60 protein-coding genes, 1 tRNA gene and 2 pseudogenes (2 of these 63 only partly in view) are annotated in these 53,719 nt (G+C 69.7%); 33 read left to right on the top strand and 30 right to left on the bottom strand.

Translation table 11 applies throughout. From position 1 onward, the window contains the following. Positions 1–566 carry the 5' portion of an abortive phage infection protein gene (locus tag ACZ3HL_RS39690; RefSeq protein ID WP_465422127.1) on the bottom strand. Its footprint begins 541 nt before the window's first position, so the window shows 566 of its 1,107 coding nt (coding positions 1–566); its start codon is at positions 564–566; its stop codon lies beyond the left edge, outside the window. A gap of 39 nt (positions 567–605) precedes the next feature. Here ACZ3HL_RS39690 and ACZ3HL_RS39685 point away from each other — a divergent pair, with 39 nt between their 5' ends. Then, positions 606–1,250, top strand: a complete 645-nt coding sequence (locus ACZ3HL_RS39685) for a TetR/AcrR family transcriptional regulator (protein ID WP_465536800.1) — start codon at positions 606–608, stop codon at positions 1,248–1,250. Here ACZ3HL_RS39685 and ACZ3HL_RS39680 read toward each other — a convergent pair. Beyond that, positions 1,178–2,146, bottom strand: coding sequence for an LLM class flavin-dependent oxidoreductase (locus ACZ3HL_RS39680; protein WP_465536798.1), 969 nt, complete (start codon positions 2,144–2,146; stop codon positions 1,178–1,180). The two genes, ACZ3HL_RS39685 and ACZ3HL_RS39680, sit on opposite strands and share 73 nt — an antisense overlap. Positions 2,147–2,202: 56 nt before the next feature. Beyond that, positions 2,203–3,528 carry a cytochrome P450 gene (locus ACZ3HL_RS39675; protein ID WP_465536797.1) on the bottom strand — a complete coding sequence of 442 codons (1,326 nt, stop codon included), beginning with the start codon at positions 3,526–3,528 and terminating at the stop codon, positions 2,203–2,205. Between the two features lie 149 nt (positions 3,529–3,677). Here ACZ3HL_RS39675 and ilvD point away from each other — a divergent pair, with 149 nt between their 5' ends. Both ilvD and ACZ3HL_RS39665 read left to right on the top strand, forming a co-directional pair. Beyond that, positions 3,678–5,357, top strand: a complete 1,680-nt coding sequence (gene ilvD, locus ACZ3HL_RS39670) for a dihydroxy-acid dehydratase (RefSeq protein ID WP_465536795.1) — start codon at positions 3,678–3,680, stop codon at positions 5,355–5,357. A gap of 345 nt (positions 5,358–5,702) precedes the next feature. Beyond that, positions 5,703–6,824, top strand: a complete 1,122-nt coding sequence (locus tag ACZ3HL_RS39665) for a helix-turn-helix domain-containing protein (RefSeq protein WP_465536793.1) — start codon at positions 5,703–5,705, stop codon at positions 6,822–6,824. A 3-nt stretch (positions 6,825–6,827) separates the two neighbouring features. Here the strand turns inward: ACZ3HL_RS39665 and ACZ3HL_RS39660 are convergent, their stop codons facing one another. Together ACZ3HL_RS39660 and ACZ3HL_RS39655 are read right to left on the bottom strand one after the other, a co-directional pair. Beyond that, on the bottom strand, positions 6,828–9,140 hold the full coding sequence (locus ACZ3HL_RS39660; RefSeq protein ID WP_465536791.1) for an ATP-binding protein: 2,313 nt from the start codon (positions 9,138–9,140) through the stop codon (positions 6,828–6,830). Positions 9,141–9,228: 88 nt separating this feature from the next. After that, a complete protein-coding gene (locus ACZ3HL_RS39655) occupies positions 9,229–9,483 on the bottom strand; it encodes a hypothetical protein (RefSeq protein WP_465536789.1) in 255 nt (84 codons plus the stop codon). A 136-nt stretch (positions 9,484–9,619) separates the two neighbouring features. Here ACZ3HL_RS39655 and ACZ3HL_RS39650 point away from each other — a divergent pair, with 136 nt between their 5' ends. The 4 genes from ACZ3HL_RS39650 (at position 9,620) to ACZ3HL_RS39635 (ending at position 13,009) form a co-directional block, all read left to right on the top strand. Continuing rightward, positions 9,620–10,804 (top strand): sensor histidine kinase, encoded by a 1,185-nt coding sequence (locus tag ACZ3HL_RS39650; protein WP_465536787.1) that lies wholly within the window; start codon positions 9,620–9,622, stop codon positions 10,802–10,804. Then, on the top strand, positions 10,805–11,476 hold the full coding sequence (locus ACZ3HL_RS39645) for a response regulator (protein ID WP_465422118.1): 672 nt from the start codon (positions 10,805–10,807) through the stop codon (positions 11,474–11,476). A gap of 84 nt (positions 11,477–11,560) precedes the next feature. Continuing rightward, positions 11,561–12,136 (top strand): dihydrofolate reductase family protein, encoded by a 576-nt coding sequence (locus ACZ3HL_RS39640; protein ID WP_465536785.1) that lies wholly within the window; start codon positions 11,561–11,563, stop codon positions 12,134–12,136. A 39-nt stretch (positions 12,137–12,175) separates the two neighbouring features. After that, a complete protein-coding gene (locus tag ACZ3HL_RS39635; RefSeq protein ID WP_465536783.1) occupies positions 12,176–13,009 on the top strand; it encodes an ABC transporter ATP-binding protein in 834 nt (277 codons plus the stop codon). Positions 13,010–13,024: 15 nt separating this feature from the next. On the opposite strand, the gene ACZ3HL_RS39630 is transcribed toward ACZ3HL_RS39635, so the two are convergent. Continuing rightward, a complete protein-coding gene (locus tag ACZ3HL_RS39630) occupies positions 13,025–13,438 on the bottom strand; it encodes an ATP-binding protein (protein ID WP_465422115.1) in 414 nt (137 codons plus the stop codon). Between the two features lie 154 nt (positions 13,439–13,592). Here ACZ3HL_RS39630 and ACZ3HL_RS39625 point away from each other — a divergent pair, with 154 nt between their 5' ends. Further along, positions 13,593–13,943, top strand: coding sequence for an STAS domain-containing protein (locus ACZ3HL_RS39625; protein WP_465422114.1), 351 nt, complete (start codon positions 13,593–13,595; stop codon positions 13,941–13,943). Positions 13,944–13,948: 5 nt separating this feature from the next. Here ACZ3HL_RS39625 and ACZ3HL_RS39620 read toward each other — a convergent pair whose 3' ends face one another. Both ACZ3HL_RS39620 and ACZ3HL_RS39615 read right to left on the bottom strand, forming a co-directional pair. Next, positions 13,949–14,365: an STAS domain-containing protein gene (locus tag ACZ3HL_RS39620; protein WP_465422113.1), complete on the bottom strand. Its 417-nt coding sequence runs from the start codon at positions 14,363–14,365 to the stop codon at positions 13,949–13,951. Positions 14,366–14,595: 230 nt separating this feature from the next. Further along, positions 14,596–14,934 carry a winged helix-turn-helix transcriptional regulator gene (locus ACZ3HL_RS39615; protein ID WP_465536782.1) on the bottom strand — a complete coding sequence of 113 codons (339 nt, stop codon included), beginning with the start codon at positions 14,932–14,934 and terminating at the stop codon, positions 14,596–14,598. Between the two features lie 69 nt (positions 14,935–15,003). On the opposite strand from ACZ3HL_RS39615, the gene ACZ3HL_RS39610 reads away from it, so the two are divergent. Then, positions 15,004–15,573 (top strand): carboxymuconolactone decarboxylase family protein, encoded by a 570-nt coding sequence (locus tag ACZ3HL_RS39610; protein ID WP_465536780.1) that lies wholly within the window; start codon positions 15,004–15,006, stop codon positions 15,571–15,573. Here the strand turns inward: ACZ3HL_RS39610 and ACZ3HL_RS39605 are convergent. Then, positions 15,556–15,771 (bottom strand): hypothetical protein, encoded by a 216-nt coding sequence (locus ACZ3HL_RS39605; RefSeq protein ID WP_465422110.1) that lies wholly within the window; start codon positions 15,769–15,771, stop codon positions 15,556–15,558. The genes ACZ3HL_RS39610 and ACZ3HL_RS39605 overlap by 18 nt on opposite strands. A gap of 53 nt (positions 15,772–15,824) precedes the next feature. Next, the gene (locus tag ACZ3HL_RS39600; protein WP_465536778.1) at positions 15,825–16,805 is read right to left on the bottom strand and encodes a LysR family transcriptional regulator; all 981 of its coding nucleotides are present in this window, start codon (positions 16,803–16,805) and stop codon (positions 15,825–15,827) included. Between the two features lie 90 nt (positions 16,806–16,895). On the opposite strand from ACZ3HL_RS39600, the gene ACZ3HL_RS39595 reads away from it, so the two are divergent. Then, entirely contained in the window at positions 16,896–18,311 is a 1,416-nt protein-coding gene (locus ACZ3HL_RS39595) for an aminopeptidase P family protein (RefSeq protein ID WP_465536777.1), read from the top strand. Positions 18,312–18,590: 279 nt separating this feature from the next. On the opposite strand, the gene ACZ3HL_RS39590 is transcribed toward ACZ3HL_RS39595, so the two are convergent. Beyond that, positions 18,591–19,721 (bottom strand): metalloprotease, encoded by a 1,131-nt coding sequence (locus ACZ3HL_RS39590; protein WP_465536776.1) that lies wholly within the window; start codon positions 19,719–19,721, stop codon positions 18,591–18,593. Between the two features lie 225 nt (positions 19,722–19,946). Here ACZ3HL_RS39590 and ACZ3HL_RS39585 point away from each other — a divergent pair, with 225 nt between their 5' ends. The 8 genes from ACZ3HL_RS39585 (at position 19,947) to ACZ3HL_RS39550 (ending at position 28,277) form a co-directional block, all read left to right on the top strand. Further along, positions 19,947–20,546: a helix-turn-helix domain-containing protein gene (locus tag ACZ3HL_RS39585; protein WP_465422133.1), complete on the top strand. Its 600-nt coding sequence runs from the start codon at positions 19,947–19,949 to the stop codon at positions 20,544–20,546. A 78-nt stretch (positions 20,547–20,624) separates the two neighbouring features. Beyond that, positions 20,625–21,788, top strand: a complete 1,164-nt coding sequence (locus tag ACZ3HL_RS39580) for an NAD(P)/FAD-dependent oxidoreductase (RefSeq protein ID WP_465536774.1) — start codon at positions 20,625–20,627, stop codon at positions 21,786–21,788. Continuing rightward, positions 21,785–22,093, top strand: coding sequence for a (2Fe-2S)-binding protein (locus tag ACZ3HL_RS39575; protein ID WP_465536772.1), 309 nt, complete (start codon positions 21,785–21,787; stop codon positions 22,091–22,093). The genes ACZ3HL_RS39580 and ACZ3HL_RS39575 overlap by 4 nt, the downstream gene beginning before the upstream one ends. Further along, positions 22,090–23,451, top strand: a complete 1,362-nt coding sequence (locus ACZ3HL_RS39570; protein WP_465536771.1) for an FAD/NAD(P)-dependent oxidoreductase — start codon at positions 22,090–22,092, stop codon at positions 23,449–23,451. Before ACZ3HL_RS39575 ends, ACZ3HL_RS39570 begins: the two co-directional genes overlap by 4 nt. Further along, positions 23,448–24,359 (top strand): dihydrodipicolinate synthase family protein, encoded by a 912-nt coding sequence (locus tag ACZ3HL_RS39565; RefSeq protein WP_465422103.1) that lies wholly within the window; start codon positions 23,448–23,450, stop codon positions 24,357–24,359. The genes ACZ3HL_RS39570 and ACZ3HL_RS39565 overlap by 4 nt, the downstream gene beginning before the upstream one ends. After that, the gene (locus ACZ3HL_RS39560) at positions 24,360–25,361 is read left to right on the top strand and encodes a proline racemase family protein (RefSeq protein ID WP_465536769.1); all 1,002 of its coding nucleotides are present in this window, start codon (positions 24,360–24,362) and stop codon (positions 25,359–25,361) included. 106 nt (positions 25,362–25,467) lie between these two features. Next, a complete protein-coding gene (locus ACZ3HL_RS39555; RefSeq protein ID WP_465536767.1) occupies positions 25,468–26,910 on the top strand; it encodes an amino acid permease in 1,443 nt (480 codons plus the stop codon). After that, a complete protein-coding gene (locus ACZ3HL_RS39550) occupies positions 26,907–28,277 on the top strand; it encodes an aldehyde dehydrogenase (NADP(+)) (protein ID WP_465536766.1) in 1,371 nt (456 codons plus the stop codon). The genes ACZ3HL_RS39555 and ACZ3HL_RS39550 overlap by 4 nt, the downstream gene beginning before the upstream one ends. A gap of 66 nt (positions 28,278–28,343) precedes the next feature. Here the strand turns inward: ACZ3HL_RS39550 and ACZ3HL_RS39545 are convergent, their stop codons facing one another. Genes ACZ3HL_RS39545 through ACZ3HL_RS39535 form a run of 3 tightly spaced genes read right to left on the bottom strand, consistent with a single transcriptional unit; the run spans position 28,344 to position 31,383 of the window. Next, on the bottom strand, positions 28,344–29,558 hold the full coding sequence (locus ACZ3HL_RS39545; RefSeq protein ID WP_465536765.1) for a metal-dependent hydrolase family protein: 1,215 nt from the start codon (positions 29,556–29,558) through the stop codon (positions 28,344–28,346). Next, entirely contained in the window at positions 29,555–29,995 is a 441-nt protein-coding gene (locus ACZ3HL_RS39540) for a GAF domain-containing protein (protein ID WP_465536763.1), read from the bottom strand. Before ACZ3HL_RS39540 ends, ACZ3HL_RS39545 begins: the two co-directional genes overlap by 4 nt. Beyond that, on the bottom strand, positions 29,992–31,383 hold the full coding sequence (locus tag ACZ3HL_RS39535) for an MFS transporter (RefSeq protein WP_465536761.1): 1,392 nt from the start codon (positions 31,381–31,383) through the stop codon (positions 29,992–29,994). The genes ACZ3HL_RS39540 and ACZ3HL_RS39535 overlap by 4 nt, the downstream gene beginning before the upstream one ends. Positions 31,384–31,528: 145 nt before the next feature. Between ACZ3HL_RS39535 and ACZ3HL_RS39530 the strand changes: the two genes are divergently transcribed. The 5 genes from ACZ3HL_RS39530 (at position 31,529) to ACZ3HL_RS39510 (ending at position 34,879) form a co-directional block, all read left to right on the top strand. Then, complete coding sequence (locus ACZ3HL_RS39530) at positions 31,529–32,455, top strand: MurR/RpiR family transcriptional regulator (protein WP_465422096.1); 927 nt, start codon at positions 31,529–31,531, stop codon at positions 32,453–32,455. Between the two features lie 80 nt (positions 32,456–32,535). Further along, positions 32,536–32,700, top strand: a complete 165-nt coding sequence (locus ACZ3HL_RS39525) for a hypothetical protein (RefSeq protein ID WP_465536760.1) — start codon at positions 32,536–32,538, stop codon at positions 32,698–32,700. 95 nt (positions 32,701–32,795) lie between these two features. Next, on the top strand, positions 32,796–33,092 hold the full coding sequence (locus ACZ3HL_RS39520) for a hypothetical protein (protein WP_465422094.1): 297 nt from the start codon (positions 32,796–32,798) through the stop codon (positions 33,090–33,092). Beyond that, positions 33,085–34,182, top strand: a complete 1,098-nt coding sequence (locus tag ACZ3HL_RS39515) for a VanZ family protein (RefSeq protein ID WP_465422093.1) — start codon at positions 33,085–33,087, stop codon at positions 34,180–34,182. Before ACZ3HL_RS39520 ends, ACZ3HL_RS39515 begins: the two co-directional genes overlap by 8 nt. A gap of 268 nt (positions 34,183–34,450) precedes the next feature. After that, entirely contained in the window at positions 34,451–34,879 is a 429-nt protein-coding gene (locus tag ACZ3HL_RS39510; protein ID WP_465536757.1) for a hypothetical protein, read from the top strand. Here the strand turns inward: ACZ3HL_RS39510 and ACZ3HL_RS39505 are convergent. The 4 genes from ACZ3HL_RS39505 to ACZ3HL_RS39490 form a co-directional block, all read right to left on the bottom strand. Next, the gene (locus ACZ3HL_RS39505; RefSeq protein WP_465536756.1) at positions 34,852–35,946 is read right to left on the bottom strand and encodes a S1 family peptidase; all 1,095 of its coding nucleotides are present in this window, start codon (positions 35,944–35,946) and stop codon (positions 34,852–34,854) included. The two genes, ACZ3HL_RS39510 and ACZ3HL_RS39505, sit on opposite strands and share 28 nt — an antisense overlap. Before the next feature lie 321 nt (positions 35,947–36,267). After that, on the bottom strand, positions 36,268–37,173 hold the full coding sequence (locus ACZ3HL_RS39500; protein ID WP_465536754.1) for a M56 family metallopeptidase: 906 nt from the start codon (positions 37,171–37,173) through the stop codon (positions 36,268–36,270). Next, positions 37,170–37,532, bottom strand: coding sequence for a BlaI/MecI/CopY family transcriptional regulator (locus ACZ3HL_RS39495; RefSeq protein ID WP_465536752.1), 363 nt, complete (start codon positions 37,530–37,532; stop codon positions 37,170–37,172). The genes ACZ3HL_RS39500 and ACZ3HL_RS39495 overlap by 4 nt, the downstream gene beginning before the upstream one ends. A 37-nt stretch (positions 37,533–37,569) precedes the next feature. After that, on the bottom strand, positions 37,570–38,616 hold the full coding sequence (locus tag ACZ3HL_RS39490; protein WP_465536749.1) for a C40 family peptidase: 1,047 nt from the start codon (positions 38,614–38,616) through the stop codon (positions 37,570–37,572). A 169-nt stretch (positions 38,617–38,785) separates the two neighbouring features. Here ACZ3HL_RS39490 and ACZ3HL_RS39485 point away from each other — a divergent pair, with 169 nt between their 5' ends. The 3 genes and pseudogenes from ACZ3HL_RS39485 (at position 38,786) to ACZ3HL_RS39475 (ending at position 41,427) form a co-directional block, all read left to right on the top strand. Then, a complete protein-coding gene (locus ACZ3HL_RS39485; protein WP_465536747.1) occupies positions 38,786–39,091 on the top strand; it encodes a hypothetical protein in 306 nt (101 codons plus the stop codon). 53 nt (positions 39,092–39,144) lie between these two features. After that, entirely contained in the window at positions 39,145–40,194 is a 1,050-nt protein-coding gene (locus tag ACZ3HL_RS39480; protein WP_465536745.1) for a PLP-dependent cysteine synthase family protein, read from the top strand. Beyond that, positions 40,191–41,427: pseudogene (locus ACZ3HL_RS39475) on the top strand (MFS transporter). The gene ACZ3HL_RS39480 and the pseudogene ACZ3HL_RS39475 overlap by 4 nt, the downstream one beginning before the upstream one ends. Here the strand turns inward: ACZ3HL_RS39475 and ACZ3HL_RS39470 are convergent. The 3 genes from ACZ3HL_RS39470 to ACZ3HL_RS39460 are packed head-to-tail and all read right to left on the bottom strand — an operon-like array spanning position 41,406 to position 43,085. Next, positions 41,406–41,972, bottom strand: coding sequence for a vitamin K epoxide reductase family protein (locus tag ACZ3HL_RS39470; protein ID WP_465536743.1), 567 nt, complete (start codon positions 41,970–41,972; stop codon positions 41,406–41,408). The pseudogene ACZ3HL_RS39475 and the gene ACZ3HL_RS39470 sit on opposite strands and share 22 nt — an antisense overlap. After that, the gene (locus ACZ3HL_RS39465; protein WP_465536741.1) at positions 41,969–42,637 is read right to left on the bottom strand and encodes a DsbA family protein; all 669 of its coding nucleotides are present in this window, start codon (positions 42,635–42,637) and stop codon (positions 41,969–41,971) included. Before ACZ3HL_RS39465 ends, ACZ3HL_RS39470 begins: the two co-directional genes overlap by 4 nt. 55 nt (positions 42,638–42,692) lie before the next feature. Next, positions 42,693–43,085: a hypothetical protein gene (locus tag ACZ3HL_RS39460; protein WP_465422082.1), complete on the bottom strand. Its 393-nt coding sequence runs from the start codon at positions 43,083–43,085 to the stop codon at positions 42,693–42,695. Positions 43,086–43,181: 96 nt separating this feature from the next. On the opposite strand from ACZ3HL_RS39460, the gene ACZ3HL_RS39455 reads away from it, so the two are divergent. The 3 genes from ACZ3HL_RS39455 to ACZ3HL_RS39445 all read left to right on the top strand — a co-directional run bounded on the left by ACZ3HL_RS39455 (position 43,182) and on the right by ACZ3HL_RS39445 (position 45,589). Then, positions 43,182–43,535, top strand: a complete 354-nt coding sequence (locus ACZ3HL_RS39455; protein WP_465422081.1) for a VOC family protein — start codon at positions 43,182–43,184, stop codon at positions 43,533–43,535. Between the two features lie 105 nt (positions 43,536–43,640). After that, on the top strand, positions 43,641–44,444 hold the full coding sequence (locus tag ACZ3HL_RS39450; RefSeq protein WP_465536738.1) for an endonuclease/exonuclease/phosphatase family protein: 804 nt from the start codon (positions 43,641–43,643) through the stop codon (positions 44,442–44,444). Next, the gene (locus tag ACZ3HL_RS39445; RefSeq protein ID WP_465536736.1) at positions 44,441–45,589 is read left to right on the top strand and encodes a family 43 glycosylhydrolase; all 1,149 of its coding nucleotides are present in this window, start codon (positions 44,441–44,443) and stop codon (positions 45,587–45,589) included. The genes ACZ3HL_RS39450 and ACZ3HL_RS39445 overlap by 4 nt, the downstream gene beginning before the upstream one ends. Before the next feature lie 394 nt (positions 45,590–45,983). Here the strand turns inward: ACZ3HL_RS39445 and ACZ3HL_RS39440 are convergent, their stop codons facing one another. From ACZ3HL_RS39440 to ACZ3HL_RS39430, 3 genes and pseudogenes are all read right to left on the bottom strand, one after another. Beyond that, positions 45,984–46,961 (bottom strand): hypothetical protein, encoded by a 978-nt coding sequence (locus ACZ3HL_RS39440; protein WP_465536735.1) that lies wholly within the window; start codon positions 46,959–46,961, stop codon positions 45,984–45,986. A 114-nt stretch (positions 46,962–47,075) separates the two neighbouring features. Further along, complete coding sequence (locus tag ACZ3HL_RS39435) at positions 47,076–47,564, bottom strand: BBE domain-containing protein (protein WP_465536733.1); 489 nt, start codon at positions 47,562–47,564, stop codon at positions 47,076–47,078. Between the two features lie 14 nt (positions 47,565–47,578). Next, positions 47,579–47,989: pseudogene (locus tag ACZ3HL_RS39430) on the bottom strand (FAD-binding protein); the annotation flags it as partial. Between the two features lie 51 nt (positions 47,990–48,040). Here ACZ3HL_RS39430 and ACZ3HL_RS39425 point away from each other — a divergent pair. From ACZ3HL_RS39425 to ACZ3HL_RS39410, 4 genes are all read left to right on the top strand, one after another. Next, positions 48,041–48,445: a hypothetical protein gene (locus ACZ3HL_RS39425; RefSeq protein ID WP_465536731.1), complete on the top strand. Its 405-nt coding sequence runs from the start codon at positions 48,041–48,043 to the stop codon at positions 48,443–48,445. A gap of 190 nt (positions 48,446–48,635) precedes the next feature. Beyond that, positions 48,636–49,061 carry a VOC family protein gene (locus tag ACZ3HL_RS39420; RefSeq protein WP_465536730.1) on the top strand — a complete coding sequence of 142 codons (426 nt, stop codon included), beginning with the start codon at positions 48,636–48,638 and terminating at the stop codon, positions 49,059–49,061. Positions 49,062–49,122: 61 nt separating this feature from the next. Next, entirely contained in the window at positions 49,123–50,043 is a 921-nt protein-coding gene (locus ACZ3HL_RS39415; protein ID WP_465536729.1) for a methylenetetrahydrofolate reductase, read from the top strand. Positions 50,044–50,172: 129 nt separating this feature from the next. Then, positions 50,173–50,832, top strand: coding sequence for a S1 family peptidase (locus ACZ3HL_RS39410; protein WP_465422072.1), 660 nt, complete (start codon positions 50,173–50,175; stop codon positions 50,830–50,832). Here ACZ3HL_RS39410 and ACZ3HL_RS39405 read toward each other — a convergent pair. The 6 genes from ACZ3HL_RS39405 to ACZ3HL_RS39380 all read right to left on the bottom strand — a co-directional run. Further along, positions 50,811–51,269 (bottom strand): hypothetical protein, encoded by a 459-nt coding sequence (locus ACZ3HL_RS39405; RefSeq protein WP_465422071.1) that lies wholly within the window; start codon positions 51,267–51,269, stop codon positions 50,811–50,813. The two genes, ACZ3HL_RS39410 and ACZ3HL_RS39405, sit on opposite strands and share 22 nt — an antisense overlap. A 207-nt stretch (positions 51,270–51,476) precedes the next feature. Then, a complete protein-coding gene (locus ACZ3HL_RS39400; protein ID WP_465536727.1) occupies positions 51,477–51,710 on the bottom strand; it encodes a hypothetical protein in 234 nt (77 codons plus the stop codon). A gap of 121 nt (positions 51,711–51,831) precedes the next feature. Next, complete coding sequence (locus tag ACZ3HL_RS39395) at positions 51,832–52,677, bottom strand: hypothetical protein (RefSeq protein ID WP_465536726.1); 846 nt, start codon at positions 52,675–52,677, stop codon at positions 51,832–51,834. Between the two features lie 29 nt (positions 52,678–52,706). Continuing rightward, positions 52,707–52,886, bottom strand: a complete 180-nt coding sequence (locus ACZ3HL_RS39390; protein WP_465536725.1) for a hypothetical protein — start codon at positions 52,884–52,886, stop codon at positions 52,707–52,709. A gap of 318 nt (positions 52,887–53,204) precedes the next feature. Beyond that, positions 53,205–53,278 (bottom strand) — tRNA-Pro (locus ACZ3HL_RS39385). A 139-nt stretch (positions 53,279–53,417) separates the two neighbouring features. Beyond that, on the bottom strand, positions 53,418–53,719 hold the final stretch of the coding sequence (locus ACZ3HL_RS39380) for an alginate lyase family protein (protein WP_465421986.1). Its footprint extends 868 nt past the window's final position; 302 of the gene's 1,170 nt are visible here — the last part of the coding sequence; its start codon lies beyond the right edge, outside the window; its stop codon occupies positions 53,418–53,420.

Here is a 53,719-nt window from a genome sequence, read left to right as displayed (position 1 = left end):
ACGTCCGCCGCCCGCGCGAGGAAATCGGCCAGCCGGTCCATGATCCCCGGCCATTCCTCCGGCGGGATCGTGGCCATGTTCGCGATCCGCTCCTGGAACGTCGCGCCCGGCACGATGCCCGGCGTGAAGAGGAGGTGCTCGCATCCGGCGACGAACTTGACGTCGTCACCGTGGCGAAGCCGCTCCGCCTGCCGGGCGGATTCGGCCAGATGGTCGAGGACCTGATCCTGGGGGTGGTCGTAGAGCCGGGGCTGGACGTAGACCTCCAGCCCGCGGCGCGACGCGGTGGACGTCGTCTCGGCGAGCCTGCCGATGTCGGTGCCGAACGCGGTGATCGACGGGCAGCGCAGCTCTCCGGCGATCACCCCGATCTCGCGCTCCAGCTGTCCTCTGCCCCAGCGCACCCGGCTCAGCGGTTCACCCGCGGCGTGCAGGACTCCGGTGTCGTAGGCGACCCCGCCGCGCAGCCGTCGAGGCTTGCCCGCCGCCTCGGCCATACCCCCGCCGAGACTCGTGACCGCCACCGCTCCCGCGACGGATTTCAAGAACGTCTTGCGACTGATCATGACTATCCCCTCGCTAGTTGCTCAACTAGGCTACTGTTCATGCAACCAGAAAATGAGCCGGGCGGCCAGGAGCGGCGCTCGTTCATCGAGGAGGCGCGGCGCGCGCAGATCGTCTCGGCGACCATCGAGACCATCGCCGAGATCGGCTACGCGAAGGCGTCGTTCGTGCAGATCGCGCGGCGGGCGGGGATCAGCCCCGGGCTGATCACGTATCACTTCGCCAAGCGCGAAGAGCTGATGAAGCAGGTCATGCTGACCGTGCACACCTCGATCGACCAGGCACTCAGCGCGCGGGCCGAGGGCGCCGAGAGCTACACCGCCGCGCTGCGTGCCCTGATCGAGGGGTTCGTGTTCTATTCCGCCGGGCGGCCGAAGGAGATCATCGCGATCGGCCAGATCGCCTCGGCGTCCAGGGATGCCGAGGCCGCGCGGAGCTGGTTCGAAGACCAGAACGCGAAGACGCTGGCCGAACTGGAGGCCATGTTCCGGGAAGGGCAGGAGGTGGGGGAGCTGCGGGAGTTCTCGCCGCGGGTCATGGCCGTGTCGGTGATCGCCGCGATGGAGGCCGCCCCCGCCGAACTGATGGCCCGGCCCGACACCGAGGTGGCGGTCTACGCGCGCGAGCTGGCGGACCTGTTCGAGCACGCCATGAGCCGTCCGGCCAGCGAGGCGACCAGTTCGTAGGAGCGACGGCGGTCGGCGTGGTGATACAGCAGCGTGGTCACCATGAGTTCGCCGGACCTCGTCTCGTCGAGGATCCGCTGCAGTTTCCGGACGAGCGTTTCCGGGCTGCCGGTGAGCACGGCGCCGGAGCGTTTCGCGATCTCGGCGCGATCGTCGGCGGTATAAGGGAAAGCCGCCGCGTCCTCGGGGCTGGGCAGCCGGATGCGGTGGCCGCGGATCCGGCTGAGCACCTTCAGCCGGGTCGAACCCGCGAGCCATTCGGCGCGTTCGTCGTCCTCGGCCGCGATGACCGAGACGCTCACCAGGTCGGCCTCGACCGGTGCGTCCGGCGCCAGATGGTGGGCGAAGGCGTACTTCAGACCGTGTTTCGCCGCCAGCGCGGCGCTTTCGGGTGAGCGGCCGAGCAACCAGAGCGCCGGGACGTTGCCGCCGAGAACGGGGATCGCCTTCACCTCGGCGTCCTCGGGCGGGTTCAGATAGTACTGGAGTTCGGCCAGCTGTTCGCCGAAGGCCTTCGTCCTTTGTGGACGAACCGCGGCGGAGGCGGCCTTCGAACCGCCCGGCGCGCGGCCGATCCCGAGGTCGATCCGTCCCGGATGCAAGGCGGCCAGCGTCCCGAACTGTTCCGCGACGACGAGCGGCGGGTGATTCGGCAGCAGGACGCCGCCCGCGCCGACCCTCAGGCGCTTCGTGGCGTTCGCGAGGTGGGAGATGAGGACCGCCGGCGCGGAACTGGCGACGCCGCGCATGCCGTGGTGCTCGGGAACCCAGTAACGGTGGTAGCCGAGTTCTTCGGCGAGCCGCGCCAGGTCGACCGTGTTGAGCAACGCCTGGCGCGGTGTCGAGCCCTCGACGATGGGGGAGGTGTCCAGCACCGAAAGCACCGCGGAAGACATTCCGTCACCTCTCGTGAGTGGTAAGGACGGTTAGAACCGTCCTTACCACTCACGAGTCAGGCGAGTGCGGCGGGAAGCGTCTCGAAGCCGCGCAGGATCCGGGTCTCGCGCCGGCGCGCGCCGTCGAGCAGCCGCAGGCCGGGGAAGCGCTCGAAGATCGACCGCAGCCCGATCTCGCCCTCCATCCGTGCCAGTGAAGCGCCGAGGCAGTAGTGCCGCCCCGCGCCGAACGACACGTGCTCCCGCGCGTTCGCCCGCTCGACATCGAAGGTCTCGGGGTCGTCGAAGATCTCCGGGTCCCGGTTGGCGCCCGCGAGCACGGTGGTGACGATCGCGCCGCGCTCGATGCGGGCCCCGCCGATCTCGGTGTCCCGCGCGGACAGCCTGCCCGTGAGCAGAACCGGCGGGTCGTAGCGGAGGATCTCGTCGACGGCGTTGCTCCACAGCTCCGGATTCGCCCGCAGTTTCGCGAGTTCACCCGGGTGCCGGGTGAGCAGGGCGATGCCGTTGCCGAGGAGGTTCACGGTCGTTTCGAAGCCGGCCGCCAGCACGAGTCCGGCGGTGGCCTTGAGTTCCCGCTCGGTCAGGCCGACGCCGTCCTCGCGGGCGGCGATCAGCTTGCTGAGCAGGTTGTCGCCTGGGTTCTTCCGCAGTTTCTCCAGATGCAGGGTGAGCCACGAGTCGAACTCGGCCAGCGTCGCCTCCACCGTGCGGAAGGTCCGCCACGGCAGCCCGAGGTCGAGGCTCGGGGCCGCGGCGCCGCCCAGTGCGAGCACCTTGTCGCGTTCCTCCGGCGGGACGCCGAGGATCTGACTGATCACGGTGACCGGCAGGAGCCCGCAGTACCGCTCGATGAGGTCGACGGGGTCCGCCGGGTCGAGGCCGTCGAGCAGTTCGTCGGTTATCGCCTGCGTGCGCTCGCGCAGCTGCTCGACGGCGCGGGCGGTGAAGACGCGGGTGACCAGCTTCCGGTAACGCGTGTGGTCGGGCGGTTCGCTGGCGAGCAGCGACGGCGGTTCGATCGGATGGATCAGGCCGGACGACGACCACGCGACCAGCCGGTTGAGCAGCGGGTTGTCCGGGACGAACCGCACGGTCTTGAACGCGTCGCTGGCCAGCACCTCTTTGCACGCCGAATGCCGGGTGCTGACGTGCCCGACCCGGGTGGTGGCGATGGCGCCGTGCGAGCGGATCTCGTCGAACAGCCCGCTCAGGTCCGTTCCGCCGCTCGCCTCGACGGACAGCCTGCCCTGGAGATCGCCCCGGCGCGCCGCGGCCCGCAGGGCGACGCGGGGGATGGCGTGGCCGATGCTCCAGCGGGTGACCGGTTTGGCGATCGCCTCCGCCTTCTGCCGGAAGGGAGCGGTCTTGAGTGCGAACATCAGGACTCCGTCCGTGCGGGTTCCCCCTCGAAGGTATCGGAACGACGTGTCAGTAGCCAGCGGCTCCGATCGTCGCGGAGCGGTGAGTTGCGCCGGGCGCGCCGGATTGGCAGCGTGCCCGGTGTCCCGCCACGAAGAAAGGTGTTCCGATGCCGCAAGACCAGCCGGATTTGAAACCTCGTTCGCGCGACGTGACCGACGGCCTGGAGCGTGCGGCGGCCCGCGGCATGCTCCGCGCGGTCGGGATGGGCGACGACGACTTCGCCAAACCGCAGATCGGGGTGGCGTCCTCGTGGAACGAGATCACGCCGTGCAACCTGTCGCTCGACCGGCTGGCCAAGGCGGTCAAGAACGGCGTGCACGCGGGCGGCGGCTACCCGCTGGAGTTCGGCACGATCTCGGTGTCCGACGGCATCTCCATGGGACACGAGGGAATGCACTTCTCGCTGGTGTCCCGCGAGGTGATCGCCGATTCGGTCGAGACGGTGATGATGGCCGAGCGGCTGGACGGTTCCGTGCTGCTGGCGGGCTGCGACAAGTCCCTGCCGGGCATGCTGATGGCGGCGGCGCGGCTCGATCTCGCTTCGGTCTTCCTCTACGCGGGCTCGATCATGCCCGGGCAGGTGGACGGCCAGGACGTCACGATCATCGACGCCTTCGAGGCTGTCGGCGCTTGCCTGGCGGGGAAGATCAGCCGCGCCGAGGTGGACAGGATCGAACGCGCGATCTGTCCCGGCGAAGGTGCCTGCGGCGGGATGTACACCGCCAACACCATGGCGTCGGTCGCCGAGGCGCTCGGCATGTCGCTGCCCGGGTCGGCCGCTCCGCCCGCCGTCGACAGGCGCCGTGACGGGTTCGCCCACCGGTCGGGCGAGGCCGTCGTCGGGATGCTCCGCCAGGGCATCACCGCGCGGCAGATCATGACCATGGAAGCGTTCGAGAACGCGATCGCCGTCGTGATGGCGCTGGGCGGTTCGACCAACGCCGTCCTCCACCTGCTGGCGATCGCGCGCGAGGCGGAGGTCGATCTGCGGATCGACGACTTCAACCGGATCGGGGACAAGGTCCCGCACCTCGGCGACCTGAAGCCGTTCGGGAAGTACGTGATGAACGACGTCGACAAGGTCGGCGGCATCCCCGTGGTGATGAAGGCGCTGCTCGACGCCGGGCTCATGCACGGCGACGTGCTCACCGTGACCGGCAAGACGATGGCGGAGAACCTCGAAGGCATCGCCCCCGCCGGGGTCGACGGCGAGATCATCCGCCCGCTCGACCGCCCGATCCACAAGACCGGCGGGCTGACCATTCTCAAGGGATCGCTGGCGCCCGAAGGCGCGGTGGTGAAGTCGGCGGGCTTCGACGAATCGACCTTCACCGGCACCGCGCGGGTGTTCGACGGCGAGCGGGCCGCTCTCGACGCGCTCGCCGAGGGCCGGATCGTCGCCGGGGACGTCGTCGTCATCCGGTACGAAGGCCCCAAGGGCGGGCCGGGGATGCGGGAGATGCTCGCCATCACCGGGGCGATCAAGGGCGCCGGACTCGGGAAGGACGTCCTGCTCATCACCGACGGCCGGTTCAGCGGAGGCACGACCGGGCTCTGCGTCGGTCACATCGCCCCGGAGGCCGTCGACGCGGGCCCGATCGCGTTCGTGCGGGACGGCGACCCGATCTCCCTCGACGTCGCGAACCGGACACTCGAGGTCGAGATCGACGACATCGAGGCGCGCAAGGAGGGCTGGACCCCCAAGCCCCCGGCGTACACGCGCGGAGTGCTCGGCAAATACGCCAAGGTCGTCCGCAGCGCCGCGCACGGAGCCGTTTGCGAGTAGGCGGCCGTGTGCCGTTTGGCGTGTTCGATGGGTTCATGAGGGTTACCGCGGGTGAGGGGTGTGTGGAAATAGGGACGTTCAACGTCTCTATTTCCACACACCCGGCGTGACCGGACCAGTCACGCGGGACTGCGTGACGTTCTGGGACGGACGTGACGCGACACGGTCTCGCGAGCCGTCCCGGCGACGACGTGCGCCACGGCGATGTACGGTCCGACCCCTTGGCCCCCACGAACGGGTGATGCGTAGAGCGGAGAGGCGCGAGTACGTAATTCACCCGATGTGCCCCGCTACTCCGGAGTAGCAGACTCGGCGGCCCGACGATTCCCGCTGCTCCGGAGGTCGATGATGACCCTGACCGCGTCCCACGCCCCAGCCCGCACCGCCGCCCTCGTGATCGCCCGCGTGGTCGTCGACGGGATCCGGCACTCGCTGCCAGAGCACGCACCACTGTTCGACGCGCGAGCCACGGAGTTCGTCGCCTCGCTGCTTGAGCACGACGGGATGAACCTGGGCATCGCGGCCGGTGCGGACGCCTTCCGCCAGGTCGGCGTCGCCGAGTACGCGGCGGGCAAGGAACTGGAACGGCTCTCCCGCGCCTACCACTCGGCGGGCCGGGGTGCCCTGCCCGCGCTGGCCTCGCTGTCCCGGCAGCCCGGGGCCGGGTCGGCCCTGATGGACACCGGGGTGGAGGCCCTGCTCCGCTGCGCGGACGTCCTGATCCGGCTGTCCACCGCCGCCTACCGCGCGGCGCACACTCCGTCGCTCGCCGAAGTACGGCAAGACCTGCTGAGGGAGATCTTGAGCGGCCGCCCGCCGTCGAAATGGGCGGGCCTCGCGGCGGAGGCGGGCTGGATACCGCCCGCCCGGGTGGTGGCCGTCGCCGCGGAGCCCGGCGCGGTCCGCGCCTCGTTCGGCCCGGAGGTGCTGGCCGACCTCACCGGCGAGTACCCGCACCTGCTCGTGCCGGACGACGTCGAGATCGGACGTGTCCTGGCGGGGACGCGGGCGGCGGTCGGGCCCGCGGTGGCGCCCGCCGAGGCCGCGGTGTCCCTGCGGTGGGCGCGCCGGACCCTCGAGCTGGTCCGGCGCGAGGTGATCGAGGACGGTCCGCTCGTGCGCTGGTCGGACCACCTGACCACGCACTGGCTGTTCGCCGACGAGGTGCTGACGACCGCGCTCGTCGAGCGCAGCCTCGCCCCGATCGACGGCCTGCCCGTCAACGAGCGCACCAAACTCGCCGAAACCCTCGACGCCATGCTCTCCGCCCGTGGCGGGGCACCCGAGATCGCCGACAACCTCGGCGTCCACCCGCAGACGGTGCGCAACCGCCTGCGCCGTCTCCGGGCGCTGTTCGGCGCCCGGCTCGACGACCCGCAGGCGCGGCTGGACCTGAGGATCGCCTTGCGCGCGGAGCTGCTCACGCCCGAACCGGGAGGGCAGGCGACTCCGATGAGGGTGGCGTGAGCGTCAGGCGGATTCCGCGGTCCTGGTCACCCACGTGGCGACCTGGACGCGGTTGGAGTAGCCGAGTTTGGTGAGGATGTGGTCGATATGGGTGTCCACCGTCCGCCGGGCGATGCCGAGCCGGTCGGCGATCTCCTGGTTCGTCAGCCCCTCGGCGACCACGTGCGCGATCTCGGTCTCGCGTTTGGTGAGCACCTGCGCGGCCTGGTTCCGCGGTTCGGGCGACCGTTCTTCGAGTGCGTACGCGATGGCATCGGCGATGGGCATCGCGGCGCCGTCGGCGAACTCCTTGACCGCGACTTCCCAGCCCAGCGCCGTCGTCACGACCTCGGTGTCGGCGAGGAGCGGTTCGGTGAACGCCTCGTACCGCGTCGGCCACGCGCCCACCGTGCGCCACACGTTCATCGAGGCGCCCTGCAGGATCGCGGCCCGGTTGGGCCGTCCGGTGCGGGCGGCGCAGCCGGCCAGCACGGTGAGCGTGAACCCGATGACGACGCGATCGTCCACGCGGGCGTGCAGGCGCAGCACCTGTTCACAGCAGCGGCTCGCCACCGCGAGATCACCTTGGAGGTATTCGGCGGCGGCGCGCGACCACAGTGCCCAGCCCCGCCAGAAGACCTCGCCCTGCCGCTCACAGCGTTCGACGGCTTCCGCGAGCACCGCCCGGCCGCGGTCGATGTCGCCGTTCAGCCAGATGGCGAGCCCGTGGTTGTAACTCGCCCAGAGGTCCCCGCCTTCGTCACCGTGGGCGCGGAACAGGTCGATGGCCGTGCCGAACAGGCGTGCCGCCTCGGCCATGTCGTTGCCGATCAGCGCGGCGTAGGCGCGGACGTGGAGCACGTACGCGGCGGCGAGTTCGTCACCGCTGGTCTCGGCTTCGGTGGCCGCCCGCTCCAGCATGCACCGGTGGGCGGGCAGGTCTCCTTGCACCAGGGTCAGGAAACCGGACAGCCACAGGACGTGTGCCCGTTCGGGGACGCCCGGCGCGGCGGCCTCGTCGAGACGGCGGACCCACATCCGGCCTTCGGTGTTCAGCCCGCGGACGATCCAGAACTCCTTGACGTCGCGCAGCATCCGCATCCCGATGATCGCGTCCTCGGGATCGCCGGTGCAGTAGTCGAGGGCGACACGGAGGTTCGCGTGTTCGCGGCGCAGCCGTCCGATCCAAGCGAGCTGATCGGTCTCCAGCCATTCGGCGGCGTACCGGCCGGCGAGTTCGGCGAACCAGTCCCGGTGCCGTTTCCGGAACTCCGCCGTCCCGCCCGTTTCGCTGAGCCTGTCGACGCCGTACTCGCGCACCGATTCCAGCATGCGGTACCGCACGCCGCCGCGGTACTCCTCGCGCAGCAGGATGGACTTGTCGAGCAGCCCGTCGACGACTTCGAGGACCCGTTCGCGCGGCAGTTCGCCGCCGGAACAGACCTGTTCGGCGGCGTCGAGGTCGAAGCTGCCGGAGAACACCGACGCGCGTGCCCAGAGCAGCCGTTCGGGCCCGGTGCACAGGTCGTGGCTCCAGTCGATCAGGGCCCGCATGGTCTCGTGCCGCTCCGGCCGCCCCCGCCGGTCCTTCGTGAGCACGGAGAACTGCCGGTCGAGGCGGTCGGCCAGCTGGCGAAGGGACAACGCCCGCGCGCGGACGGCCGCCAGCTCGATGGCCAGCGGCAGCCCGTCCAGCCTGCGGCACAGCCGGATCAGCGGCTCGGTGTCCGCCTCGGTGAGCCGGAACGACGGCGCGACCGCGGTCGCGCGGTCCACGAACAGCCGCACGGACTCGTCGTTCGTCACGCGTTCGAAGGAGTCGCCCTGCTCCGGGATCGCCAGCGGCGGCACCGGCAGGACACGTTCACCCGCCACCCCGAGCGACTGCCTGCTCGTGGCCAGCACGGTCACCTGTGGACAGGCCCGGACCACGGTGTCGGCGAACCAGGCGCAGCTGTCGACCAGATGCTCACAGTTGTCCAGCACCAGCAGCAACCGGCTCGCCTGAAGCGCCTCGACGACCACCTCGATGGCCGGTTTCGCCGAGCGGTCACCGAAGCCGAGGACGTTCGCCACGGTGGGCACGAGCAACGCCGGTTCCCGCAGCTCGGCCAGCGACACGAACGCGACCTCGTCGGCGGTCGCCTCGTGGTGGGCAGTGGCGACCCGCCACGCCAGCCGCGTCTTGCCCACGCCGCCCGGCCCGGTCAGCGTGACCAGCGACGACGCGTTCAGCAGACGTCGCGCTTCACCGGTTTCGGCGTCGCGGCCCACGTAGCTGGTCACTTCGGTGGGATCGGCGGACCACCCCGCAAGCGAGCCAACTCCGTCCGCCATGCATTCTCCCGCCATCGACCAGACCCCGCGTTCCGTCCGATGTAGACGGAAAACGCCCGGCTGCGGATACTAGCGGACCCGCGTCCTCCTAGCGGGGCGCTTGCTTCCCGCGATCATGAGCCCAGCCCGCCAGCACCGTTCCCGCGGCCACGAACAGCAGGAACACGAGCAACCTGCCACCCCACTCACCGGGAACCCAGTCGAACGCGCCCCACAACTGGGTCGCGGAATGATCGAAGAGGCTGCGGATGGCGGCCTGCGCGAAGACGGCGACGGTCACCATCCCGACGATCTGCAGCCCCAGATAGCCGCCCTTGGTCATGCTTCCTACCTCCTGGTTCACGGTCGGATCCCAGCTTCGCCCGCGTGATCCGGGAGTACATCGGCACCGCGTCGCGCGTCGCCTCCGACCAAAGTCGAGCCCCGGATCGTCCTGTGTCCGGCTGCGCCGCCGCGCGCGGGTCGACCATGATGGGCCGGTGATCACCGACGCCGGCGCCCGGCCGCCTCTTCGTGCGTGGGGAGAGGCCTGGCGCCTGCTCGCCGCGGCCGGGATGGGGGTGCTGCTCTGGCTCGTCACGGCGGCGCAACTGCCGGTGGGTGCGGCGGGCCCGAGGGTCGCCTGGCTGGTCACCGGTGATCCGCTGCTCGCGCTCGCCTGTCTGATCGCACTGCTGTGGCGTCGTCGTTTCCCGGTCGTGATCACGCTCGCGGTGATCCTCGCCTCGACGGCTTCGGTACTGGCGGCCGGCGCGTCGTTGCTGGCGCTCTGTTCCCTGGCCACCAGGCGGCGACCGGCCGAAACGGCGGTCGCGGCGGTGTTGTCGGTGGTCACGGCGGTGCTGATCGCCGATCTCTACCCGCAGCGCGAGGTGCCTGGACCGCTGTGGCTGCTGATCAGCCTTCCCGCCTTGATGGTGGGCATCGTGGTGGCCGTCGGCGCCGCCATCGGAGCGCGCCGGGAGGAGGTCCGCTCCCTGCGCGAGCGGGTCGAAAGCGCGGAACGGGAGCAGGCCGCGCGGGCCGCCGAGGCGCGGATCATGGAGCGGCACCGGATCGCCCGCGAGATGCACGACGTGCTCGCGCACCGGGTCTCACTGGTCGCGATGCAGGCCGGGGTACTGGGGCATCGTCCGGATCTGCCCGCCGACCAGGTCGCGGAACTGGCCCGCGGGATCGCCGACGGCTCCCATCAGGCGCTGGAGGAACTACGGGACGTCCTCGGCGTGCTCCGGGCGAGCCCGGAGGGGCTGGAACCCCCGCAGCCTTCGCTCGCCGACCTGCCGGCACTGGTCTCGGACGCGCGGGCACTGGGGCTGGACGCCACCCTGACGGCCACGATCCCGGGCGAGCCGCCCGACGCGATCGCGAGGACCGTCTACCGGGTCGTCCAGGAAGGCCTGACCAACGCGGGCAAACACGCGCCGGGTGCGAGAGTGGCCGTCACCGTCGAGGGGGAAGCGGGGGACGGCGTGCGGGCGACGATCCGGGATTCAGGTGCGGCACGGGCGGTCACGGGGCCGCCCGCCTCGGGTTTCGGACTGCTCGGCCTCTCCGAGCGGGTCGGACTGGCGGGCGGCGAGCTGGACCACCACGCGGAACCGGGCGGCGGGTTCGTCCTCGCCGCGCGGCTGCCGTGGCCGGTCCGCGAAGGGAGCGAGTGAATGGGCAACGAGCGGGTGCGGGTCGTCCTCGTCGACGACGAGCACCTGGTGCGGATGGCGCTGCGGCTCGTCGTCGACGGCGAACCCGACCTCGTCGTGGTCGGCGAGGCCGCCGACGGCGACGCGGCGGTGACCGTGGTGGGGGAGCAGCGGCCCGACGTCGTCCTGATGGACGTCCGGATGCCGGGTCGCGACGGCCTCAGCGCGACCGAGGAGATCCTCCGGCTCCCGGAACCGCCCAGCGTCCTGGTGCTCACGACGTTCGACTCCGACGAGATGGTGCTGGGCGCGCTGCGCGTCGGCGCGCTCGGATTCCTCCTCAAGGACACGCCGCCGCCCCGGATCCTCGCGGCGATCCGGACGGTCGCGACCGGCGAACCCGCGCTCTCGCCCGCCGCGACGTCCCGGCTGATCGCCGCCGCCACCGGTCCGCACTCGTCCGACGCGCGCCGGGCGACCAGGGAGACCGCCCGCGAGCTGCTGGCCACCCTGACCGATCGCGAACGCGAGACCGCGAACGCCATCGCGGAGGGCCTGTCCAACACCGACGTCGCGCGGAGGCTGGACATCACCGTCGCGACGGTGAAGGCGCATACGAGCAGCATGCTCGCGAAACTCGGCGTCGAGAACCGGGTGCAGATAGCCTTGCTCGTCCGCGACGCCGAAGGCTGAACTTTTTTCCGGCGGGTTGTCGAATCCGTCGTCCCCCGGTCGACGCAGTGTCGAAGCAGTTCGATACGACCAAGGAGAAACCAGATGCGCACCCTGATCGCCACCGCGTTCGTCTCGCTCGACGGCGTCGTCGAAGGGCCCGGCGGGGAGCCGGGCTACCGCAACTCCGGCTGGACCTTCGACGGCATCGAGTTCGACGAAGCGGTCTACGAGCTCAGGGGGCGTGAGCAGGGCGAGGCCACCGCGATGATGATGGGCCGGGTCAGCTACGAAGCGTTCTCGCCGGTGTGGCCCGGAATGACCGAGGAATTCGCCGAGTACAACGCGATGCCGAAGTACGTCGTCTCGACCACGCTGCGGGACGAGGACCTCGTCGGCAACTGGGGCGAGACCACGATCCTGCGTTCGCTCGACGACGTCGCGAAGCTCAAGGAGACCGAAGGCGGGCCGATCATCGTCCACGGCAGCGCGGAACTGAACCGGAACCTCGCCGACGCCGGGCTGATCGACCGCTACCACCTGCTGCTGTTCCCGGTCCTGCTCGGCGCGGGCAAGAAGCTGTTCGGCGACACCGACAAGGACAAGCAGAGCCTCAAGCTCGTCGAGAGCGAGGCCTACGGCAACGGTGTCCAGAAGCTGGTCTACGACGTCATCCGATGATCGGACCCCCGGCGAGCCGCTGGCCCGCGTCCTGCGATCATGAACCGCGTGAACAAGCCCGTCTTCGTGCAGCCGAACCTCGACGGACCGGCGGTGGAGCTTTCCGGGGTCGAGGTCCACGTCGGTCGCGTCCCGCTCGTGTCGGACGTCGACTGGCGGGTGGACTACGGCCAGCGCTGGGTCGTCCTCGGCCGGAACGGGGCCGGGAAGTCCACGATCCTTTCGGTGGCCTCGACCCAGCGGTTCCCCAGCGCGGGGACGGCGGTCGTGCTCGGCCACCGCATGGGCGCGGTCGACCTGCGTGACGTGCGGACGCATATCGGCTTCGTCGGGGCGAACCAGCGGCTGCCGGACGCGGAGAACCATGACGCGCACACGGTGGTGCTGACCGGGTTCAGCGGAAGCGTGCTGCCGCTGTGGGACCGCTACGACGACGCGATCCGCGACAGGGCGTCGAAACTGCTCGAACTGGTCGGCTGCACCGAACTACGCGACCGGCCGGTGCGCGTCTGCTCGCAGGGTGAGCGCGCCCGGGTCCGGCTCGCCAGGGCGCTCATGGCCGACCCGCTGCTGCTCCTGCTGGACGAGCCGTTCGCCGGTCTCGACCTGCCCGGCCGCGAGGATCTCCTGATGGCGCTGGAGAACCTGACGCTGGCCCAGCCGGAGCTGGCGACGGTCACCGTGACGCATCATCTGGAGGAGATCCCGGCGACGGCCACGCACGCCCTGATGGTGCGTCGCGGCAAGGTCACCGGCGCGGGCCCGATCGACGAGGTCCTCACCGGGGAGGGGCTTTCCGCCTGTTACGAACGGGACGTCGAAGTCCACCGCGTCAACGGGCGCTGGGTCGCGCACGCGGTGCGGCCTTCGTGAGTCGCTGACCTCCGGTCAGCCGGACGGGCAGGGCCAGGCGAGCCGGACGACGGTCCCGGTCGGCGTGCTCGTCACGGTCGCCTCCGGCGCGAAGGCGCGGATGATCGGCAGGCCGCGTCCGCCGTCCGGCCGACGGCCGTCGCGCCAGCGGCCCTCGTCGGCGACGCTGATCCTGAGGTGACCGTCGTCGTGGGCGGCGGTCACCGTCATGACGTTGTCGTCGGTGCCGTCGGGATACGCGTGTTTCACGACGTTCGTCATCGCTTCGTAGGCGGTGAGCTTGAGATCCTCGGCCAGTTCGCGGGGAAGACCCCGTTCGAGGGCCCATTTCGCCAGAAGGTCCCGTAACGCGGCCGCCTGGGCGGCGACGGCGGCGACCTCGAGGACCAGCTCGGCGGTGCCGTCGCGCACCGGCTCGTCGATCGGCATCACGAAGCTTCTCCTCGTCGCCCGCCGCGGTCCACGACCGCCGGATCCTCCGACAAGGCTAAGGCACCGCCGGGGATCAGGACACGAGTGCCGGGCGAACGGGTGCGCTCATCCGATATGTTCGGGACAGCCGGGTACCGATCGTGAGGGGTGGATGACGGTGACGAGCGGAGACGGGGAAAGCCGGGAAGTTCCGTTCTCGGTGACCGTCGCCAGACCCGATGGCGCCGAGGTCGTCATCGCGGTGGCGGGGGAGATCGATCTGACGACCTCCGAAGATCTCAAGGAGACCTTCGAGGACGTGCTGGAGCCCGTGCCGGGCAGGCTCGTCGTCGACCTCGAAGGCGTGGAGTTCTGCGATTCCACCGGTTTGGCCACGCTGGTCAGGATCAACGACCGGTGCAGCACCCAGGGGGTCGATTTGAGTTTCCTGCCGTCGCCCACGATCCGGCGGCTGGCTTCGAAGACGGGACTTTCCACACTCCTGCCGCTCGCCGGATCCTGAGCGGCTCAGCGGTTCGGCACGTCGAGGATCGCGTGGTCGAGGTGCCGGTACACGGGGATATGACTGTCGACGCCGAACAGGTGCAGCAGGCGCAGTACCGGCCGGGCGTCCGTGACCACCCCGGTCGCGCGGTGTTCGGAGCGGGCGCGGGCCGCGGCGGATTCGATGACCCGTAACCCGGCGACACCGAGGAAGCGGACCTCGGTGAGGTCGAGCACCGTGGCGGCCGGGAGCCTGCCCCGCAGGGCGCGTTCCAGCCTGCCGGCCGTGGCGAGATCGATCTCCCCGGCCGCGGCGACGACGAGCAGGTCGTCGTTCCACCGGATCCGCTGAACCCGCAACAGGTTCTCGGCCGATGGACGTGGGCGCGGGATGGCGGGGCCGTCGCGGCTGGTCCGCGTGTGGGTATCGCGTTCGATCATGATCTGTCTCCCGGAGAGCCGGGGACGAGACGGACAACGGGTAAGCCTGCACAACGGCTGCGCAAGTCAACGCGCCGCCGCGTCGCCCTGTGACAAGGGTGCTGGGCCGCGGACATGCGGTCGTTCGCGCGGGCTGGTGGACTCAACCTCACGTACTTGTCACCGTACGCCGCTCACGGCGCCTGGCAAGGCCGTATGCGGTGAACGGCGGGATACCTACTCGTGCATGGTCACTCGTGCAGTGCCTTTTCCCAGGCGAGGCCCCATTTTTCGAGCGGGTGCAACGCCTCGAGGAGTCGTTCGCCCAATGGTGTCAGGCGGTAGCCTTCCCCGCCGGTCTCGACGATGCGGGCTTCGGTGAGCTCCGCGAGGCGGGTGGCGAGCACGCTCGAAGACATGAGTTCGCAGCGGCGCCGCAGCTCGCGGAAGCCGACGTCACCCTGGCGCAGTTCCCAGATCACCCGCAGCGTCCACCGGCGTCCCAGCAGGTCGAGCGCGGCCATGAGCGGGCGGCCGGTTTCGGAGCCGCGGACCGGCCGTCCGGGCCTCGGGATCGGTTCGCCGGGCATGGCACCCCCCTTGTGCTTCGACTTTCGAAGCAGCATAGTGGTTCTGAAATCGAAGCACTGGAGGTGGTCATGGCCCGGATCGCGCCGCTCACCCCGCCGTACGAGGCGGACGTCGAACGAGCTCTCCGCAAGTGGATGCCGCCCGGTGTGGCGCGGGAGCCGCTGGCGTTGTTCCGGTTGCTGCAGTTGCATCCTGAGCTGGCCTCGCGGATGCGCGTCCTGGGAGCCGGTTTGCTCGCGCACGGCGAATTACCCGCGCTGGACCGGGAAATCGTCATCGCGCGGGTGACCGCCCGCAGTGGATGCCGCTACGAATGGGGTGTCCACGCCTCGGTTTTCGCACCGGCGGTCGGCTTGACGCCGGAGCAGCTCGAAGCGACCGTGTCGGGCGACTCCGGGCATCCGGTCTGGTCGGAGCGGCATCGTACGGTGATCCGCGTCGTCGACGAACTTCACGACAGCGCAACGGTTTCCGGCGGGACATGGGCCGCGCTCGCCGGGCACTTTCCGACGCCGCAGCTCTTGGAACTGCTCGTGCTGGCGGGCTGGTACCGGACGATCGCCAACGTCGCCAACGGAGTCGCGCTCGAAGAGGAGCCGTGGGCCGTCCCGTATCCCGGGTCACCAGGGCCGGTGTGAGTCGATTTCCCGGGAGCTGTCCCGTTCTCGTTTCGAGGACTTCCAAGCGGCGACAACGCAGAGGAGCGCCGCCGCGAAGCCGGCCGCGGCGAGTGTCCCGGCCCAGACGGCGCCGGTGCTGGCGAGGAGGTAGAGCTGGATCACGGCGGTGCACGTGTAGACGACCGCCAGTCCCAGCCACAGTCGTCGCGTCATCATCTCCCGTCTCCGTTCGCCCGGTACGGGGTCAATCGCAGCGAGGCGGGTTCGGGTTACAGGCTGCGGAAGAAGTCCACCAGCCCGTCCCACGACCGGGCACTGCGCCGCCGCTCCCACCACGTCCGGAACGGGGTAGACGCCATCGCGTGCCGCGTGTACGACGTCATCACCGCGCGGTACACGTTCTCCGCCTGGTCCCACGTCAGCCGTTCCTTGCGCCAGGCCAGCACGAGCCGCATCCGCATCGGGTCGCCCTTCAGCGGCCGGACGACCATGCCGGGCAGTTCGGGCGCGGTGGGCTCGACGAGCTGCACCGCCTGCCCGGCGGCGATCAGATGCCGTCCGCCGCCGTTGGGGCACTCGAACCGGATCCGCGGCGTGAACCCGGCGCGATGCGCCGCCGCGCGCAGTGACGTCAGCGAGCCGTCCTCGGGGCCGGGCGGTCCGATCCACGCTTCGCCGGCGAGCTCGGCGAGGTCGACTTCCAACCCGCCGGCGAGCCGGTGGTTCGCGGGGAGACCGATGAACACGGGCACCCACGAGAACAGCACCCGGTGCCCGAGATGCTTCGCCAGCGGCACTTCCTGGTCGTCGGACATGGCGATGACGGCGATGTCGAGCGTCGCGCGGGCCAGCGCCTGCGCCAGCACCGAGCTGGAGGGTTCCACGTGGACGGTCACGTCCAGTCCCGGCAGCGCGTCGTCCAGCCGTTCGACGAAGGTGGGCAGACAGTCCATTTGGGACGATCCGAGCCGGACCGGGCCGTCACCGAGCGCGCCGAGGAGATCGCTTTCGAACCGGTCGAACTCCACGAGCAGGGTCAGCGCCCGGCGCAACGTCTGCTCGCCGACCGGGGTCGGGGTCACGCCCGTGTGGCTGCGGACGAACAGCGGCGCGCCGATCTGCCGTTCGAGCCGCTGGAGCAGCGAGGTCAGCGACGGCTGGGACATGCCCAGCGCGGCGGCCGCCTGCGAGAGGCTGCCCGCTTCGGCGATGGCGCAGATCGCCCGCAGGTGCCGGATCTCCAGGGCCATAGGCGGAGTCTATCGCCGCCGGTCATTACGGTCCGGCCGTTCGCGGTGCGAAGGTGCGGCCAGAACCGTGACTACCTGAAAGGGGAGCCGATGACCGGCGACCGAACCCGGCCGGATCTGCGCGCGCTGCTGGCCGCCAAGGGGTTCCGGAACTGGATCAGCGACGGCTGGGAGCCGGCCGACGACCTCGTCGACGTGCCGGCGGGCACCGCGGAGGCCGCCGCCGCCCATCGCGGCAGGCTGTCGGCGGAACTGCCCGGTCAGCGGATCGCGCTCGCGGCGGGCCGGGCCGTGGTGCGGTCCAACGACACCTTCCACGGCTTCCGGGCCGACAGCGACTTCGTCTGGCTCACCGGTTGCCAGCGCGAGGGCGCGATCCTCGTGATGACCCCGGCGGGGGACAGCCACCATGCCACGCTGTACGTCCCGCGGCCCGCCGAGGCGCACGAGCCCGATTTCGTGGGCGACGCCGACACCAGCCCGCTGTGGGTCGGCTCCGCCGCCGGACCGGCCGCGTACGAGCGCGCGCTCGGCATCGAATGCCGTCCGCTGGAGGATCTCCCGCACGGTTTGCGCGGACGGAATCCGGGCTTCCTGGTCGGCGCGGGGGTCGACCCCGCGCTCGACGCGTACCGCTTCGGCCACAGCGAACGGCTCCGGACCGTCCTCGCGGAGCTGCGCCGGATCAAGGACGACTGGGAGATCGGCCAGTTGCGCGCCGCCGTCGACGCCACGGCCCTCGGGTTCGCCGACGTGCTGGCCGCGCTTCCGGAGGCCGTCCGCGGTGGCGGGGAACGCTGGCTTCAGGGCACCTTCGACCGCCGTGCCCGCACCGAGGGAACCGGACCCGGCTACACCTCCATCGTGGCGGCCGGGCCGCACGCGCCGATCCTGCACTGGACGCGCTGCGACGGGCGGGTGACCGAGGACAGCCTCCTGTTGCTCGACGCCGGTGTCGAGGTGGATTCCTTGTACACGGCCGACATCACCCGCACCTTCCCGGTCGGCGGGGAGTTCACCAAGGCACAGCGCGACGTCTACGACCTCGTGCACAAGGCGCACGTCGCGGCACTGGGCGAGGTCCGTCCCGGCCGGGACTACGGCGCGTTCCAGGCGACGGCGCTGCGCGTGCTCGCGGAGGGTCTGCACGATTGGGGTCTGCTCCCGGTGTCGGTGGACGAGGCGCTGTCGCCGGACGGGCAGCAGCACCGCCGGTACATCGTCTGCGGTACCGGCCATTTCCTCGGACTGGACGTCCACGACTGCGCCGCCGCCCATCCGTCCACCTACCGCGAGGGCACCCTGGCCGAGGGGATGGCGCTGGCGGTGGAACCCGGTCTGTACTTCCACGCCGGCGACCGCACCGTGCCGCCGGAGCTGCGCGGCCTCGGCGTCCGCATCGAGGACGACGTCGTGGTCACCGGAGCGGGATACGACCTGCTCTCCTGTGGTTTCCCCTCGACCGCCGACGAGATCACCGCCTGGGTCCAGGCGGCCAGGGGCTGAAGGGCGCTTTCCCCGCATCGCATGACGCTGTTGGGAAAGTGGTGGGCTCGGTGAGCTTCCCTCGTCAAGTCCGTGAAGGCCTCCTTCCCTACTCTCAGGGTAGTGAAGGAGGCCTTCACGGATCTCCAGAACAGGACATTCGTAGGCGAATCGGTCATAAGGTCACGATTTAAGTCCTTAAAGGACACTTGGTCGCCGCTGGCAGCCACTCCAGCGCCACCGCCATCCGACTTTCCCAACAGCGTCGTCTCACGCGGGGAAAGTCCCCTTCGGCCCCCGTCAGTACCGGATGGTGTGCCCGGCGAGGATCCGCTCGGCGGCACCGGTGGTGGACAGGCCGGCGGCGGGCCGGTCCACGGTGAAGTACTCACGGAAGTCCTGGCTGAAGTGGCGGGTCATCAGCGCGATCGTGCGGTTCCAGTTCCCGCCGTCCGGACCGTCGGAGGCCCACAGGTCCAGCAGCGACGAGCCGACCCGGCCCTGCACGGTGTCGCCGTCGTCCCAGCCGGGCGTCGAAGCGTCGTTCTCGAAACTGTACGAGCTGCCGTCGTCGTAGACATAGCGGTAGTCGCCGAGGGCGTAGGCGGCGACGGCGTCGGCGAATCCTTCGGTCCACGCGCAGGATTCCGAACTGTGCTTCTCGATGTAGTGCGGGTTGCAGCCGGTGACGACGGGGAAGTCACGGCCGTAGAGCTGCCACTGCAGCCAATGCCCGGCCTCGTGGAGGATGAGGTGCTTCGAGTCGGGCATCGTGTCGCCGAGGAAGACGTAGTTCGTGTTCGGGTAGTCCCAGTAGCCGCCGTCGGCGACCTTCGGATCCCAGACGAAGGTGATCCGGTCGCAGCGCCCGTCGGGCTGCCGGGCAGTCCAGCACGACGAAACCGGGTTGGCGCGTTTCCAGTAGAGGACGTTGAGGGTGTCCACGACCTTCCACGCCCGCTGGAGCGTGGACGGCACCTTCACCGTGCCGAGGTCCTGGCTGCCGGAGACGTTCGTGCGGCGTGCCGAGTCGAAGGTGTAGTCGGTGGTGTTGTTCGCCGCCTGGACGACCCGCCACATCGAGGTGCTGCTCGACCGGAACCGCACGAACGCTTCGGCGAGCGACGCGGTGTGGCAGGCGGTGAACCGTCCGTCGGACGCGCCGGTGATGCCGGTGGCGAGCCTGGTCGCCCTGGCGGAGCCGGTGCGGCCCCACAGTTCCCAGTTCGCGTTCCGGGCCACCTGCGTGCGCAGCGGCTTGCTCGTCCCGGCTTCGGCGTCGTAGTGGTCGAAGGCGAGTGTGCCGGTGAGACAGGCGTTCGCGGCCGCCGTCGCCGGTGTGGCGGCGGCCGCGGTCAGTCCGAGGGTCGTGATGAGCACCGCGCCGAACGCCCGAAGTCGTCGGCCCGCGGATCTGCGGATCAGCTGCACGGGAATCTCCTCGCTGGAGCGTAACGACGGTGTGCCCGTGACCCTGTGTCGACGGTGACACACCGGTTGGTGATGGAGTTTCCGCGCGGTCCGCGCGGCCCACCATCGCGCCGCCCCATCGGCCGCGGCTATGCCCCGGCGTCGGGAGGCGTGTCATGATGTCCGCGAACTCGATCGGCAAAGCGAACGAGTTCGTACGGTTTGACGAACGACAGGGGAGAAGTGGTGCAGGACGAGACGCCCTCGATCCGGGACATGCTGGCGGTCAACCTGCGCGCCGCCAGGGCGGCGAGGGGTATCTCGCTGTCGGAGCTCTCCCGGCGGTCGGGTATCGGCAAGGCGACGCTGTCACAGCTGGAGTCCGGCGGCGGCAATCCGACCATCGAGACCGTGTTCAGCCTGTCCAGGGTGCTGGAGGTGGCGATCTCGGACCTGCTCGACCACCGGGCGGGCGGTGCGCTCACCGTGGTGCGCGGGGCCGACGTCGAGGTGCTCAGCGGCGAGGGAGTGGATCTCCGGCCGCTGCGGCGGATCGAGGCCGGTGACGGCGTCTTCGAGGTGTACGACCAGGTGGTGCGCGGAGACGCGCCACAGCGTTCGCAAGGGCACGTCGGAGTCGAACACACCATCGTGCAGACGGGATCGCTGCTGGTCGAGGTGGCGGGACGGACCGTCGAGGTCGGGCCTGGGGATTACGTCGCCTTCGACGCCCGTGAGCCGCATTGCTACACCGCTTCGGACGGCCCGGTGCACTCGGTCCTGCTGCTGCAGTACCGCGCGGACGAACGGCTCGAGGGCAGACCGCATCCGGTGCTGAAGGGCTGACCGCTCTCCGGGTATTGACACCCCTCCGGGGCGGAACCTACGCTCCGATCGTTCGCTTTACCGAACGCTGGAGGGTCGATGAACCGAACGCGCGTGCTCGTCCTCGGCGCGGGTATCGTCGGCGCCGCGTGCGCCCGTGAGCTGAGCCGGGCCGGCTTCGACGTCGTGGTCGTGGATCGCGGTCGTCCGGCCGGCGGGACCACGTCGCACGGCGAGGGCAATATCCTCGTCTCCGACAAGGGGCCCGGCGCCGAACTCGAACTCGCGAAGCTTTCGACCGCGTTGTGGCCCCAGGTGGTCGCCGAGGTCGCCGACGAGGACGCGCGCGCCGCCGCCGCGATCGAATACGACCCCAAGGGCGGCATCGTCGTCGCCACCACGGACGACGGGGCACGTGCTCTCACCGCCTTCGCCGCGTCACAGCCCGGTGTTCGCGCGGAACCGTTGTCCCACCAGGAACTCGCCGACGCGGAGCCCGCACTGACCCGCGAGGTGACCGCGGCGTTCCACTACCCGGAGGACGCGCAGGTCCAGCCCGCGGGCGCCGCGCTGGCCCTGCTCGGCTCCGCGCTGCGCCACGGCGCGCGGCTGCGCTCCGACACCGAAGTCGTCGGTGCGACCGTCCACAACGGACGGATCACCGGCGTCCGGGTGCCCGGTGAAGTGATCGAGGCCGACGTCGTCGTGAACGCCGCGGGCCCGTGGGCGGGCCAGGTGTCGGCGCGCCTCGGCGCCGCGATCGCGGTACGGCCCCGCCGGGGCGAGGTACTGGTGACCACCCCGATGCCCGGTGTCGTCCGGCACAAGGTCTACGACGCCGATTACGTCGGCGCGGTCGGTGCCGATTCGGGTGAGTTGCAGACCTCCGCCGTCGTCGAGTCGACCTGGGGCGGCACCGTGCTGATCGGCTCCTCCCGCCGCCGGGTGGATTTCGACGACGCGATCCGCCCGGACGTGCTGAGCGCCATCGCGGTCAAGGCACTGCGGCTGTTCCCGGCGCTGGCCGACGTCGCGATCATGCGCGCGTACGGCGGCTTCCGGCCCTACGTCGACGATCACCTCCCGGTGCTCGGCGAGGATCCCCGGCTGGGAAATCTCTGGCACGCCACCGGGCACGAAGGCGCCGGGATCGGGCTGAGCGTCGGCACCGCGCGGTTGCTGCGCGAACTGCTCACCGGGACGGCGCCGTCGATGCCGGTCGAAGAGTTCACTGTGGACCGTCCGGCCGTGGTGGCGGCATGAGCGGGTGGCTCCTGCCGCGCGATCGCGATCCGGTGGACCGCACCGACCGGCCGATCCGGATCACCGTCGACGGCGAGACCCTGACCGGGATCGCCGGGCAGAGCGTGGCGGGGATCCTGCTCGCCGCGGGCCGGACCTCCTGGCGCACCACCCGATCGGGTGCACCGCGCGGTGTGTTCTGCGGGATCGGCGCGTGCTTCGACTGCCTGCTCACGGTGAACGACGTGCCCGACGTCCGCGCGTGCCGCCGCCCGGCCGCCGACGGAGACGAAATCCGTACCCAGTCCCGGGAGGAGAGCGCGTGAACGTGGTGATCGTCGGCGCCGGGCCCGCCGGGCTCGCGGCGGCCGAACACGCGCTGCGGGCCGGTGCCCGGGTCACGGTGCTGGATCAGGCGGAGACCCCCGGCGGCCAGTACCACCGGATGCTCCCCGAGGCGTACGCGGCGCGGCGCCCGGAACAGATCCAGCACGGCCGGGCGGAGTTCGATCGGCGGCGCCGGGTGCTCGCGCATCCGCGGTGCCGGTGGTGGCCCGGCTCCACCGTCTGGGCGTTCGACCGCGCGGAAAAGACGGTGCACGTCCTGCGCGGGCAGTCCGATGGAGGTGGACGGCGGCGGCTGACCCTCGTCCCGGACGCGCTGATCCTGGCGACCGGCGCCCACGACCGCACCCTGCCGTTCCCCGGCTGGGACCTGCCCGGCGTGTACACCGCGGGCGCGGCGCAGGCCTTGGCGAAGGGGGAGCGGGTCGCGATCGGCGAGCGGGTCCTCGTCGCCGGGGCCGGTCCGTTCCTGCTGCCGGTCGCGGAATCCTTGCTGGGTGTCGGTGCCGAGGTGGTCGCGGTACTGGAGGCGAACCCGGTCTCGACCGTCCGAAAAGGATGGACGGCCCAGCCCTGGCGCCTGGCCTCCCACGCCGGAAAGGCCACCGAATTGGCGCGTTATGCCGCGACACTCGTCCGTCATCGGGTCCCGTACCGGATGGGCCGCGCGGTGATCGAGGCTCGCGGCGCGGACCGCGTCCGTGAGGTCGTGACCGCGGAAGTGCGCGCGGACTGGTCCGTCATCCACGGCACCGAGCGGACCTACGAGGTCGACGCGGTCTGCGTCGGCCACGGTTTCGTCCCGCAGCCCGAACTGGCCGTCGCCGCGGGCTGTGTCCTGGACGAGGGGTTCGTGCGGGTCGACGCCGCGCAACGGACCACAGTGGACGGTGTCTTCGCCGCGGGGGAGATCACCGGGATCGGCGGCGCGGTCACCGCCGCGGCCGAAGGCGCGGTGGCCGGCTGCGCCGCCGCCGGTGGTGAACCGTCGCCGCAGCTGATCCGCGCCCGCGATCGGGCCCTGACCTTCGCCGAACGCCTCGCCGCGGCCCACCCCATCGGCGCGGCCTGGCGAAGCTGGTTGCGCGACGACACGATCGTCTGCCGCTGCGAGGAGACCACCTACGGCGAATTGACGCGTGCGGCCGAGGACACGGTCTGCCCCGGCCCGCACGCCCTGAAACTCGGCACCCGGGCCGGCCTCGGCCCGTGCCAGGGCCGCGTCTGCGGTCCGACCGTGTCCGAACTCTCCGGTGGTACCGAACGGCACCACCGCCCGATCGCCCAGCCGATCCGGCTGGGCGAGCTAGCCGCCCGAACCGAAGGAGAACCTGAATGAGCACCCCCGACCTCGGTGGCGTCGTCGTCGCGACCGCCCTCCCGTACCGGGCGGACGAGTCGGCTCCGGCCGGGCTGGCCGTGGACTACGACGCCTACGCCGCGCACTGCCGCTGGCTGGTCGACAACGGCTGCCGGGGCGTCGGCCCGAACGGCTCCCTCGGCGAATACTCGTCGCTGACCGACGAGGAACGCCGTCGCGTCGCCCGCACCGCGATCGAAACCGTGGGCGACGACGGGATCGTCGTCGTCGGCGTGCACGGCCCCGGAGCGCACCAGGCGAAGTACTGGGCCGAGGTCGCGGCCGAGGACGGTGCCGACGGCCTGCTGTGCCTGCCGCCCACGATGTACCGCGCGAACCGCGGCGAGGTGCTCGCGCATTTCGAAGCGGTGGCGTCGGTCGGGCTGCCGGTGATGGTCTACAACAACCCCATCGACACCAAGGTCGACCTCACGCCGGCCTTGCTCGCCGAGATCGCGGGGATCGACAACGTGGTCGCGGTCAAGGAGTTCTCCGGCGACGTCCGGCGGGTGCTGGAGATCCGCGAGCAGGCGCCGGGGCTGGACGTGATCAGCGGCGCCGACGACGTCGTGCTGGAAAGCCTGCTGATGGGCGCGACGGGCTGGTTCGCCGGATTCCCCAACGTGTTCCCGGCCGAGTCGGTGCGCCTGTTCGACCTGGCGCGGTCCGGCAAACTCGAAGAGGCGAGGGCGCTCTACGAACCACTGGTGGCCGCGTTCCGCTGGGACTCGCGCACCGAGTTCGTCCAGGCGATCAAGCTCGGGATGGACCTCGTCGGCCGTTACGGCGGGCCGTGCCGTCCGCCGCGGGGCCCGCTGACCGACGATCACCGCGAGCAGGTCACCGCCGACATGCGCCGCGCGCTCGCCTCGCTGGGGGTGGCGTAGGTGCGGTCGGTCCGGTCGATCACCGCCGTCGACTCGCATACCGAGGGCATGCCCACCCGGGTGGTCACCGGCGGGATCGGCGTCAGCCCCGGCGACACGATGGCCGAACGCCGCAGGTACTTCATGGCGCACCTGGACCACCTGCGGCAGTTCCTGATGAACGAACCGCGGGGTCATTCGGCGATGAGCGGCGCGATCCTGCAGCCGCCCGCCCGGCCGGACGCGGACTGGGGCGTGGTGTACATCGAGGTGTCCGGCTGCCTGCCGATGTGCGGGCACGGCACGATCGGCGTGGCGACCGTGCTGGTGGAGACCGGCATGGTCGAGGTGACCGAACCGAAGACCGTGGTACGACTGGACACCCCGGCCGGGCTCGTGCACGCCGAGGTCGAGGTCTCCGACGGCCGCGCGGTCCGTGTCAAGCTCCGCAACGTCGCGTCGTTCCTCGCCGAGCGAGACGCCGTCGTCGAGGTGCCCGGCTTCGGCGAGGTGCGGTACGACCTGGCGTACGGGGGAAACTTCTACGCCATCCTCGAACTGTCCCAAGTGGACATCCCGTTCGACCGGACGGAGAAGGACCGGATCCTCGCCGCGGGGCTGGACATCATGGCGGCGATCAACGACCAGCGTCCGCCGAAGCATCCCGCCGATCCGCTGATCGGCGGCTGCAAACACGTCCAGTTCCTCGCGCCGGGTTCGGACGCGCGGTCCTCCCGGAACGCGATGGCGATCCATCCCGGCTGGTTCGACCGGTCGCCTTGTGGCACCGGCACTTCGGCGCGGATGGCCCAGCTCCACGCCCGCGGCGAGCTGCCGCTGCACACGCCGTTCGAGAACAGCTCGTTCATCGGAACCACCTTCACCGGCGAGCTCGTCGCCGAGACCAGCGTCGGCGGCGTTCCCGCCGTGGTGCCGGAGTTCTCCGGACGCGCGTGGATCACCGGCAACGCCACCTATCTGCTCGACCCGGACGACCCGTTCCCCGCGGGCTTCGTCCTCTGACGATCTCCAGCGGCGGCTGTGCCGGGCGCGTCCAAACCCGCACCTGAAAGTCCTCCAGCCCTCATCACAGACCCGGCCCGCCCCCGCGGCCCGGAAGGGATTTGTCATGCCCGAATCAACGACGATCCGGCCCCGGCCCAAGCTCTTCTCCCGTTCCGGGCTCTTCCGCCGGAAATCCTTCGAAGGTCCCGACGAGGGCGGCCCCGGCGGTCTGCCCCGCACGATGGGCCTCTGGCAGCTGGTCTCGCTGAGCCTCGGCGGCCTGGTCGGCGCCGGGGTCTTCTCGCTGGCTGGGGTGGTGGCGAACCAGCAGGCCGGACCCGGCGTGATGATCTCGTTCCTGATCGCGATCATCGCCAGTTCGGCGGCGGCCCTGTGCTACGCGGAATTCGCCGGGCTCATCCCGCGGGCCGGGTCCGCGTACACCTATTCGTACGCGGCGCTGGGCGAGGTCGCGGGCTGGCTGATCGGCTGGGATCTGCTGCTGGAGTACACCTCGATCGTCGCCGTGGTCGCGATCGCGGTGTCCGGCTATCTGTCGTACGTCGTGGAGCAGGTCGGCCTGGACCTGCCGTCGTGGATGCTCGGCGCGCCGGGAACCGGGCCGGGGCATCGCGTCGATCTGTTCGCGGCGCTGCTGTGCCTGCTGCTGGCGTTCGTGCTTTCGCGTGGCAGCAAGCAATCCGCGCGGTTCGAGACGGCGCTGGTGGTGATCAAGCTGGCGATCGTGGGACTGGTCATCGTCGCCGGCGCGTTCCACATTTCGGCGGGGAACTTCACCCCGTTCCTGCCCTACGGCCTCGGAGGCGCGGTGGCGGGCGCGGCGACGACGTTCTTCGCGGTGTACGGCTATGACGCGATGACGGCCGCCGCGGAGGAGAGTGTCGAGGCGAAACGGCTGCTGCCCAAGGCGATCATCGTGTCGCTCGCCATCGCGGCGGTGATCTACCTGCTGGTGTCCATCGTGCTGGTGGGCATGCAACGCTACGACCAGATCGACGTGCACAGCCCGTTCTCCAGCGCGCTGGCGGCGGTCGGGCTCGCCGGGCTGGGCACGGTCGTCGCGGTCGGCGGCATCCTCGGGATCACCACGTCGGCGTTCGCGAACATGCTGGCGGTGTCGCGGATCTGGTTCGCGATGAGCCGGGACGGCCTGCTGCCGCGGTACTTCGCCCGCACCCACCCGCGGCGCCGGGTGCCCACGCGGGTGATCTGGCCGGTCGGCATCGGCTCCGCGTTCATCGCGGGCTTCCTGCCGATCAAGGAGGCCGCGGACCTGACGAACATCGGGATCCTGGCGGCGTTCATCGTCGTGTCGATCGCGGTGGTGGTGCTGCGGCGCACCCGGCCGGACCTGCCGCGGTCGTTCCGCACTCCGTGGGTCCCGTTCGTGCCGCTGGTCGGGGTGGCGTTCGCGGTGTGGCTCATCGCGAACCTGGACGCGCTGACCTGGCTGCGGTTCGCGGCTTGGATGGCGCTCGGCCTGGTGGTGTACGCGGTGTTCGGATTCCGGAACTCGGCCGAGAACCCGGAGAGGAAGGAAGCATGAAGCAAATCGAGAGCGCGGCGGAGATCGCCGCCGAATGGGCCGCGACCGACCCGAGGACGCGCGCGGCGGTGATCACCGGCGTGGCCGACGCGCTGGACGCGGCCGGGCCGTCCTTGATCGAGCTCGCCGACGCCGAGACCCGGCTGGGGACGAAGCGGCTGACCGGGGAACTGGCCCGCACGACGTTCCAGCTGCGGCTGCTCGCGGCCGAAAGCGGCTCGTACTACGACGTCCGGATCGACCGGGCCGATCCGTCGTGGCCACCAGGGCCACGGCCGGAGCTTCGCCGCTACCGCACCGCCGTCGGCCCGGTCCTGGTGTTCGCCGCGAGCAACTTCCCGTTCGCGTTCAGCGTGGCGGGCGGGGACACCGCGGCGGCGTGGGTGGCCGGCTGCCCGGTGGTGGTCAAGGCCCACCCCGGCCATCCGGAGTTGTCGCGCAGGACGGCTTCGGTCGTGGTCGAAGCCCTCGGCCGGTGGGGCGCGCTCCTGGGCCTCGTCGAAGGGGAAGGCGCGGGCGTGGAGGCGCTGCGCCACCCGGCGATCGCGGCCGCCGCGTTCACCGGTTCGGTGGCGGGTGGACTCGCGCTGGCGCGGATCGCGGCCGAGCGGCCGGTCCCGATCCCGTTCCACGGCGAGCTCGGCAGCGTCAACCCGGTGATCGTCCTGCCCGGCGCGGCACGGTCGCGGGCGGAGGAGCTGGCGGCGGGCTACGCCGGTTCGCTGACGCTGGGAAACGGTCAGTTCTGCACGAATCCCGGCCTGGTGTTCGTGCCGTCGGACAGTCCGTTCGTGGACCTCGTCGCCGAACGGTTGCGCGAGGTCCCGGCCGCGCCGTTCTTGAACGACCGCATCGCGTCCGGGTTCCACGCCAGTGCCGAGCGGCTGGCCGCGATCCCGGGGATGCGTGCGGTCTTCCGCGGACCCGGCGCCCAGCTGCTCGAAGTCGCCCTGGAGGACTTCGTGCCGGAAGCGGCCGAAGAGTGCTTCGGTCCGCTGGGTGTGGTGGTGCGTTACTCGCGCGTCTCCGACGTCCTGCCGGTGCTGGCGGCCCTGCCCGGTCAGCTCACGACGACCGTGCACGCGTTACCCGAAGAGGCCTCGGAGGTCGAGGCACTGCGCCCGGTGCTGGCCGGCCGCAGCGGGCGGATCCTGTGGGGCGGCTGGCCGACCGGGGTCGCGGTGACCGCCGCGATGCAGCACGGCGGGCCTTTCCCGGCGACGACGTCACCGGCGTCGACCTCGGTCGGAACCGCGGCGGTGGAACGCTTCCTGCGGCCGGTGTCCTATCAGGACTGGCCTTCGCACCTGCTGCCGGAGCCGCTGCGGGACGACAACCCGTGGGACGTCCCGCAGCGCATCTCCTGACCCGCGTTTCGTCCTCTGAATGCGGTACTTGCACGCGCAAGTACCGCAAGCAGAGGACGAAACGCGTCAGGGGGAGACCACGGTCCCGCCCTGCACGACATGCCGGAACTTCTCCGGCTCGGCCAGGACGCCGATGTCCTCCAGCGGATCCCGGTCGACGACGAGCAGGTCCGCCTGCGCGCCCGGCGCCAGCGTGCCGATCTCGCCCGTCAGGTTCAGCAGGTCCGCCGCCGTCGACGTCGCGGAGCGGACCACCTCCAGCGCGGACTGGACCTCGCCGCGCAGCCGGAACTCGTGGTTCTGGTGCCGGTGCATCCCGCCGAGGAGATCGCTGCCGTACACGATCTTCACACCGCCCCTGGCGGCCTTCTCGAGGGCGGCCATACCCGCTCCGAGCACCTCGTCGACCTTGCGCCAGCTGGATTCCGGCAGCCCGTGCTCGCGCCCTTCCTCCTTCAGCGCCCAGTACGTGACCAGTGTGGGCACGAGATACGCGTCGTGCCGGAGGAACAGCTCGACACTGAGGTCGTCGATCAAATTACCGTGCTCGATCGACCGCACGCCCAGTTCCAGCGCGCGGTTCACCGCGCGGGCGGTGTACGCGTGCGCGGCGACGTAACGGTTGGCCGACTCCGCCTCCTCGACGATCGCGCGCAACTCCTCGGCGGAGTACTGCGTCGAGTCGATCCGGTCGGTGGGGGAGGCGACGCCGCCCGACGCCATCACCTTGATGTGGTGCGCTCCCTTGCGCAGTTCGTCGCGCGCCGCCGCGCGGACCGCGTCGACCCCGTCGGCGACCCGGCCGAGGCCCGCGCAGCACGGGTGGTCGTCGCTGGCGTTGGCGCCCCGGGTCCGGCTGTCGCCGTGCCCGCCGGTCTGGCTCAGCGCGCGTCCGCAGAACAGCAGCCGGGGGCCGCGGAACAAGCCCTCGGCCTGCGCGTCGGCGAGGCCGTAGTCGGCGCCGGAGGCGTCACGGACCGTGGTGAAACCGCGGTCCAGCATCCGACTCATGGTACGGGCGCTGTGCGCGGCCACATAGGACGGTGACGACGCGGGCAGCGACCCCAGATCCGCGGTCGACGCGGTGACGTGCACGTGGGCGTCGACGAGCCCCGGCAGCACGAACGCGCCGCGCAGGTCCTCGGTCCGCGCGTCGTCCGCGGTGAGCCCGTCGCCGATCTCGACGATCCGGCCGTCGGCACACCGGAGGTCTCCCTCCGTGTACTCGCCGCTGACCGGGTCGAGCAGGCGGGCGTTACGCAGCAGCAGCGATCCGTTCATCGGGTCTCCTCCAGGAGCTCGCGCAGGGCCGGGACCGCCAACGGTGCCAGGGATCGGGCCGTCGCGACGGACTCGTCGTCGTAATTGCCCTCCGCGTCGAGGAGGTTGAGGACGCCGAGCGTGCGGCCGCCGTCCACCACCGGCACGTTGATCACCGCGCCGCAGCCGAGGCTGTCGATGAGTTCGTGGTCGGCGAAGATCTCCCGCACCGCCGCGCTGTCCGGCCCGAAGTAGGGCTCCTGGCCGGTGATGCACCGCTCCAGCCACCCGGCGGCCACCTCGACGGTCTTCTCACCGCCGACCGGGTACTCGGCGGGGTGGCTGCTGTACACGCGCCGCAGCGCCCGCCGTTCGGGCACCCAGGCCAGGACGGTGAACAGCCGTACGCCGATCGTGGCTCGGGTCTTGTCCTCCACAGTGGACAGCGACACGGTCACTTCGTCATCTCCTTCGCGGTTTTCACGGGCGCGCCGTGTTCGGTCAGTTCTTCGAGGGAGCGGCCGGCGGTGGACAGGCCGAACACGACCACGACCACCACCCCGGCCACCAGGACGGCGGTGGTCATGCCGAAGACGCCGGCGAAGCCGAGGCTCGCCGCGGACAGGCCGATGATGGTCGGGGCGAGGATGCTGCCGACCCGGCCGAACGCGCTGGACAGCCCGGTCCCGCTGGCGCGGATCCAGGTCGGGAACACCTCGGGGGTGTAGGAGTACACGCCGGCGTAGGTGCCGTTGAGGAAGAACGACAGCACCGCCCCGGCGAGCGTGATCGACCACGGCGCGTCCATCTGGCTCAGCCAGAACGCGCTCACCGCGGACCCGGCGAGGTACAACGCGATGGTGTGCTTGCGGTCGAGCCGTTCCGACAGCCACGCGGCGGAGAAGTATCCGGGGATTTGCGCCAGGTAGATGATGATGGAGAACTCGAAGCTCTTGGTCACCGTGATGCCGCGTTCGACGAGCAGCGTCGGGATCCAGGAGAAGAAGCCGTAGTAGGAGAACGTGATCACGAACCACACGGTCCAGATCACCGCGGTGCGGCGCGCCATCGCCGGGCTCCACAAGAACTTCAGCGCGCTGAGGAGATTGACCTTGGGGGTCTCCGTCGCGGGCCGGGTGTCGGCCGCCGCGACGGCGGGAAGTGCCTGCCCCGTCGCCTTTTCGACGTCCCGCTCCAGCTTCGAGACGATCTTCTCGGCCTCGGCGTGTCGTCCGTTCGCGACCAGGAACCTCGGTGATTCCGGCAGCGAGCGGCGCCACCACAGCAGCATGACGATCGGCAGCGCGGTGATCAGCTGCGCGACCCGCCAGCCCTCCGGCACCGTCGGGACGACGAACCGCCCGATCAGCGCGGCCATGACGAACCCGAACGAGAAGAACCCGGCCAGCGCGCCGACGAACCAGCCGCGGCGTTTGGCGGGGACGAACTCCGACAGGAACGGCGCGATGATCGCGCTTTCCGCACCGGCGCCCGCCCCGGCCAGCACCCGGGCGCCCAGGAAGACCTCGTAGTTGGGGGAGAAGGCGGCAACCACCGAGAACACCGCGTAGAAGGCCAGCGCGTACATCATGACCTTCTTGCGGCCGATGCGGTCGCCCAGCAGTCCGGCGGCGATCGCGCCGAAGAGGAAACCGAACGGCGTGGCCGAACCGATCAGCCCGAGCTGGCCGTTGTCGAGGCCCCAGGCGGCTTTCGCGCTCGGCAGCAGGAAGGCGACGACGGCGGAGTCCATCCCGTCGAAGGTGTAGCCGAGCCCGCCGATCAGCAGGAGCTTGTAATGGGGACGGCTCAGCGGGAGCCGGTCCAGTCGTGCCAGAAGCGTCATGGGGAACGCCTTCCGTGGTTCGGGCGACGAGGGAGTCACGAGAGTGCGGACAACGTATACTGCGTTTCGGCAAAACTGCAATGGTTGTTGCAAGTGGTTCGCCGGGCACGATGCGTTACCGTGACGCCGTCGAGGGAGGGTGCGCGTGACAGAGACGGGAACCGACGACGGTTTCGAGGCGTGGCTTCGGGATCGCACGCCGGAACGCGGCCTGCGGCCGAAAGCGGCCGCCGTGCTCGAAGTGCTGGTCTCGCAACCGCGCCGCGCGTCGTTCGGCTCGACGGCCGAGCTCGCCCAGCTCGCCGGGGTCAACGTCGCCACCGTCACCCGGACGGCGCAGGCGCTGGGTTTCGCCGGATGGCCTGCGCTGCAACAGGAGTTGCGGGCGCGGTACATGTCGTCGCTGAGCGCGCCGCAGGTGGCCGAGGAACATCGGGACGTCGACTCGCCGGGTTCGGCGTCGCTGCGCCGCGACCTCGACAGCCTCGCCCTGCTCAACCGGCGCGTCGCCGAGGACGAGATCCGCAACGTCGCGGAGGCCGTCGCCGGGGCGCGCCGCACGGTCGTGATCGCCGACGGCAGCTACGCCGCGGTCGGGATCGCGTTCGCGCACAACGCCCGGCTCGCCGGCTACGACGTCCACGCGATCACGGCCGGCGACGCCGAACTCGCGAACGCCACGGCGAAACTGACCTCCGAAGACGTGCTCATCGCGATCAGTTTCTGGCGGCTGTACGAGAGCACGGTGCTCGCCGCGAACGAGGCCAAGACCAGGGGAGCGCGTGCCTTCGCCATCACCGACGCGGCCAGTCCCGCGCTGGCGGGCGCGGTCGAGCAGGTGCTGATGGTGCCCGCCGAGGGTGTGACCTTCTTCCCGTCGCTGACCGCGGGGATGAGCCTGGTGCAGGCGATCGTCGCGCAACTCGCCGCCGTCGATCCCGTCCGCACCGGCGAATCCATCGAGGCGGCCGAGGCCATGTGGTCGCGGTTCGACCTGCTGCACCGCCGCCCGGGATCGGCCGATCGGACAGTGCCGAAAAGGCCGACCGGTCGAGGCGTCTCCGCCGGATGACCGATCCGCCGCCCCCGGCCGGGAGGCGATCCTGGTTCCAGGCCGCCGGAACAGGCGGCACGGGGACCGAGGAGGCCGAAATGACGATCATCGCGACTCTGGGCGCATACGCCGGGCTCGCCCTTCTGGCGCTGATGGCGGCGACCCCGCTGCTGGTCGAACTCGATCAGCGCTTCCCGGTCACCCGCCGGGCGAAGGCGGCCGAAGGGGAACATCGGATGCCCGCGGGACTCGCTTCGGCGTGACGCAGAGCACAGATTCGCGCGAGGCCTACCTCACGTGAGTGATTCAGGCTCCGCCAATTCGTAACTTTGTGTCGCGCTATGGAACGCTCTGTGACGTGACCGTGGATTTCTGCACCAACGCCCAGCCCTCCGACACCTTCGCGGAGTTCCGGAGGAACGTGGACGAACTGACCCAGGCGTTCATCGACGCCTGCCGTCAGGGCCGTACGCCGGGCGACGCTTCCCTCGACCTGCTGCAGCGGGTCCATCGCGAAGACCGCAACTGGGTCGTCGTCCATCTGACCTTCGCCATCGCCGCGCTCGCCCATCAGCGGACGCTGGCGCCCGTCACCCGCCCAGGTGGCGTGGCGGGTGCGCCTGAGCGCGCCTTGTTAGCTTCCGCGAGTGACTGATCCGACCATCTCCGCGGTCATCGCGGTGTTCGCGGGTTGCGTGCTCGCGGGCCTCCTGGCCGTCCCGTACATCGCCGCGAGTTACCGGCGCCGCGGGGAGCTCGGGTTCTGGCGGGTCCTGCTGGTGTTCGGGTTCCTGGTCTACGCCATGTCCCTGTGGACGTACACGTTGCTCCCCATCCCGGAAACGACCACGTGCGCCGCCGGGCACCTGCAGTTGCGCCCGTTCCAGTTCCTCGCCGACATCCGCCGTGAACAGACCGGCGCCGGCCTGCGGGCGTTCCTGCGCAATCCCGCCGTCCAGCAGGCGGTGTTCAACGTCGCCCTGTTCGTGCCGCTGGGGATGTTCGTGCGGCACCTCTTCCGGCGCGGTTTCGCGGCCACCGTCGCGATCGGCTTCGCGGTCTCGCTGTTCATCGAGTGCACGCAGCTGACCGGGGTCTGGTTCCTGTTCGAGTGCCCGTACCGGCTGGCCGACGTCGACGATCTGCTCACCAACACCCTCGGCGCCGCGGTCGGTTTCGGCCTCGCCCCGCTGTTGCGGCTGCTGCCGGGGAACGAGCCGTCCGCGCCGCCGGGGACGCCGCGACCGGTCACCGCGCGCCGCCGCCTGCTCGGGATGGCCGTCGACGTCGTGTCGGTCGTCCTGCTCGGCACCACCGTCGGCATCGTGACGACCCTGCTCGCCGGCGAACCCAACACCGTGGTGACCGCGTTGATCGGCACTTTCCTGCCGGCGCTGCTCCTGTTGTTCGTCGTTCCCCTCGCGGGCAATGGCGCCAGCTTCGGCCAGCGGGTCGTGCTGTTACGCCCCGTCGGCCCGGATGGCGGGAAGCCCGCCTTGTGGCGGATGGCCGTACGGTTCCTGGCTGGTTCCGGCGGCTATTTCACGCTGCTGACCTTGGCGTCGGTGGCCAACAGCGGGTTCGAGCCGCTGGCAAACCTGTTGTTCTTCGCGAGCGGGATCCTCGCTTTCCGGCCCGAAGGTCACCAGGGCTTGTCCGGCCTGATCGCCGGGCTGCGGATGGCCGACGTGCGGGCCCTCGACGACCAGACCGAACCGAGCCTCGTGAGCGGTCAGGACGCGTGATCAGAGCCGTAACTCGCGTGCTCAGGGGCGTAACTCGCGTGATCGGAGACGTAACTCGTTGTTCGGCTTCTGATCACGCGAGTTATGCCTCCAAACACGCGAGTTACGGCTCTGAGCACGCGAATTACGGCTCCGAACACGCGAGTTACGTCTCTGGGCACGGGCCACTCACGAGACCCGGCCTGGGAGCGCCACCCGATCGGGTCGACCCTGCGGGACCCGCGCGTCATTGCGCCTGGCAGGACGCGCGGGCCGGAACACTCGCCCGGTGGACGTGGAGTCGATGGACGAAGTGGCCGACTGCCTGCTGTCCGTGGCCTGGAACATCTTCCCGCTGATGGGGAAACCGCCCGCGAGCCCGGGGAACCGGCCGGAGGAGATCCGGGCCCTCCTCGTCGACGCCTGCCACGACGCCGGGATGCGGGCCCGTGAATGGGCCGCGGAACACGGGGCGGGAACCGAAGAAGACCGCCGTCCCTTCCTGCGGCTGGCGGAGGCCGGAACGGACGTGAATCTGTTGCTGGGCATGGTTTCCGGCACGCTGGTGGCCGATCACGAGCGGGTCCGCCGCCGCTGGGCCGAGATCGAGACGCTGGCCGCCGAGGCGGCCGAACTCGCCGGCCTGATCAAGGGGCGGCCGGTGGGACGGCCGCCCCTCGCCACGGGAGATCAGTCCTTTTCCAGCGTCAGGTCGTAACGGTCGAGCACCTCCTTGACGGGCTGGAAGAACGTGGTGCCGCCCTCGTCGCAGTCACCGGAACCGCCCGAGGTCATGCCTTGCGCCTGCACGAGTTTCGTGCCGGAGCCCGACGAAGGGCGGCTGACGAACGAGCCGCCGGAGTCGCCGGGTTCGGCACACGCGTCGGTCTGGGTGAGGCCCCGCACGATGTTCCCGTTGCCGTAGTTCACCGTCTGGTCCAGCGCTTCGACCCGCCCGCAGTGCCAGTGGGTGGTGATCCCGGACCGGCAGATCCGGCCGCCGACGCCGACCACGTCGGCCCCCTCGATCCGCACGTCGGACCCGTCCTCGTACCGGTCGACCCGGGGCGGGGTCGAGACGTCGGAGTGCGTCACCTTGACCGTCCCGTAGTCGTTGCCGGGGAAGGACGACCTGGCGACCCTGCCGATCGTGCCGCCGGTGCCACGCACGGTGCCGCCGAGTTCGGTGCAGTGGCCGGCGGTGATCACGTACTGATCATCGTCGTCGTAGGCGTTGAACCCGACCGAACAGGCACCGCCGCTGAAATACAGGCCTTGCCCGCCGACCACGCTCCACAACGGCCGCGGCGCGCTCTTCACGTGTTCCACCCGGACCGGGACCCCGGCGGAGGCGGCCCACGCCAGGCCCGCGGGATCGCCACCCACCACGCTGACCACGACGTCGTTCGACGGCACGTCCACGTACCAGCCGGCGACCGAACCGGGCAGGCCCGGGGCTCTGTTGTCCAATGTGGACTGGATCCGCTTCAGCTCGGCCGCGCTGTGCCGGAGTATCTTCGGGATCGCGCCCGCGGCGCGGATCCGGGAAGACCGGCCCGCGTCGGTGGTGCCGACGATCAGTTCGCCGGTCGTGGTGTCCAGCCAGGAGCCGGCGAACGCGGCGCCGAGCGAGGTGCCGAGTTTCTGCTGGGTGGCGGCCACCGTGGCCGGGCCCGCCGCTTCGGTCAGCACCGACGTCGCCGCCGAAGCCGGTGTCGCGAAGGCGGTGACGGCCGCCGCGGTGCCGATCAGGGCGGTGAGGGTGCGCAGGGCGCGTGGGGTCACGGAAACCTCCAGGGAATTCGTTGCGGGATGAGTACGGAGAAGCGCTCCTTGATCGACGTTACGACAGCGGGACACCGGCCGAATGCCGCCATTTGAGTAGCGTTGGGAATTCGCCTTTCCGGCTCAGCGGAACAATGTCTCCTCACTCGTGTGAGTGGAGACTGCACGATTTACCGTCCCCGATTCACCGACGGGAGAACGACGATCAGCGACGTTCGTACGTCCGTCCGGGAAAAGAGCGGTCATGACCGAAAACGGCAGATCACCTGATGGTGTCCGCGCCGAACCCGTTCGTCCGCATCGGTGACGGAGGCGTTTCTTTCACCAGCAGGAAACGAGGCCCGCCGTGAACATCAGGCCGACGGTGAGCACGGGCGCGGCGAACAACGCCAGCGCTCCGCCCGCGACGGCCCGCACCCGTTCCGGGAATCGCGCCGGGCCGCTCGCGTGCCGGGCCAGCCAGCGCAACCGGAGCGCGGTGTCGCCGCCGGAAGCGTGGATCGACAACAACGCCGAACGCACGGTCTCCGGTCCGTGCCCGGCCGCGGCCGCCCGGTCGGCGGCCAGTTCGACGAGGAGCCGGACCGCGGCGGGGAGTTCGCGCATGAGCGGGACGAACCGCAGTACGCGGCCGAGCGTTTCGGCGCATCCGGCCAGAACGTGGTGCCTGCCGCGCAGATGAGCGCGTTCGTGGGCCAGCACCGCGTCGAGTTCGCGGGGTGAGAGCCTGCCCGCCAGGCCCTGGCTGGCGACGATCAGGCCGTCGCGGCCGCCGAGACTGTAGGCGATCGGACGGTCGTCGGGCAGCCACAGCGTCGGCCCCGGCCGGGCGCCCGACAACCGGAGCACGTCGAGATGGCGCCGGTGCAGGAGCGTGCTGCGTTTACGACGCCGGGCGGTCGACACGGCGAGCCGGGCCGCCGCGATCGCGACGGCGGCACCCGCGAAGGTGCCGGCGAGCGGATCGAGGCCGGGAAGACCGCTGTGGCCGACGGCCGCCCAGCACTCGTGGAGGATCCTGGTGATGGCCCCGGCGGGCCCGTGGTCCGGCAGGACGAGGAGCAGGACGGCGCCGAGGGTGCCGACGAGGACGCCGAGCGCGGTCAGCAGCCACCACGCGAGCGCGGTGCCGGGGCTGATCCCGCCGGCGGTCAGCCTGCCGAGCAACCGGGGTGAGCACCAGCCGATCACCACGACACCGAACAGGAGAACCGCCGCCAGGATCATCGCTTGCCGGGCTTCCGTCGCAGGGCACGCCGCAGGATGTCCGACTCCTCGTCGGTGACCGAGCGCGCGAAATGCAACAGCACCGATTCCCGGTCGTCCGAGGCGTCGAGGATTTCCCGGAGACTTTGCGCGGTGGCCTCCTCGCGGGTCGCCACGGCGCGGTAGCGATACGCGCGATTCTCCATTTCGCGCTCGACCCATTCCTTGCGGTGCAGGTTGTCCAGCACGGTCATCACCGTGGTGTAGGCGAGGTCGCGATCCCGGTTGATCGCCTCGAGGACCTGGCGCACCCGCAAGGGTTCCGCGGCCTCCCAGAGCACGTCCATCACCGACGCTTCGAGCTCGCCCAGCCGTTGCATGACACCTCCGCCGGGAAGGATACTGTGCCGCTCCGGCTCAGCCGACGACGCGCCGCGCGCCCATCAGATGCCCGTCGCCCTTCACCGAACGGACGTCGACCAGCTGGCCTTCGGTGGGCGCGTCGACCATCTTGCCGCCGCCGACGTACATGCCGACGTGGTGGATGGCTCCCGGGTTGCCGGTGCCGTCGTCGTAGAAGACGAGGTCGCCGGGGACGAGCGCGTCCAGCGGGACGGCCTTCCCCACGGTGTACTGCTGGCGGCTGGTGCGGGGAAGCGAGATCCCCGCCTGCTTGTACGCCCACGACGTCAGGCCCGAGCAGTCGAATTCGCTCGGCCCGGTGGCGCCCCATTCGTATTGCGAGCCCCGTTTGGACAATGCCGCCTGCAGCGCGTCGTTCGCGGCGCCGGGCGGGCCGAGGTACGAGCCCTTGTCCTGGACCTTGCCGAGTTTCGCCTTGTCGGCGGCGGGCAGTTGCCCGAGTGCCCGCCGTACCTCGGCGATCTGGCCGTCGAGGTCCTTCTTGCGGTCGCGCACCTGGTCCAGCGCCACGGTCGCGTCATTGGCGGCGAGCTGGGCCATTTCCCGGGCGTCCTCCGCCGTCGTGCGCGCGGTCTGTGCCTTCGCGAGCGCGTCGCGCAGGCCGTTCAACGCCTTGGCCTTCTCCTCGGCCAGGACCGACAGCGCGGAGGAGCGGTCGAGGAACTCCTGCCTGCTGCCGCTGTCGAGCAGCAGGACGGCGTTGCCGAGCCGCTCGCCGCTCATCGCGGACCGCGCGATCGCCTCGACCTGGGGCCGGAAGCGATCGATCGCCGACCGCGCCTCCGTGAGCTCGCCGTCGGCGCGGCCGACGGCGGCGGTGGCCTGGTCGCGTTCGCTCTCGCGGGTCTTCAACCGGTCCTGGGATTCCTGCAGATCCTCGTCGGCCTTGGCCGCCCGGGCGCCGAGTTCCTGGTAGCGCCGCATCGGTTCCTGGCCGTCCGGCGCGGGCTGCGCGTTCGCGGGGAGCGTTCCGAAGCCGAGGATCATGAGGGCGGCGGTGGCGGCGAGCGGGTGCCGCGGTGAGCGCCGGTGTGGGGTCACGGGTGCCGAATCTCCTGTCGCCCAGGGTCAACTATCTCGCTTAGTAGTACGGGGGCGGTTGTGAGTGTCCGGTGAAGTCCTACTAAGACCCTTAGTACTAGGGCGGATGGGAGTCTTTGCTACGGTGGGAACCGTGAGTGTCTTTCCGGCTACTCTTCGTCGACTCGTCGTGGCCTTGCTCTTGCTGGTCATGGCGGGATCCGGGGCCGTCGGCTGCCTGGACGACGGCCACGGCGAAGCCCTCGCCGGGGCGGCGGCCTCTCACGACTCGTCCTGTCCTCCGCAGGAGGGACACGTGCACGCCCGCCCGCTCGCCGCCGTCGCGGTCCGAGGCGAGGAAGCCCCACCGGTCCCAGCTGTCCCGCTTCCTTCGGAACCCGTCGTTTCGCCTGTGGTGCGAGGGAACACCCGGCTGCTCCCGGTCATCCGGGGCGGGCCCCGGATGCTCGTCGAGCTGTGCGTTTCGCGGACGTGACCGGCCTCGCGCCGTCCCGTCCTGTCCGCACAGCACAGAAAGACGAATCCTCGATGAACGCTGTCCTGCCCCGGCACACGGCGCCGGCCGTCGGCAACACGCCCGTGCTCTGGATCGACGAACGACTCACCGGCTCCGGTAAGGGTTTCTGGGCCAAACTGGAGGGTTTCAACCCCGGCGGCATGAAGGACCGCCCCGCCTTGCACATGGTGGGAGCGGCCAAGGCCCGCGGTGACCTGGCCGACGGCGCGATGATCGTCGAGTCGACCAGCGGGACGCTCGGGCTCGGCCTCGCGCTGGCCGGGATCGTCCACGGGCATCCGGTCACCCTGGTCACCGACCCCGGGATGGAGCCCATCGTCCGGCGGATGCTCACCGCGCACGGCACCCGCGTCGACCTCGTCACCGAGCCGCATCCGGTGGGCGGCTGGCAGCAGGCGCGCCGGGACAGGGTCCAGCGGGTGCTGGAGGAGCAGCCCGGCTCCTGGTGCCCCGACCAGTACCACAACCCGGACAACGTGGCCGCGTACGCGAGCTTGGCCGACGAACTGGCCGCGCAACTGGGCCGGATCGACGTGCTGGTGTGCTCGGTCGGCACCGGCGGGCATTCGGCCGGGACCTTCCGCGCGCTGCGGCGGTACTTCCCGCGTCTGCGCCTGGTGGGCGTGGACACCGTCGGATCGACGATCTTCGGACAGCCCGCCACCTCGCGGCTGATGCGCGGGCTCGGGTCGAGCATCCATCCGCGCAACGTCGACTACGACGCGTTCGAGGAGGTCCACTGGGTCGCGCCCGCCGAAGCGGTGTGGACCTGCCGCCGTCTCGCCGCCGCCCAGTACGCGACAGGGGGCTGGAGCGTCGGCGCGGTCGCCCTCGTGGCCGCCTGGCTGGCCCGCACGCACGATCCGGACGTCCGGATCGCGGCGATCTTCCCGGACGGTCCCCAGCGCTACTTCGACACCGTCTACAACGACGAGTACTGCGCGGCGCACGGCCTGCTCGACGCCGCCCCGGCACGGGAACCGGACGTCATCGCGCATCCCGGTGAGCGTGTGGTGGAACGCTGGACCCGGTGCCGCACGGTCGTGGACCCCGCGCTGTGACCGGGTTCGCGGAGCGGTTCCGCTCCTTCGACCGGCCCAGCAAGGTGCTGATGGTCAACCAGTTCACCATCAACGTCGGCTTCTACATGCTGATGCCGTATCTCGCCGGCTACCTTTCGGGGCCACTGGGGCTGGCGGGCTGGGCGGTCGGCCTGGTGCTGGGGATCCGCAACTTCTCGCAGCAGGGCATGTTCCTCGTCGGTGGCACACTGGCCGACCGGTTCGGCTACAAACCGCTCATCGTCGCCGGATGCGTGCTGCGGACGGCGGGATTCGCGCTGTTGAGCGTGACGTCGTCGTTGCCGTCGCTGGTAGTCGCGTCCGCGGCCACCGGGTTCGCCGGGGCGCTGTTCAACCCGGCGGTCCGCGCGTATCTGGCGGCGGACGCGGGGGAGCGGCGGCTGGAGGCCTTCTCCGTGTTCAACGTGTTCTACCAGGGCGGGATCCTCGCCGGGCCGGTGGTCGGGCTGGCGCTGACGGCCGTCGACTTCCGGCTGACCTGCCTGGTCGCCGCCGCGGTCTTCGGCGTCCTGACCGTGGTGCAGATACGCGCGCTGCCCGCGCACGAAAGCGAGGGGGGGGGGCACGTCGTCGATCTGGTCGGACTGGCGGATCGTCGCGGCGAACCGGTCCTTTCTGCTCTTCGCGCTGGTCATGATCGGCTCGTACGTGCTGTCCTTCCAGACCTACCTCGCCCTTCCGATGGAGGCACGCCGGATCACCGGCTCGGAGACGTCGGCGACCGTGCTCATCGCCGGCCTGTTCGTGATCTCGGGCGGTCTCGCGATCGCCGGGCAGCTCAAGATCACGTCCTGGTTCAAGGACCGGTGGCCGCCCGGCACGTGTCTCGCCGCGGGGATGGTGTTCATGGCCGCGGCCTTCGTCGCGCCGCTGACGGTCGCCCGGGCGGGACCGGCCGCGGCCGGCGCCGGACTGCTGCTGTCCGCCGCGTTGCTTGCCGTCGGCACGGTCGTCGTCTTCCCGTTCGAAATGGACACCGTCGTGCGGCTTTCCGGCGACCGGCTGGTCGCCACGCACTACGGCTTCTACAACACGATCGTCGGCGTGGGCATCCTCCTCGGCAACCTCTTCACCGGCACCGTCTTCGACCTCGCGCGCCGGGCGGGCTTCCCGGAATTCCCGTGGCTCGCGCTGACTGTGATCGGCGCCGTCTGTGCCTGGGGTTTACGTGCTCTCGACCGGAGCCGTCTTCAGACGAGCGTCGTCCAGTAACTCCAGAAGGCCTGCAGGACCGCGACGGTGATGGCGGCGTACCAGACCACGAGGACCACGCTGTGGTACCGGATCGCCGCCGTCACCTCCGGTCCTTTGTGGAGGTTGTGCAGGGTCGTGTACCAGAAGACGGCGATGGTGACCGCCCAGACGACCATGCAGTACGGGCACAGCGCGCCGATGACGTACAGGCTCTGAAGCATCAGCCAGTGCACGAAGACGACACCGAGCGCCGAGCCGATCTGGAGGCCCAGCCAGTACCAGCGGGGGAGCCGTGCTCCGCCGATCAGGGCGGTCCCCGTGGTGACGACCACGCTGAACCCGGCGATCCCCAGCAGCGGATTGGGGAAACCGAGCAGCTCGGCTTGCGGCGTCTTCATGATCGACCCGCAACTGAGCACCGGGTTGACACTGCAGGTCGGGATGTAGGAGAAGTCCTTGAGCAGCGCGATCTTCTCGATGGTGAGCACGAACGAAGCCAGTAGCCCGAGCGCGCCGCCGACCAGCAGCACCCACGGCGTCACCCGGACGGCGAACGGGGTCATTTCGCGAGCTCCCGGTCGATGACGGCCTTGAGGCCCTGATAGGACGGTGACCCCGAGAACTTGACGCCGTTGACGAAGAACGTCGGCGTTCCCTCGACGCCGATGTTCGCACCGTCGGTGCGGTCGGCGAGTACCCGGCCGAGCGTGACCGGATCGTCGAGCGCGGTTTCGAAGGCCGGCAGGTCGAGGCCCAGTTCGCGGGCGAACCGGAGGAAGGTTTCGCGGTGGGAGACCTGCTGGTCGCCCCACTCCGGCTGCTTTTCGAACATCAGGCGGTACATCGGTTCGAGCTTGCCCTGTCTACCCGCCGCCTCCACGGCCCGCGCGGCGAGCTCGGCGTTCTGATGGCTAGGGATGGGGAAGTAGCGCATCACGAAGGTGACCCGGTCGCCGTACTCGGCGCGGAGGCGCTCGACGCCGGGAAAAGCGGCTCCGCACGCCTCGCATTCCAGGTCGAGGAACTCCACGACGGTCACCTTGCTGCCCGCCGGGTCGGAGAGCCGATGGCTGTCGGGCCTGACGAGGATCGACGCGGGCACCACCGGGGGTGCGTCCCCCTGCGCGGGCGGGGCGTCCTCACCCAGGCTGGTGAAGACGAGCAACGCGGCCACGACCGCGACGACGACGGCCACGACCGTCAGGGAAACCTTGGCGTTCTTGGTCATTCTGTTGTGTCCTTGGCTCGGTTCCGGCAACTGAAAGCGGCATGGGCTTGCCGGATCAGGTACGGGAAACGCAGAGCTGGACGAGTGGTGGAGTGGCCGTCGAACGCTTTGCCGGGGAGGACGGCGGTATTCCCGTCCCACCGGGGCGATGATGCCGGACGAGCAGGACGAGCGCGGCCAGCAGTGCCATACCGATGCCCGCGACGTCGTCGAGGTGGTCGTCCGGAAGAGGCTGGTCTGCCGGGCTCAGCCGCGACCCCGCCGGAGCGCATTCGTCGGCCGCGTTCGTGGTGTGGGCGGCTTCGGCGGCGAACAGGGGAGCACAGGGCGAGCCTGCCGCCGCCGCTCCGTCGCTGCACAGGGCGCCCTGCAAGAGGGCGACGGCGGTGAGCACGGCCAACACGGCGAAAAGCCGCGCGGTCGTCCTCACAGTCCGTCTGCCGGTCACGCGGAGCAGGGTAAAGGTGACCTTGTAAAGCCACGGCGAACTCGGGCAAATCGGCCTAGGGTGGTCGGCGATCCTCGAGCGAAAGGACGACCGACCTTGCCGAACTTCAAGGATGTCTACGCGGTCCTGCCGGTCTCCGACCATGCCGCCGCCGTCACCTGGTACGAGCGGTGGATCGGGCGGCGGCCCGACACCGAACCCATGGAAGGTGTCGCGGAATGGCGGATCACCGGGAACGCCGGAATCCAAGTGGCCCACGATCCGGAAACCGCGGGCAAGAGCACTGTGGTCCTCGTCGTCGAGGACATCGGCGAAACCGTCGGCAGCCTCACCGAGCGGGGGGTGGAATGCGGCCCGATCCAGGACTTCGGCTTCGTCAAACTGACGGAGATCGTGGATCCGGCGGGCAACAAGGTCACCTTCGTCTGGGAGAACCCTTCGCAGGAGTAGGCGACGGCCAATTCTTTCCGGAAGATGACGGGATCGCGCGGAGCGTTGCCCGTGGCGGCGGCCGATGGTCCGATTCCCTCCGTCATCGACACTGGAGGGAATCCCATGAAGCATTCGAGGCGCAAGACCTTCGCGCTGGCGCTACTGGTGCCGTTCGCCACGCTCGTCACGGCGCCCGGCGCCGAGGCGGCGACGGAACGCACGATCAAGGTCGTCACCTACAACGTGGGCGACGCTGGCGGCCTCAAGGCCGACCTCGTCCGTCTCGTCGAGTCCGAGCGCCCAGCCGTCATCGGGCTGCAGGAGGTCGCCGACCGCGAGGAGGTGGTGAAGGAGGCCGCGGCCGCGACGGGATACGTCGCCATCTACGAGTCGGACCGCCGCGCGGTCAAGCACAACGCCATCCTGGTGCGCGGCACCGTGACCATCACCGGCCACGGTGCGCGCGAGATCTCACCCGCGTCCAAAGTGGACCCGTCCACGCCCGGTACCGGCCCCGCGGAGCCCGGTGACTGCGGTTGCTGGGTGCCGCCGAAGTACGTCAACTGGGTGCGGGTGGGAGGTGCGGGCTTCGAGTGGGTCGTCGGCGTCGTGCATCTGACACCGTCCGCGCAGCGGTTCGCCCCCAACCGTGAACTGCACAATCTGCAGGTCCGCAACACCGCGGACTGGTTCGCGTCACGGGCGGCCGAACCGATCGTCATGGGAGACTTCAACGCCGAACCGGGTTCGGATCTGATGACCGGGCTGCGGCGGGTGGCCGATTCTTACAGTGCCCCGAGCCACGGCAGCAGGTCCATCGACCACGTGTGGGCCAAGAAGGACTCGACCGGGTCCGAGGTGGCCGCCCTCGGCGGCTACGGGAGCGACCACCGTCCGGTGCGCGCACGGGTGACGGTGACCCGATGATGCGACGCGCCCTGATCGCCTTCGTCTGCGGCGTCAGCCTGCTGACAGGTGTGCCGGCTGCGACGGCCGAGACCGGGCCGCGCGACGAGTCGCTGGACTTCCGGTTCCCGGCGGCGGATCTGATGCGGGTCCCGGAGACGAACACCTACGTCGCGGTCGGCGCGAGCGTGCCCGGCAAGAAGCTGCCGTACACGAAAGTCGAGTTCGGCGGCGGATCGTTCCAGCGCCGAGGCGCTGTCGACGGCGACGCCTGGGACGGTGTCACCTTCCCCGCGGGCTACTGGGCGAGACCGGACTCTCCACTGTGGACGCCGGCGCTGTTCGCACACAAGGAGGACGGCCGCGTCGTCTACTACGTCTTCTACAGCGCGGCGCTTCCCGGCCCCGAGCCCGCCGGCCAGGCGAAACACTGCGTCGGCTACGCCACCTCACTGCGGGCCACGGGAGGCTTCGTCGCCAACGCCGATCCGCTGTTCTGCCCGGATCGCGGGTGGGCGATCGACGCCGATGTGAGCAGGGGACAGGGCGAGGTCTGGCTGACCCTGCGCAACGGCGCGTGGACACAGGACCGCGTCACCGCCCTGGGGGCGGCGAAACTGGACTTCGACCGGCCCCGCCATGTGCGGCGGATAGCCGAAGCCGACGCGAAGAAGCTCATCGACAACGCGAACCTCGAGTGGACGCACCACAACAGCCCGGCCGAGGACGTCCTCACGATCGAGAATCCCAACGCCGTCCGCATCGACGGTGACTGGTACCTCTTCTATTCGGGCAACAACTGGTACGCGAATCGCTACTCGACCGGAGTCGCCTACTGCGGAACCGCGCTGACCGACAACCGATGCACCCCGATGGCCGGGCGACGGGCGTATTTCTCCTACCAGCCGGACCCGGACGGCGAGCCGCGTTTCCGGCCCGGCCTGCCTGCGGAGTACCGCAAGAAGAACCTGCCGGGCAACAAGCGGGGGCCCGGTGCGTTCAACGCGTTCCAAGCGCCTGATGGTTCGTGGTGGGCTTCGTGGAACTACATCACCGACGCGAGCTTGCTTCCGCACGAGGATCCGTCTCCGGAACGGCGGAGCCGGATCGGGAAGCTCACGAAAACGGGGAGCGGGGCGACGGCGGAGTTCAGCGTGAGCTGGTGACAGCTTCGGGAGCTCGGCGCCGTGCCGGTGGGAGGCCCGATCATCCGGTCAAGACTTCCGCGTGCGTCCGACCTGGGGGGGCGTGAGTGGTGGTTCTCTCGAGGGGTACGGCAAAGGTGGCGTGTCGGTGGTGAACGGAAGCCCGCGAAGGGCCCCTTCCCTACGCTCAAGGTAGGGAAGGGGGCCTTCACGGACCGGCAGGGTGCGGGTGACCCCTACGCCACGTTGCGCCCCTCGCGCGAAGCGGCTCAAATCGGACATCGGGCGGGCCACTGGTGTCCCTTGTGGACGGTTTAGGTCATGATCAGCCCTCGCAGCACGACAGCTTTGCCTTACCTCTCAATAACCGTCTTCACCGCTCACGACCCCGCCAGAAACGCACAACGTACCGAAATCACCGGGGCGCGAGTGCCTCCAAAGAGGACAGTGACGCCTTGTGCAGGTTCGAGATGATGTTCCTCGGCTTGTCCGCGGCCTTGCTGTAGTAGTGCGCTCCGGACTCGTACGCCAGGTAGACGTTGCTGCCGTACACCGTCAGCCCCTCGGACATGCTCGGCGCGCGGAAGCAGTGCTTCTTGGCCGTGTCGAGGTCCTTGTCGCCGGCGCCGCGCCGGACCACGTAGATGTTGCTGCGGTTGTTCCTGCCGTACGAAGTGCTGTAGATGAACAGGTCCTTGGTGACGACGAGGCCCTGCGTCTTCGTCGGCACCTCCCACGACCCCGGCCGGTAGCCCAGCTTGCCGTACGCGCCGACGGTGTACGAGTGCATCGATCCGCGCTTGGCGTCTTCGAACTTGCCCGCCCACAGCGTGTTGGTCGGGCCGTGGCTGGTGAGGAAGGACGAGGCGTAGACGGTCTGCGCCTTTCCTTCCTGCTCGATGGGAAGCGACTTCTTGATCGCGTTCTTCAGCTTCGCCAGCGAGTACTTGCGGATCGTGTCGCCCTTGCCCGACACGAATGCCCAACCCTGCTTCTCGAAGACGGCGATCCCGCCGACGTGCGAGTACGCGAGCAGCGCCTGTCCGACCTGCTTGCCGGTCTTGGCGTCGATCCCGATGATGATCGCGCTGCGGTGGCCCGACTCGTACGAGGTGACCAGGATCAGGTCGTTCGATCCGTCCCAGTTCGACCAGGTCGCCGTGCCCTGGGGGATGTTGGTCGCCAGCGCGGGGACGGGGTGGCTCTTGCCGAACCGCTTGTCGTAGGCGTAGGAGGCCGATTCCCCATGGTAGAAGGGGCCGTCCTTGCCGCTGGACTTCGAGTCGCAGGTGATGGCCGCCGCCTCGGCGGAAGCGGTGCCCACCGTGGTGAGGCCGAGCATCAGCGCGCTCGCCGCGGCAGTGATCGTCGCCTTCTTGAGTAGGGTCTTCATTCATCCCCTTGTAGTCGTTGTACGTCCAGTTCTCAACTGGGACTCGCCGGAAGCGCTCGCGGTTCCGGGGCTACGACCTCTTCCGTTTCGGGCCGGCCAGTAAGGCGCCCTCCGTCACGACGGCGGCCGGATCGCCAGTGCGTGGTTGAACACATCGCGAGGATCCCAGCGCGCCTTGACTCGCTGAAGCCGGGGATAGTTGTCCTTGTAGTACAAGGTGGACCAGGGGACCCCGGAAGTGTTGACGGCCGGGTCCGCCAGGTCGTTGTCCGGGTAGTTGATGTACGCCCCGTCCTTCGGGTCGGGAACGCCGGCTGTCGCCGCGTAGACGGTCCGGTAGAAATGCCGGACCCACGCGTCGTGGATCGCGTCCTTCGCCGGATCCTTCCAGGCCGCGATGTAGGTCAGCTTGATCACCGCGTCCCTGGTGGCGAAGGCGGTGGCGGCCGGGGCGACCGCGTTGATCCTGCCTCCGTAGCTCGCCAGCCCGACCGATCCGTTGAGCAGGCTGTCGTCGTGTGGCGCGCTGAGCACGTGGTGGATCGCCCGCAGCTGGTCCGCGGTGAACCCGGCCCGTGGATGCGGAAAGTACGCCGGAGCCACCGGTACACGTCCTCGCCGAGCAGCGCTCCGCCCTCGACCGCGAAGGCGCCGCGGTGGCGGTCGAAGTAAACCTGGCGCATACCGGACAGATCGATGATCACGCGGACCCCGGGGTTGTCCACGAAGTCCGACAGGCAGTGCCCGCCGCCGCGCACCGTCACTTTCTTGCCCGCCCGAACCGCGTCCCTGAGTGCCTTCTCGACCTGCCCGGTCGAATCCACCACGCAGACCTGGTCCGGGCGCGCGACATGGCGTTTGTGGCCGCGCTGGACCAGATCCTGGTAACGCAGGTCGTCCGGGCCGACCACCACCAGCCCCAGCGGGGGAACGCAGCCGCCCCCGGAATCGGCCGCCACCGCCGCGGGCGCAGAGACCCCCTGGGCGGTGGCCAATCCGGCGGCCGCCCACCCGGCTCTCTGCAGCATCGTCCGTCGACTCAACCCTGACATCCGTACATCCTCCCCAGAAATGTTCTGATGCGGTTTCGGTCGCCTTCGGCAGGCGGGAGTGACGGCCGCTACGACATCGACCGTTCGCGAGCTTCGCGGAGAACGCTGACGAAGACGTCGACGGACTCCGCGCCCGAGTCACCCAGAGCGCGGTCGAAGACGAAGAACGGTGCGCCCCCGGCGCCCAGCCGCCGCGCCTCGCGGGCGTCCTCCCCGCACCGCCTCCGCGTAGTCGTCCCCGGCGAGTACCCGGCGGGTCTCCTCGGCGGGCAGGCCGATTTCGGTGGCGAGGCGGACCAGGGTCTCGTTGTCGTCGAGTACCTCACCGTCGACGAGCAGGGCGTGGAGCAGCCGCTCGTGGGCGCGGGCGCCGAGACCACGCTCCCCCAAGCCGGTCCAGCTAGCCCCTCTCCGAAGGTGTCGCAAGGGTGAACCTCGTCGTCGCCGAAGTGGCGGGCGAAGACGCGGCCGTTCGTTCGCAAGTTCCGGGAATGTCCGTTGTGGACAATGGATGACGCTTGGCCGGATTCGAGTGAACCGGCACCGCCCTGATCGGTGGCGACGCGGCCCGGGGTTCTGGAATAGGGTGAACCCGAGCTGCCGCAAGGGAAAGGTGTCGTACATGGTGAGTCGGTTCGAATGGATGACCATCGACAGCGTGGACCCACGGAAACTGGCGGATTTCTGGTGCGGCGTTCTGGGTTACGTCGTTTATGAGGACAAGAACGGCGCCGCGGTCGAGATCGGGCCCGATCCGGAGGAGCCGGACGAACAGCGGTTGGCCGCACTGCGTGGCGGGCCCGCTGTGCCGAGTATGGTTTTCGTCCGTGTTCCCGAGGCCAAGGCCCTCGCCAAGAACCGGCTGCACTTCGAGATCTGTCCGATCGACAGCGACCAGCAGACCGAACTGGAGCGGTTGCTCGCACTCGGCGCGTCCAAGGCGGATGTGGGACAGGGAGAAGGCCGGTCCTGGGTGGTACTGGCCGACCCGGAAGGAAACGAGTTCTGCCTGGCCCGCAGCCTCGCGCCGGGAGAGTTCGACCTGTAGCCGGGACTTGCCGGACGCCCGTCGCGACGTCAGATGGCCGGCCTTCGGCTACGGTCCTTTCATGGACCTTGTGCGCCGTATCGACCGCGCCGCGGGCGAATTCCTGCTGTTCGCACTGACACCGCCGCGCCTGGCCACCGCACGCGAACGCGTTCAAGAGATCGCCGACGCCACCATGGCTCGCTTGCGCCCGTTGAATCTCGACGGCCTGATCCTCTACGACATCGATGACGAAGTGGCTCGGAATCCGGCGCGGCGCCCGTTCCCGTTCTCTCCGACCCTCGACCCCGCGAACTATCTCGCGAACAACTTCTCGAACTGGCGGACCCCGGTCGTCGTCTACCGGGCGACCGGGAAGTACGCGCCATCGGAGCTGCGGTCATGGTTGGCGGCCCAGGACCCGGCACGGGTGATGACCGTTCTCGTCGGCGCTTCGTCCAGCAAGGTCGACGCCATGACCTCGCTCGCCGATGCCCAAGCGCTGCGGCGTGACGTCAACCCTGGCCTGTCGCTGGGCGGCGTGGCGATTCCGGAACGTCACAGCCGCCGGGACGACGAACATCTGCGATTGCTGGCGAAGCAGGATGCCGGTTGCCGGTTCTTCGTGACACAGGTGGTCTACGACGTCAACGCAGCGAAGAACCTCGTCTCCGACTACCACTACGAATGCGTTGCGCGCGGCCGGGCACCCGTTCCGGTCGTCTTCACCTTCTCGCTCTGCGGATCGTTGAAAACATTGGACTTTCTGCGGTGGCTGGGCGTCGACGTACCGCGCTGGATCGCGAACGACCTCAGGCACGCGGCCGACACCCTCGAAGCGTCGTATCGGTTCGCGGTCGCGGCGGCTACCGAACTGATGACCTACTGCCGCGGCCTGGGCGTTCCGTTCGGCATCAACGTCGAAAGCGTGTCGATCAGGCGGGAAGAGATCGAGGCGTCCGTGCGGCTTGCCGAGCGACTTCGGACGGAGATCAAGGGCTGAGGTCGCAAGCTTCAGGACCGGTGGGACGCCGACGGCTTCGGATCACTCGTCAGGCTGACTCCGGTTGTGCCGCCGGCCGCGCGGCACTGGACTGGTCGCACATCTCCAGTCTCCCGAGGTTGGAAGGACATGACCATGTTCGGCTGCTCACGCCGTAAGCAGGCCGGGGTGCTGATTTCCGTGGCCGCGGCCATCTTGTCGGCCTGCCCGGTCGCGTCCGCGGCCCAGCGGCCCGCGGTGGACGGCGGAGATGCGATGTACAGCGTCTCGCCGGGACCCGGCCGTGAACCGTACTATTGTTCGGCGGGGTTCGCGATCCTCGTCGAGGGCGTCCGATACATCCTCACGGCCGGGCACTGCACCGCACACGGGCTCGACTGGGAGGGCATCGGCCCTCACGTGGACACCCACTTCCCGGTGACCGATTACGGCCGCGTCCGGGACCTCTCCGGCTCCGGGCCCAGCCAGGTGGATCTTCACGATGGCAGCACCCAGCGGATCGTTCGCGCGGGCATCCCGCAGGTGGGGCAAACGGTGTGCAAGAGCGGCATGACGACGAAGAAGACGTGCGGGAAGGTACTCGGCCTCAACCAGACCGTGAACTATGGCAAGGACAAGCAGGTCGTCGGGACGATCGCGACCGACATCCCCATCGAGAGCGGTGACAGCGGCGGCCCGCTGTTCTACGGCGGCGTCGGCTACGGAGTGCTGTCCGGCGGGAACAGCCAAGTCAGCTTCTACCAGCCCTTACGGTCCGTGCTCACCGCTTACGGCGCCACGCTCGCCTGAATCCGTTCGAAGACGAGGTCGAAATCCTTGCGCCAAGTGGATCCGTGGTCTTCGGACGCTTCCCAGCGTGCGGTGATCCGGTCTGGTCGGACGTCGGCGATGAAGCGTTGGTGCATGTCGGGGTCTTGGCGGTCCAGGCGCCAGCTCGTGCCGTCGAAAGTCATGGCGAAGACCCGGCAGACACCTCGTTCGTCATGGTAAAGGGCTGTGTAGGTGTCGCGGGCGTCGCTGCGGCCGAGTACGAGGACCATCTCGCTCGCTGCCGTGTCGTCGTCGCCCATGGTCCAGCGGAGAACCACGAACGCGTCACCGAGCCATTCCACCGTCGCCGAGCCGGGCACCTCCTGGTCGGCGGGGTCCAGGAACCAGGCGTTGCACAGCGTTGTCCGCCACGAGCCGATCAAGACGTCCAGTCGTTGCATGACCTCGTTACGCATGGCTGCCTCCGTGACGTCGAGCTCGAGGATGGGCGACCTGGTCTCCCTGCGAACGTAGCGGTCTGATGAGCTAGGTTCCATGGTCGGCACAAAAAAGCCGCTTGACTTGGGAATCACCCAAGTCAAGCGGCTTCTGTGTCCGTCGGGCTGACAGGTTTGGCCGGCGGCTCCTCGACGTGCGCTACGGCGAGGGCCATCGCAAGGCGCTTACCGCGCTCGAGTACCGCAGGTACCGTGGAGGACTTGGGGGTGGCGGGTCCAGACGTAGTCGCTGCCGTAGAGCAGGTGCTCGGGTGTGGTGATGGTGGACAGGGCCGTGATCTGGGATGGGGTGGGGGTGCCTGCCAGGTCGTAGTGGAAGCGGTGCAGCAGTTCGGAAGCCGACGGGCTGTGGGTGTCTTCGTTCAAGGTGGCGTGCGCGGAGTACTCAGGTTCGACCACTTCCCGTTTGCCCGTCCCGACCGGCTTCCGGGGGAGCGCATCGTTCCCGGCGCCGGGGCTCACTAGACGCGTAGCGGCCGGCAAGGGAGCCTCCCTCACCGGCCATCAGCTTGACGGTGGATCAGTAGTGGTCGATGAACCAGCGGGTGCACTTGAACTTCCCACCTGTGGGCTTCACGCACGCCCGTACCGCATAACTGCGGTTGTTCTCGCCTGTCTGAAGCGCTACCGAGCCGGTACGCGCATAGTCACGGCTCGCATCCGAACTGTTCGCGATGTGCCGGCAGGTCTTGACACCACCCATGGCCCGCACGTAATCGTCTGAAGGATACCTGGGCTTGGAGTGCATGTTGAAGGCGTACAAGCTCCGCTGCACGTACACCTTGTCCTTCTTGGCCACCTTTCCGGTGATCGTGGCGTGAGCCCAGTAGTCCCAGATTTTTTCGGTGTAGAGAGTGAGATGACGCCCCTTGTAAGTGCGCGAGCCGCTGTCGTCGTAGACCCCGGGTGTTCCGGTGCGATCGCAGCCATCGACGTCACCGGGTTTCTTACTGCCGTCGTCCGGCCCCACCGAAAAGGTGGTCTCCGCGGCCGCTGGTGATGCGGTGCCGAGAACTCCCAGAGGAACAGCCAATACCAGTGCCACGGCCAGCTTTCCCCAGCGCCTGCCTGATGTCATGCTCGACATTGCCGATCCCTTCCCCTTGATCGGTCGAGTGATGAGTTCCGAGGGGAACGTATGCGCTGCCGCGTGCACCTTTCCAGACCTTTTCCTTCGGGGGAAAACCCATCGCCGCCACGCGACCACTCGAGCTCGGCTCCTGCGCGCTTTCGTGCCGCCCTGATGTGCCGCCCTGAACACCTCGGACACCGACGAGGCGCCGGCTTTCGCACGAGCGGCCAACTGCTCGACAAGGACGTCGTCCACACCGCCGGTCGGTCCGACCCCGCTGTCGATCCAGATCAAACGACTCGAACACGACCTCGGCGGAGCGCTCATGGTCCGTCGACCGAGTACCCGGTCGGGTAGTGCTGGGTGAGCCAGGTATAGACCATGTCCGGCGGAACCGCCGTGTGCAGCTTGATTCGCCGAACGGTCATCGCGATGGTTGCCACCGAGCCCTTTTTGGTGAACCCCACCAGCAGCATCACGCCGAGAGCGACGATTACGGCCACGAGTGGGAAGAGTGCGAGAACTGCTGGATCCCCATCACTCGAGGTGCTTGCGTTCGACGTCGGTAGGGTCTCGGGCGGCGTCGCTGTCGCCGTCAGCGGCCATGTCCATCTTCTCGAGAAACTCCGGGAGTTCTGGGACCGCCGAGGAAGTCGGAAAGCTGAGTGACGGCGAGTTCTTGGTTGTAGCGAGTTGTGATCGCGCGGTTCGCGGCCCGCAGACGGTGTCACCGAGCGCTGTGCTGAACCGGAACGACACCTCTGACCACATGAAAAAGCGGGCTCCCGCAGCCGTTGAGCTGCGGAAACCCGCTTCGTCCGTCGGGCTGACAGGATTCGAACCTGCGACCCCTTGACCCCCAGTCAAGTGCGCTACCAAACTGCGCCACAGCCCGGACCCGCGCTCCGTGGAGTGCGATGTGAGTACTTTAGCGGGTCCCGGACGGGGGCTTGCAACCAGGGGTCACTGTGTGTCTGAGCAGGGAAAACGGTCCGTGAGGGCCGCCCTGCCGCATTCGGGCGGCCCCCACGGGGTCACTGGGGGTTGCCGGCGTGGGTGAGGGTCTGCCAGGAGACGAACAGGTTGTTGGTGCCCGCCGGCCGCTGGCGCAGGGTGAGGGCTTCGGTGTTGCTCATGGTGTGCCCGAGGCGGGTGTGAAGGTGGTTGTAGCCGACCTCGGTGATCGGGCCGAGGCCGAGTTTCAGGCTGCCGCCGCACAGCCACGACGGGACGGCGGCGCCCATCTGGTACTTCGCGTGGAAGCCGAGGCCTTCGCGGAGCCGGTCGGCGATCTCGGGGTAGAGGTCCTGGCCCTGGATGCGGGTGGTCTCGGCGA

It is taken from the genome of Amycolatopsis sp. NPDC000009 (genome assembly GCF_055563465.1).
This window is presented reverse-complemented; position numbering and strand designations above follow the sequence as displayed.

Excerpts from the sequence above, each read along its gene's own strand:
- ACZ3HL_RS39685 (WP_465536800.1), top strand. The coding sequence starts at position 606 with ATGCAACCAGAAAATGAGCCGGGCGGCCAGGAGCGGCGCTCGTTCATC.
- ACZ3HL_RS39680 (WP_465536798.1), bottom strand. The coding sequence starts at position 2,146 with ATGTCTTCCGCGGTGCTTTCGGTGCTGGACACCTCCCCCATCGTCGAG.
- ACZ3HL_RS39675 (WP_465536797.1), bottom strand. The coding sequence starts at position 3,528 with ATGTTCGCACTCAAGACCGCTCCCTTCCGGCAGAAGGCGGAGGCGATC.
- ilvD (WP_465536795.1), top strand. The coding sequence starts at position 3,678 with ATGCCGCAAGACCAGCCGGATTTGAAACCTCGTTCGCGCGACGTGACC.
- ACZ3HL_RS39665 (WP_465536793.1), top strand. The coding sequence starts at position 5,703 with ATGATGACCCTGACCGCGTCCCACGCCCCAGCCCGCACCGCCGCCCTC.
- ACZ3HL_RS39660 (WP_465536791.1), bottom strand. The coding sequence starts at position 9,140 with ATGGCGGACGGAGTTGGCTCGCTTGCGGGGTGGTCCGCCGATCCCACC.
- ACZ3HL_RS39645 (WP_465422118.1), top strand. The coding sequence starts at position 10,805 with ATGGGCAACGAGCGGGTGCGGGTCGTCCTCGTCGACGACGAGCACCTG.
- ACZ3HL_RS39640 (WP_465536785.1), top strand. The coding sequence starts at position 11,561 with ATGCGCACCCTGATCGCCACCGCGTTCGTCTCGCTCGACGGCGTCGTC.
- ACZ3HL_RS39635 (WP_465536783.1), top strand. The coding sequence starts at position 12,176 with ATGAACCGCGTGAACAAGCCCGTCTTCGTGCAGCCGAACCTCGACGGA.
- ACZ3HL_RS39630 (WP_465422115.1), bottom strand. The coding sequence starts at position 13,438 with ATGCCGATCGACGAGCCGGTGCGCGACGGCACCGCCGAGCTGGTCCTC.
- ACZ3HL_RS39625 (WP_465422114.1), top strand. The coding sequence starts at position 13,593 with ATGACGGTGACGAGCGGAGACGGGGAAAGCCGGGAAGTTCCGTTCTCG.
- ACZ3HL_RS39620 (WP_465422113.1), bottom strand. The coding sequence starts at position 14,365 with ATGATCGAACGCGATACCCACACGCGGACCAGCCGCGACGGCCCCGCC.
- ACZ3HL_RS39615 (WP_465536782.1), bottom strand. The coding sequence starts at position 14,934 with ATGCCCGGCGAACCGATCCCGAGGCCCGGACGGCCGGTCCGCGGCTCC.
- ACZ3HL_RS39610 (WP_465536780.1), top strand. The coding sequence starts at position 15,004 with ATGGCCCGGATCGCGCCGCTCACCCCGCCGTACGAGGCGGACGTCGAA.
- ACZ3HL_RS39605 (WP_465422110.1), bottom strand. The coding sequence starts at position 15,771 with ATGATGACGCGACGACTGTGGCTGGGACTGGCGGTCGTCTACACGTGC.
- ACZ3HL_RS39600 (WP_465536778.1), bottom strand. The coding sequence starts at position 16,805 with ATGGCCCTGGAGATCCGGCACCTGCGGGCGATCTGCGCCATCGCCGAA.
- ACZ3HL_RS39595 (WP_465536777.1), top strand. The coding sequence starts at position 16,896 with ATGACCGGCGACCGAACCCGGCCGGATCTGCGCGCGCTGCTGGCCGCC.
- ACZ3HL_RS39580 (WP_465536774.1), top strand. The coding sequence starts at position 20,625 with ATGAACCGAACGCGCGTGCTCGTCCTCGGCGCGGGTATCGTCGGCGCC.
- ACZ3HL_RS39575 (WP_465536772.1), top strand. The coding sequence starts at position 21,785 with ATGAGCGGGTGGCTCCTGCCGCGCGATCGCGATCCGGTGGACCGCACC.
- ACZ3HL_RS39565 (WP_465422103.1), top strand. The coding sequence starts at position 23,448 with ATGAGCACCCCCGACCTCGGTGGCGTCGTCGTCGCGACCGCCCTCCCG.
- ACZ3HL_RS39555 (WP_465536767.1), top strand. The coding sequence starts at position 25,468 with ATGCCCGAATCAACGACGATCCGGCCCCGGCCCAAGCTCTTCTCCCGT.
- ACZ3HL_RS39550 (WP_465536766.1), top strand. The coding sequence starts at position 26,907 with ATGAAGCAAATCGAGAGCGCGGCGGAGATCGCCGCCGAATGGGCCGCG.
- ACZ3HL_RS39545 (WP_465536765.1), bottom strand. The coding sequence starts at position 29,558 with ATGAACGGATCGCTGCTGCTGCGTAACGCCCGCCTGCTCGACCCGGTC.
- ACZ3HL_RS39535 (WP_465536761.1), bottom strand. The coding sequence starts at position 31,383 with ATGACGCTTCTGGCACGACTGGACCGGCTCCCGCTGAGCCGTCCCCAT.
- ACZ3HL_RS39525 (WP_465536760.1), top strand. The coding sequence starts at position 32,536 with ATGACGATCATCGCGACTCTGGGCGCATACGCCGGGCTCGCCCTTCTG.
- ACZ3HL_RS39500 (WP_465536754.1), bottom strand. The coding sequence starts at position 37,173 with ATGATCCTGGCGGCGGTTCTCCTGTTCGGTGTCGTGGTGATCGGCTGG.
- ACZ3HL_RS39495 (WP_465536752.1), bottom strand. The coding sequence starts at position 37,532 with ATGCAACGGCTGGGCGAGCTCGAAGCGTCGGTGATGGACGTGCTCTGG.
- ACZ3HL_RS39480 (WP_465536745.1), top strand. The coding sequence starts at position 39,145 with ATGAACGCTGTCCTGCCCCGGCACACGGCGCCGGCCGTCGGCAACACG.
- ACZ3HL_RS39470 (WP_465536743.1), bottom strand. The coding sequence starts at position 41,972 with ATGACCCCGTTCGCCGTCCGGGTGACGCCGTGGGTGCTGCTGGTCGGC.
- ACZ3HL_RS39465 (WP_465536741.1), bottom strand. The coding sequence starts at position 42,637 with ATGACCAAGAACGCCAAGGTTTCCCTGACGGTCGTGGCCGTCGTCGTC.
- ACZ3HL_RS39450 (WP_465536738.1), top strand. The coding sequence starts at position 43,641 with ATGAAGCATTCGAGGCGCAAGACCTTCGCGCTGGCGCTACTGGTGCCG.
- ACZ3HL_RS39445 (WP_465536736.1), top strand. The coding sequence starts at position 44,441 with ATGATGCGACGCGCCCTGATCGCCTTCGTCTGCGGCGTCAGCCTGCTG.
- ACZ3HL_RS39440 (WP_465536735.1), bottom strand. The coding sequence starts at position 46,961 with ATGAAGACCCTACTCAAGAAGGCGACGATCACTGCCGCGGCGAGCGCG.
- ACZ3HL_RS39425 (WP_465536731.1), top strand. The coding sequence starts at position 48,041 with ATGCGGTTTCGGTCGCCTTCGGCAGGCGGGAGTGACGGCCGCTACGAC.
- ACZ3HL_RS39420 (WP_465536730.1), top strand. The coding sequence starts at position 48,636 with ATGGTGAGTCGGTTCGAATGGATGACCATCGACAGCGTGGACCCACGG.
- ACZ3HL_RS39415 (WP_465536729.1), top strand. The coding sequence starts at position 49,123 with ATGGACCTTGTGCGCCGTATCGACCGCGCCGCGGGCGAATTCCTGCTG.
- ACZ3HL_RS39410 (WP_465422072.1), top strand. The coding sequence starts at position 50,173 with ATGACCATGTTCGGCTGCTCACGCCGTAAGCAGGCCGGGGTGCTGATT.
- ACZ3HL_RS39405 (WP_465422071.1), bottom strand. The coding sequence starts at position 51,269 with ATGCGTAACGAGGTCATGCAACGACTGGACGTCTTGATCGGCTCGTGG.